Genomic DNA, 57,671 nt, shown 5'->3' with positions numbered 1-57,671 from the left:
GGAGCGTCGCGAATCCTCCGGTGCCGAGCGATCCCGTCGCATAGCGGGCGATCGTGCCGGGGGACAGGCGTGCGCGCGCAGGGTCGGCGGTGACCGCGGCGGCGCCGGCGTCGGGTGCGTCGGTGCTCATCGGGCCAGTGTAAGCGTCCGCCGCGTCGCCCCATGCCCCCTGGGGACAGCGGTCAGCCCAGCGGGATCAGGGTCGCGATGCGCTTGACCATCTCGATCGACACATCCGCGAGGCCGACCAGGATGCACAGCGTCCATCCGGCCTCCAGCCAGAACCGGAGCCGGGGGCGGCGGACCATCGCATCCTCGAGGGGGATGCGCACGGCGATCACCATCAGCCCCCACGCGGCGATGTGGAAGCGCGTGCGGACGATGCGCAGCCCCAGCACGATCCAGTGCGCGAACGCGGGGACGATGGCGAGCGAGAAGCGGCGCAGCACGTCGCCGCGCCGCCAGATCGCGTAGGCGATCGCCGGGATGAGCAGCAGCAGGACGACCCCGAGCCGGCCGCCCCATGGCTCGGACCCGCCGATGATGCTCCCCGCGAACGGGAGGAGCGGGGCCAGCGCCTGCTGCAGCGGCGAGGGCAGTCGTGCCAGCGCCTCCCCGCTCGGCGTGCCGTCCGCGGCGAGGAAGACCCCCGTGATCGCGTACCGCCGGACGAGCCAGAACGCCAGGGCGGCGAGCGGCAGGACGATCAGCACGAGTCCTTCGCGCACGAGCGACGAGAACCGCGGTGCAGGCGTGCCTGCCGCGGACGCCGCGGCATCCCGCCGCTCGAAGAAGTACCTCATCAGCATCATGAGGCCGACCACGCCGACGCCGACGATCCCGTTCGGCTTGATGGAGACCCCGACGGCGATGAGTCCGCCCGCGAGCCACGCGGCCTGCACTCGTCGCTTCCGCGACCCCATGACCACGGCGGCGGCCGCGATCGTGGTGGCGGCGACGGGAACGTCGTTGTACGCGACGTACGAGGAGTCCCACACGACCGGCATGGCGAGGCCCGCAGCGGCGGTGACGCCGGTCCCGCGAACACCGAGGCTCCCCGCGAGGCCCGCCAGGGCGAAGCCGAGGGCGAGGAACGAGATGAAGTGGAGCAGGTGCGCGGCGACGTACGATCCCTGCGTCGCGGCCGCGGTGTAGATGATCTCCATCAGCGGGTAGCCGTCGACGTGTTTGAACGGGCTGTCGTTCCAGCCCCCGAATTCGGCCCAGGCCACCGGAGCCGCCCAGTGGTACTCGATCTCGTCGATCCGGAACGGGGCTGCGGCGGTGCAGACGAGCGCGAGGACGAGGGCGAGCGAGGTCGCGATGAGCGCTACCGGGTGCGACCGCACGTGGCGCACGACGCCCGCCCAGCCCTGCGCGACGGGCGCGGCGTTCTCGCGGAAGCCGATGAGCGCGAGCACGGCGCCTCCGGCGGCGAGCCCGTACGGCAGCCACGGGCCGAGCACGTGGAGGTGGCCGGCGATGAGCGTCGCGACGCCGACGAAGGTCAGCCCGGTGAGCGGGATGAGTGCGACCCGGGTGGCGGTCGGCAGGCCGAGACCGCGTGCGGTCCACCGCGCCAGCGGCGCTCCCGCGCCGACGACGGCGATGCTCAGCATCAGGGCCGTCCACAGCTGCGTGATCACGCCGTCACCGATTCACGCGCGCGGGCGAATCCGACAGATGCGTGGCACACCCGGCGTCGTGGCATGCGGCCAGCCTAGAGGCACGCTCACTCCGCTTCGTGCACGAGCTCCTCCGCCGGGAGCACGGTCGCGCCGGCCAGCCACGCCGGGACCTCATCCAGCGTCGCCGGCGGGTGGCCGGGGACGAAGGTCGCGACGCCAGCGGTCGCCGGAGACGGCGGCCACGGCTCGGTGAGCGTCGCGATCAGGTCGGGGCCGCGGATGCCGGCGGTGTCGAGTGCGGTGAGTTCATCGACATCCACCCCGACCGGTCGATCGCCGTTGCCGAGGTCTGTGCCGTACAGGACGCGTCCCCCGGCGTGGGCGAAGGCCTCGAGGTTCAGCCGCGCGCGCTCGCGATCGGCCCCGTCGTGGATCGACAGCGTCGAGATCCACCGCTGGCGCAGCGCGATCGCCCGCGCGATGGCGGATCCGTCCGCCCACTCGCTGAACGGCGCATGGGCGAGGGCGTCGACGCGGGCCTCGAGGGCCAGCGCGAGCATGCCCTCCCCCTCGACGTGCGCGATCACGGGCAGTCCGCGCTCGTGCGCGCACGCGACGATCGCCTCGAGCGTCGCCGCGTCGAAGACGGGTCCCGCGGCGGCGTTCAGGGCGACCTTGACGACGGACGCCGAGAATCCGGCCTGTTCGTCGACCGCCGTCGCCGCACCGGACGGGACTCCGGGGTGCAGCGACGGATCGCCGACCTCGCGAACGATGCTCGGTGGTGCCCAGCTCCGGCCCGAGGGGTAGCCGCCGGGTGCGGTGAGGAACGCTCCGGCGTATGCCGCGTGCGGCATGCCGTCACGGTCGCGTCGTGCGAGGCTCGCCGGGTCGCCCCCGAGGTCGAGCACCGCGGCGATGCCGCCGGCGGCGAGCCGGTGCTCGTCGATCAGGTGCAGGTGGACGTGATGGTCGGTGAGGGGCGGCAGGCAGACGCCGTGCTCGCCGGTCAGCGCGCGCCGGCACAGGAGCGCGCGGGGTCCGAGGATCCCGTGCACCGACCGATCGCCGTCCACGCCTCCACAGTAGTGAGAGGAGCTCCCGCGCGGGGGTCAGATGAGCGAGAGCTCGCGCAGCTTCGCCTCGACGTCGGCGTTCGAGGGCTCGACGTGGTGCGAGGAGTCGGGGTAGACGACCACCGGGATGTTGGTGCGACCCGAGATCTCGCGCGCGACGTCGGCGGCGTCGGGGTCGGCGACGAGGTCGATGTACGTGTACGCGACGCCGAGGCCGTCGAGCTGGGTCTTGGTGCGGACGCAGTCGCGGCACCAGTCGGCGCCGAACATCGTGATCGTGGAGGGCGAAGTCATGCGGTCCATTCTCGCGGATGCTTCCTGGGTGACGGCCGCATGCTTCCGATCCGTCGCATGCGACGATAGAGACGGTGCAGCTCTCGATCATCGTCCCGACCTTCAATGAGTCTCCGAACATCGCGGAGCTCGTGAGGCGCATCGGCGCGGCGGTGCGGGGCATCGACGCCGAGATCCTGTTCGTCGACGACAGCACCGACGACACTCCCGCGGCGGTGCTCGAGGCGGCCGAGACGGCCCCGCTCCCGGTGCGCCTCGTGCACCGCGAGGCCTCGACCGGCGGCCTCGGGGGCGCCGTGCTGGAAGGCTTCGTCCTCGCCGAAGCGGATGCGTGCGTCGTGATGGACGGCGACCTGCAGCATCCGCCCGAGACGATCCGCGACCTGTGGGAGCGCTTCGGACGGGGGGACGTCGACCTCGTCGTGGCGTCGCGGTATGTCGGAGGAGGGACCTCCGGCGGGCTCGCCGACCGAACCCGGGTCCTGGTCTCGCAGGCGGCGACCGCCGTGACCCGTGCGATGTTCCCGATCCGCCTGCGCGAGGTCTCGGACCCCATGACCGGCTACTTCCTGATCGATCGGCGCGCCGTCGACCAGGCGATCCTGCAGCCGCGGGGCTTCAAGATCCTGCTCGAGATCCTCGCGCGCCGCACCATGCGGGTCGCCGAGGTGCCGTTCGACTTCGCGCCCCGTCACGCCGGCGATTCGAAGGCGAGCGTCCGGCAGGGCATCCACTTCCTGACGCAGCTGACGGCGCTGCGGTTCGGGAAGATGTCGGTGTTCGCGCTCATCGGCGGCCTCGGGGCGATCGCGAACATGGCGATCGTGTGGGCTCTGACGCAGCTGGGCGTGGGGTACGTCCTGGCCGCCGTCGTCGGCGCCGAGGTGACGATCATCGGCAACTTCCTGCTGCTGGAGCGCTTCGTCTTCCACGACATGCGGGCGGCCGCCTCGGCCGGCTGGATCAGGTTCGCGAAGTCGTTCACGTTCAACAACGTCGAGGCCCTGGTCCGCATCCCGGTCATGGCGCTGCTGGTCGAGACCTGGCACATCTCGGCGGTGCTGGCCACCGGGATCACCCTGCTGGTCGCATTCATCGTGCGGTTCGTGTTCCATTCGCTCGTCGTCTACGCGCCGCGCAAGCCGGGCGCCGCCGTGACGCCGGTGCGCCGCATCGTCGATGAGATCGACGCCCAGGCCACGTCGCCCGGCGAGCTGTAGGCGACGCCGCGCACACCTCGCCGCCGCAGGGTGTTCTAGGCCGGCTGAGTGCTCGGGGTGGGGTTCGTGTTCCCGCCGCTGTTCGGCGTCGCCTGATCGGAGGCGCCGCCGGCATCCGGGAAGTGCGCGCCGGTGAGCTCGGTCACGAGGTCCCAGACCCGCGCGGCCTCCGCGCGGCCGGTGAGAGCGCGGTACGGCTCGCGCAGCGCGGGAGCACCGGCGATCTCGAACATCCCGGACGGCACCACCATGTCGCCGCTGTGCGCGTGGGGGCTCGTCGCGGCGTACAGCGCCGGGAGTGCGGCCTCGGCCGGACTCTGCAGGCCGATGCCGCGCTCGTACAGCGCCTGCGCGAGCCGGCCGACGAGGCCGCGCCGCAGGGGAGAGTCCGCGGGCGCGATGTTCGTCATCGCCGTGCCGGGGTGGCACAGCAGCGACGTCACCCCCCACCCGCCGGCCGCGCTGCGGCGCGCCAGCTCCACGGCGAACAGACCCAGCGCGGCCTTCGACGCCCCGTAGGCGCGCATCGGCCGATAACCCCGTTCGAGATTCACGTCGCGCCACGGGATCGCCGCGCGGCGGGTCGCGAGACTGCACTGCGCCACGACGCGCGCGCCCCGGGCTCGCAGCAGCGGCAGCAGGTCCGCGACCAGGAGCGCGTGGCCGAGGGCATTCGTCTGCAGATGCAGCTCGATGCCGTCCGCCGTCACGTGGCGTACGCGGTCCTTCAGCCGGATGACGCCGGCGTTGAGCACCAGGATGTCGACCGGGACGCCCTCGGCGCGCAGCTGGCGGGAGAGGGCGCGCGACGAGGCCAGCGACGACAGGTCGAGCGAGCGCAGCGACAGGGACGCCGCGGGATCGTCCTCGCGGATCCCCGCGATCACCCGTTCCCCCTTCGCCTTCGAGCGCACCGGCATGATCACCTCGGCCCCTGCGCGAGCGAGTCCGCGTGCGATCTCCGCGCCGACGCCGTCGCTCGCGCCGGTCACGACGGCGCGGCGGCCGGTGAGATCGGGGAGGTCGACGCTCCAGCGCGGTGCGCGGCTCGCGTCGGCGGCATCCGGCATGAGGGCGGCTCCTCTGAAGCAGGGGGACGGGTCGATCATGCACCGGTCCGAGCCGGGTCGCCACCCCTCCCGCCCCGACACGGACGGTCCGGGCTGGGTACGCTGGCGGGGTGACTTCTCTCGTCCTCACCGTCGTCGGCGACGATCGCGCCGGTCTGGTCGCCTCGGTCGCCGACATCGTCGGAGCCCACGGCGGCAACTGGGAGCGCAGCCAGCTGGCCGAGCTCGCCGGCGCCTTCGCCGGCGTCATCGAGGTCTCGGTCGACGACGACCGGGCCGAGGAGCTGCGGGCGGCGCTCGCCGCGCTCGAGGGCCTCCTCGCCGTCACCGTCCACACCGGGGCGAACGCCGGAGCGGATGCCGCCGGCGCCCGTCACCTGACGTTCCACGTGCTCGGCAACGACCATCCCGGAATCGTCCGCGACATCTCCGCCGTGCTGCGCGATCACGACCTCAGCATCGAGGCGATGACCACCGAAACGCGCGAGGCCGCCATGTTCGGCGGTCGCCTGTTCGAGGCCGACGTGATGGTGCGGGTGCCGGCATCCGTCGACCCCGCCGATGTGACGGCCGAGCTCGAGCGCCTCGCGAACGAGATCCAGGTGGACGTCTCGGTCGCGGACTGACGACCCCGCGCCGCCCGGCGGGGGCCGGGCGTCTTACGGCGTGCCTCAGCCGCGGTGGGCGCGGTAGTACTCCAGCAGCGCGCGCGTGGAGGCATCCTGCGCCGCGAGGGCCTCGTCGTCCCCCTCGATCGCCGGGGCGATCTGCAGAGCGAGCTGCTTGCCGAGCTCGACGCCCCACTGGTCGAACGAGTTGATGCCCCAGATCACGCCCTGCGTGAACGTGATGTGCTCGTACAGGGCGATCAGCTGGCCGAGCACGGCAGGGGTGAGCGCGGGGGCGAAGATCGACGTCGTCGGGCGGTTGCCGGCGAACGTGCGGGCGGCCACGAGCGGGCCCGTCGTGCCCTCGGCCTCGACCTCGGCGGCCGTCTTGCCGAACGCCAGCGCCTTGGTCTGCGCGAGGAAGTTCGCCAGGAACAGGCCGTGCACGTCGCGGCCGTCGTCCTCGAGCGGATACGCCGGGTTGACGAACGCGATGAAGTCGGCCGGGATCAGGCGCGTGCCCTGGTGGATCAGCTGGTAGAACGCGTGCTGGCCGTTCGTCCCCGGCTCGCCCCAGAACACCTCGCCGGTGTCGGTGGTGACCGGAGAGCCGTCCCAGCGGACCGACTTGCCGTTGGACTCCATCGTCAGCTGCTGCAGGTACGCGGCGAAGCGGTGCAGCTGCTGCGCGTAGGGCAGCACAGCATGCGACTGCGAGCCGAGGAAGTTCGTGTACCAGATGTTGAGCAGGCCCATCAGCACCGGGACGTTGGCCTCGAGCGGGGTCGTGCGCACGTGCTCATCGACGGTGTGGAAGCCGGCGAGGAGTTCCGCGAACACGTCGGGGCCGAGCGCGATGGCCAGCGAGGTGCCGATGGCCGAGTCGACGGAGTAGCGGCCGCCCACCCAGTCCCAGAACCCGAACGCGTTGTCGGTGTCGATGCCGAACGCGGCGACCTTGTCCAGCGCCGTCGACACCGCGATGAAGTGGTGGGCGACGGCATCCGTCCGGGACTGCTCGTCGTCGCCGATGACCCCCGCGTCGGCCAGCTTCGTCCACAGCCAGTCGCGTGCGAGGCGTGCGTTGGTGAGCGTCTCGAGGGTCGTGAAGGTCTTCGAGGCGACGATGAACAGGGTCGTCTCGGGGTCGAGGTCGGCCGTCTTCTGCGCCAGGTCGGTGGGGTCGATGTTCGAGACGAACCGCGCCTCGATCCCGGCATCCGCATAGGGCTTGAGGGCCTCGTAGATCATCACGGGCCCGAGGTCTGAGCCGCCGATGCCGATGTTGACGACGTGCGTGACCTTCTTGCCGGTCACGCCGGCGAAGTCGCCCGAGCGCACGCGCTCGGCGAAGGCCGCTACCTTCGCCAGCACGTCCTGCACGTCGGCATCGACGTCCTGCCCGTCGACCACGAGCGCGGGCGTCGCACCCGCGGGGCGGCGGAGGGCGGTGTGCAGCACCGCGCGGTCCTCGGTGGTGTTGATGTGCACGCCCGAGATCATCGCGGCGTAGCGCTCGGCGACGCTGGTCTCATGGGCGAGCTTCACCAGCGCGGCGAGGATTTCGTCGGTGACGAGGTTCTTCGAGAGATCGACGTGCAGGTCGCCGAGCGCGAGCGTGAAGCGCTCCACGCGCTCGGGGTCCGCCGCGAACCACGCGCGGAGGTCGGGGGTGAAGCTGTCGCGAAGCGAGGAGAGCTGGGCCCAGGCGGACGTGGCGGTGGCATCGATGGGAACGGTCACGGCCCCAACCTACTGGCTGGGGCCGTGACCGTGTTGGGGGGATGGTGCTGCGGGTCAGGACGGGGGGAGCGGCACCGTGCCCACGTCGCCCCAGCCGAACCAGGCCGACCAGGTCGCCGTCGCCACGCTTCCGCTGTAGTCGGTGCTGTACCGGTACTCGAAGTACGGACCGCCGGGCGCGCACGGATTGATGTGCATGCCGTCGTTCGCCGACTCGTACGCGGTGATGTTGCACGAGGACGACACGTAGCCGTTGTTGATGTTCGTGGGCCGATCGCCGGTCGCGGGGAAGGTGAGGTCGAGGCCGCTGCCCGCGGGCGAGGTCTTGAGCAGGTACAGCGTCTGGCTGTTCCAGGCGCACCAGACCGAGTTGCCCACGACGTTGCGGACCTGGACCGTGACGTCGTGCTGGCAGTCCTGCAGGACCTCGAATGTCAGGCGCACATCGCGGTGGGAATCGTAGCTGTTGCACGTATGCCCGGACTCGGCGTACTTGACGTTGTCGACGACCCAGTTGATCGAGTCGTTCGTGAGTGCGGTGACGCACGGAGGCGTCGGTGCGCCCTGCGGCGAAGCCACCGCCGTCGGCACGGTCGCGCCCATCGCGATCACCGGGATCGCCCACGCGGCGCCCTTCGCGATGGTCCGGCGCGAGACGCCGTTCGCGCGGGATGAGTCGGGCTGGTTCTCTTCATCGTCGATCATCGGGAGCCTCCCCAGTGGCTGAGCAGTGTCGTCATCGTGCATCGCTGCGTCGACGCACGAACGTATCCGGACGACAATGTCCCGTAGTCGCGTGAGCATTGTCAACGATGTGAGCGAGAGTTCACCTGACCGTAACCTGGCGGCGCGGCCGCGGGTCCTGATCGCGGCGCCCCGTGGTCGGATCAGCGCTGGCTGCGGGACCGTCGGGACGGGGCCGGCTGGTCGGTCGACGCCTGCTGCAGGAGGGCCGCGAAGTCGTCGGATGCCGCCGGCGCCGTGCCGAGGGCGGGGGTGCTGGGCTCGGATGCCTCGCCGCTCCACGCCATCGCGGTCTCGCGGCGCGCGGGCTCGGCGGGCGGCTGCGCGGCGGGGGGCTGGACAGCGGGGGCATACCGCTCGGCGGTCGGACGCGGCGACGGGGCCGCCGTCGATCGCGGAGCGCTGGCGCGATGCGCGGTGGTGATGTGCTCGAGGGCCTCGGCCATGAGGAGGATCTCGGCGTCGCCGTGGTGGTGAGGGCCGGACGGCACGCCCAGGCCCTGGACGGCGACTGCAACGCAGGGTGCGCCGCACAGACGCGACACCAGACGCTCCAGGCGCTCCGCGTCCTCGTGGTCGAGCTTCGCCGCGACGACCAGGACAGCGTCGTAGAGTCCGCCGCCGGCGGAGAACGACGAGGCGATCCGCAGCGCCGTCGCTCCGATGTCGGAGGTCGGGTCCGGATCCACGTCGATTCCGATGCGCTCGGGCGGAGCCCCCTGGTGGCGGCGGTAGATCGCGTAGTCGAAGACCTCGGCCGTCGACCACGATCCGTCCCGCTCGATCGTCCACGGGGACGCCGGATCCGCGCCGTTGAGCGCCTTCACCGTCTCGCCCAGGAGAGCGCGCGTCGCGCGGTGGTGCGGCACCCGGCCGGCACGCTCCGACGTCCGGTCGCGGTCGGGGGCGATGCCGGTGTCGATCAGGAGGCCGTGCACGCGGCCGAAGAACCCATCGGCGCGTGCCACCAGGAGCAGCGCGACCCCGGCCGCGAGGAGCGCAGCGGCGCCGCCGGCTCCGGCTCCGGCTCCGGTCGCCACGATCGCCAGGAGGGCGCCGACGGCGATCAGGACCCAGCCGGTGATCTCCGCGACGGCGCGCGGCAGTCGCACGCCGTCGGATTCGGTACGGGAGGTCGATCTCGGGGTGGATCGGTCAGTCATCACCGCGCTCCGTGGGGGGTCAGAGTGTCGTTCGGGTCCCACGATCCTAAGCGGGCCCGCTGGGAGCCCGCGAAACGAGTCCCGTCTGCTGGACGGACCGGCGGCCGATCAGGGCGTCGCGCCACCGGCGAGCACGGTCACGGCGGAGCACGCCGCATCCCATCGACGCAGGGTGATCGCCCGCGCGCGCACCTCGCCGCCGACGGCCGCGACGGCGGTCGGAAGGTCGTCGCGGCGCACCCGGCGCGCCAGCGTCACGTGCGGCGTCCACGCACCAGGTTGCGTGTGCGGGGCGTCGTCGCCGGCGCAGATCGTCGCGTGCAGCGCCGAGTGGAAGGCGATGAGCTCCGGTGAGGGGATCACCGACCGCGCGAGGATGCGGCGGTCGCCGGTGCCGAACACGATCGGCGCCCCGAGATCGGCCCGCAGCGGAAGGCGGTCCGCGAGCGCCTCGACCGTGAACTCGGGGATGCGCGGACGCACCATGAGTGTCACGTGCGGGCGGTTGCTCGCGGCGGTGTGCGCGGCGAGGCTGGACAGCCCCGCTGCGGCGAGGGCGTCCCACTCGGCCCGCACCGTCTGCTCGGCGTCAGCGTCGAGGAGCAGCTCGATGCTGACGATCGCTCGCGGACCCATTCCTCCAGCATGGCGCAGCGGGTGCGGGCGGGCACCCGCTGCGCCGGCGGGGGTCAGTACTTCGCGGACTGGCCGCCGTCGATCGGGACGACCGCGGCGTTGACGTAGGAGGCGTCGTCCGACATCAGGAACGCCACCACGGCGGCGATCTCGGCCGCCTCGCCGTAGCGCTTGGCGGGGTTGGCCTGGATGAACTGCTCCGCCGCCTTGCGGGGGTTGTCCGCGTCGATCTGCTTCATCGAGTTCTCGACCATCGGGGTCCAGATCGCTCCGGGGGCGATGGCGTTGACGCGTACGCCGTCGGCGCCGTACTCCACGGCCGAGTTGCGCGTGAGCCCGACGACGCCGTGCTTCGCCGCCGCGTAGCCGGACTGGTTGCCGACACCGCGGATGCCGCCGACGCTCGCGGTGTTGACCACCGCGCCGCCGCCCTGGCCGCGCATGACCCCCAGCACCTTCTCGAGGCCCAGGAACACGCCGCGCAGGTTGATGGCGACGACGCGGTCGAACTCGGTCGCGGTGAAGTCCTCGGTGAGATTCTGCTTGCCCTCGATGCCGGCGTTGTTGAAGAAGCCGTCGATGCGGCCGAAGGCGGCCAGCGTCTCGTCCACATAGCGCTGGACGTCGGCCTCCTGCGAGACGTCGGCGAGCACCGTGATCAGCTCCGCGCCGGGAGCGGCTTCGCGGACGGCCTCCGCGGTGGCGGCCAGTCCTGCTTCCGAGATGTCGACGAGCGCGAGCTTCGCACCCTCCGCGGCCAGCCGGACGGCCGTGGCCCGGCCGAGGCCCGAACCGCCGCCGGTGATGAGGACGGTGCGGCCGTCGAATCGTGCATCTGTCATGAGGAGCCTCCTGAGTGGTTCTCGAATCGGCTCGCGGAGTGTCCGCGGGTCGTGCGGTCCACGTCATCCGGACCGCCGAAGCGGGGGAACAAGGGCTGTGCGGAATATATGCCCATGAATGGAAGTTCGACTCCGTGCATCAATTTTAGTTGCACCTACAACTAAAATTGGCTACTCTCGACACAACCCACCGAACGGAACGAGCAGGACCTCATGACCGCGACAGCCGCGCCGACCGACGAGCGCATCATCAACCCCGACACCGCCATGGACGCCGTGAGCCTGCGCGTCGGCGATCTCGAGCTGATGTCGACGTACTACGCCGACGCGCTCGCGCTCGACCCGATCGAGGAGCGCGCGCGGGGCCGAGAGGTGCACCGCGTCCTCGGTCGCGGCGACGTTCCGATGGTGCGGCTCATCCACACGCCCGGACTCCCCGGCGTCGACCCCCGCGAAGCGGGCCTCTTCCACACCGCGTTCCTCTTCGACGACGCCCCGAGCCTCGCCGCGACCGTCTACCGGGCCGCACAGGACCCCCGCACGCGGTTCACCGGCTCCAGCGACCACCTCGTGAGCGAGGCCTTCTACTTCACCGACCCCGAGGGCAACGGCATCGAGCTGTACACCGACCGCCCGCGCGAGCAGTGGCAGCACGACATCGGCGGCGAGCTGAAGATGGCGACGCTGTACCTCGACCCGAACGACTACCTCCGCCGTCACCTCACGCAGGAGGCCGTGGATGCCGGGCCGGCGCTCGCCGGCCGCGTCGGCCACGTGCACCTGCAGGTCGGCGACGTCTCGACCGCCCGCGACTTCTACATCGACACGATCGGCTTCGAGACGACGGTCTCGAGCTACCCCGGGGCGCTGTTCGCGTCGGCGGGCGGCTACCACCACCACGTCGCGATGAACATCTGGAACAGCCGCGGCGCCGGCCCGCGCGCCGCACGTCTGGGACTCGGGGACGTCGCGGTGACCGTTCCCGCGCGCGCCGACCTCGACGCGCTCGCGGCACGCCTGCGCACCACGGGCGTCGACTTCGGCGACGACGGACGCACCATCGTCACGCGCGATCCGTGGGGCACGCAGGTGACGGTGGCGCTGCCGGGCACCACGACCGACGAGCTGCTGTCGCGATGAGGATCCCCGCCGCGGTCGTCTCGTCCGGGGCGACGGATGCCGCCACGCCCGTCGTCGCTCTGCTCCTGCACGGGTTCGCCTCGCACGAACGGGACCTCGTCGGCCTCGCCTCGTCCTTCGACCTGCCGTTCGCCTCCCTGCGGGCGCCGTTGGCGATGCCGAACGGCGGTGCGGCGTGGTTCGCGATCACGTCCCCCGGCAACCCCGCGCCGGAGCCTGTCGCGGCGGCGACCGAGGCGATCTGGGCCTGGGTCGACGAGAACCTCCCCGCCGGCGCCCGGCTCGTGCCCGTCGGGTTCTCGCAGGGCGGGCTCATGGCGACCCAGCTGCTGCGCACGCGTCCCGAGCGCATCGCCGCCACGGTGGTGTTCGCGGGGTTCGTGCAGGCCGCCGAGCAGCCGGCCGACGCGGCGCTGCGCGACGCCCGGCCCGGCGTGTTCTGGGGTCGCGGCGACGCCGACCGCGTCATCCATCCGGACGCGGTCGCACGAACCGGCGCCTGGCTCGCCGGCCATGCGACGGCGGAGGTCCGCGTGTACCCGGGGCTCGCACACGGGATCGACTCCGACGAGCTCGCCGACGCCGCGGCCCACGTGCGCGAGCGGATCGTGGCCGTCGCGGGCGACCCCGCATGAGCGCGGCGGGGTTCGAGTTCGGCGTCTTCAGCTTCGGCGAGCTCACCCACGACCCGGACGGCATCCCGATCCCGCCGGCCCGGCGCCTCGAGGAGCTGCTGACCTGGGCCGAGGTCGCCGACCAGGCGGGCCTGGACGTGTTCGGCGTCGGCGAGCACCACCGCGCCGACTTCGCCGTGTCGTCTCCGCAGCTCGTGCTCGCCGCCGCGGCGCAGCGCACCGAGCGCATCCGCCTCACAAGCACGGTCACGGTCCTGTCGAGCTCCGACCCGGTGCGGGTGTTCGAGGACTTCGCCACGCTCGACCTCCTCAGCGGCGGCCGGGCCGAGATCACCGCGGGCCGGGGCGCGTACGTCGAGTCCTTCCCGCTGTTCGGGCAGTCGCTGGACCGCTACGACGAGTACTTCGAGGACCGGCTGGACCTGCTCCTGCGGCTGCGCGACGAGAATCCCGTCTCGTGGCGGGGCACCACGCGGGCGCCCTTGCAGGATGCCGGCGTGTGGCCGCGGCCGGTCGGCGACCTGCCGGTGTGGCTCGCCGTCGGGGGAACCCCGGAATCCGTCGTGCGCGCCGGGCGGCTGGGGCTGCCGATGTACCTGGCGATCCTCGGTGCTCCGGCCCGCTTCGAGCCCCTCGCGCGCCTGTACCGCCAGGCCGCGGCCGAGGCGGGCGCGACGCCCGGACGCCTCGGCGTCACGTCGCACTTCTACGTCGAGGAGACCTCGCAGGGTGCGCGGGACACCTTCTTCCCGCACTACTCCGGGTACATCTCGCAGAACATGCCTCGCGCCGGACGCCTCGATCGCGACGCGCTCGACGCGTGGGCGTCGCCGCGCGGCGCTCTGTTCGCCGGGAGCCCCGCCGAGATCGTCGACAAGATCCTGTGGGAGCACGAGGTCCTCGGCCACACGCGCTTCCTCGCGCAGGTGGGGCTGGGCGGGCTGGGGCAGCGCGAGACGCTGCGTTCGATCGAGCTGCTCGCGACCGAGGTCGCACCCGCGGTGCGCGCTGCGCTCACCCGGCGGGGGGCTGCGTCCCGGCCTCGGTGATCACGGGCAGCGCGCGCTCGATCGTGTCCATCGTCGCCGTGAGCGAGATACGGAAGTGGGCGGGCTGGTCGAACATCGTCCCCGGCATGAAGTGGACCCCCTGCGCGGAGAGCGCGTCGCAGAACGCCGCGCCGTCCCCGCCGGGCGCCCGCCCCCACAGGTAGAACGTGCCGTCCGGGCGGGTGAGCCGGTATCCGGCCGCCTCCATCTCCGACACCAGCCGATCGCGCTTGCGCTCGAGCTCGGGGATGTCGATCGAGACGGACTCGAGCGCCGGGACGCTGTACTGCATGAGCGCGTTGGGGAACCCCCAGCCGATCGCGAGCTGCAGGGACATGAACGACTCCCGCAGCTCGTCGCGCTCGGCGCGCGGGAGGAGCGGCGACAGGGCGAGGTAGCCCAGTCGCTGGCCGGGAGCGAGCAGCACCTTGCCGTAGCTGTAGTCGATCATCGTCCACGGGTATGACGCGGCCGGGCTGTCGAACCCGATGCCGTCGAAGCGGATGCGCCGGTAGGGCTCGTCCGACAGGATCCAGATGCGGTGGCCGTGGCGGTGCGAGAACTCATCCAGCAGCGCCGCGAGGTGGTCCCACGTCTCCTTCGGAAAGACCCGGCCGGTCGGGTTCGACGGCGAGTTCACGACCACGATGCGGGTCCGCGGCGTGATCGCGCGCGCCACGGCGGCGATGTCGAGGTCGAAGGTCTCGGGGTCCAGCGGCGCCTCGACGGGAACGAGGTTCGCCGCGTGCAGCATCGGGGTGTAGCAGAACCAGCCGGGGGTGGGGATGACCACTTCGTCGCCGGCGTCGGCGACCAGCGCGAACGCGAGCGAGATCGCACCGAACGCGCCCTGCGTCATCGCGATGTCGGCCGGCTCGAAGTCCAGGCCGAGCTCGTCGCGCAGGCCTGCCGCGACCGTCTCCTGAGCGGGCGGCTCGTTGGCCTTGTACGCGAACCATTCGAAGGTCTGCGGCTCGATGTTGGACCGCAGCGCGTCGACGAGCCCCGGCAGCGCCATCTCGTGCGGGTTGCCGAACGTGAAGTCGAGCGCGTCGGGATCGTCCGCGAGACCGCTCATGCGCTCGAAGAACGCGGTCACCGTGTCCACGGACGCGTGTGCGCGCGCCGCTCGTGTCGACAGCCCCATGCCGATCACCTCTCGCTCGGGTGCGGATGCGGCCAGCCTCCCGTGCTCTCGGGCGGGCGGTCAAGAGGGCGCGTGGCACTCTTCTCGGCGGGGCGCCACCAGGCGGCTCGGCAGGCGTAGCATCGGGAGCGGACGGAATACCCCCCTGGAGTATGCGAGCGGAGCCGATGAGTCCTTCAGGCATCACACGTCGTCAGGCGCTCGTTCTCGGCTCGGTGGGCGCCGGAGCCGTGGTGCTGGGCGGCGTCGGCTGGGCGGTCGCGGGGCTGACGTCGCGCGTGCCCGGGGCAGGCGACGAGGGTGCCGCGGCTCCGACGGCGTCCGGATCACCGGATCAGGCGGCGTGGAGTGAGCCGGTCGTGCTCACATCGGCCGACGGCGTGCTCGACCTCGACCTCACCGTGGCGGAGGCCGACGTGGTCGTGGCCGGCGCGACTGTCCGCATGATGACGTACAACGGGACCGTGCCCGGCCCGACGCTGCACATGCGGCCGGGCGACACGCTGCGCATCCGCTGCGAGAACCGGCTCGACGAGCCCACCAACCTCCACACGCACGGACTGTACGTCTCGGCCGACGGCAACAGCGACAACCCGTTCCTGAACATCGGCCCGGGCGAGACGTTCGACTACGAGATCGCGCTGCCCGACGACCATCCGGCCGGGGTCTTCTGGTATCACCCGCACCATCACGGCATGGTGGCCGATCAGCTGTTCGCCGGGCTCTACGGCGCGATCGTCGTCGACGACGAGGACTGGTCGGTGTCGCCCCCGCGCGTGCTCGTCGTCTCGGACGTCACCTTCTCGGGCGGCGAGGTCGCGGGCGTGACGGGTGCCGACCGGATGCTCGGCCGCACCGGCGAGACGCTTCTGGTCAACGGACAGCCGGCGCCTACGCTGCGCGGACCGGCGGGCGAGGAGCAGCGGCTCCTCGTCGTCAACGCGTGCGCGAGCCGCTACCTCGATCTGCGGACGACCGGCCTCGGAGCGACGGTGCGCGGCATGGACTCCGCACGCTGGGACGAGCCCGCGGCGACCGAGGGGATCCTGCTCGCCCCGGGCAACCGCGCCGATCTGGTGCTCACGATGCCCGAGGCGGCGACCGACCTGATCGCCGCCGAGTACGACCGCGGCCGGATGGGCCAGGGGATGATGGGCGGCCGGTCGACCGCGTCGCCGGAGGTGGTCGTGCTGACGATGCAGCCGGACGCGGCGGCATCCGCTCCGGCGATCTCCCCGGTCTCGCCGACGGCCTGGACGGACCTGCGCGATGTCGCGATCGACGGGACGCGCTCGCTCACCATGACGATGGGGATGGGCGGGGGCGCGGGCATGCGGTTCCTCATCGACGGCCGCGAGTTCGCCCCCGGCCGCGTCGACCAGGCCGTGGCGATCGGGACGGTCGAGGAGTGGACCATCGTCAACACGTCGCCGATGGACCATCCGTTCCACCTGCACATCTGGCCCATGCAGGTGCTGCGGCAGGACGGCGAGGAGGTGGCCGGTGTCGACGTGCGCGACGTCGTCGACGTTCGCGCGGGATCGGCGGTCACGGTGCGCATCGCGTTCGACGCGTTCCCCGGGCGCACCGTCTACCACTGCCACATCCTCGACCACGAGGACCTCGGGATGATGGGCGTCATCGAGGCGGCGTAGCCGCGGGGAGCCCGCGCAGCGGTCGCGACCCATGCCGGGCACGGCACGCGCCGCTTCTAGACTGGCGGGACGTCCGGACCTCGCCGCGAGCGCCGGCGGATACGTCACCGAAGAACGAAGTCGCCATGCCCTACGCCGCCGCCGGTCTCGCGTTCCGCGAGGCCCGGGACACCCTGCTCGCCCATTCCCGAGACCCCCAGGCGGCGCGCGCCGCGTTCTCGTGGCCCGATGTCGGCGACCACTTCAACTGGGCCGTCGACTGGTTCGACGCCGTCGCCGAGGGCAACGACACCGTCGCGCTGCGCGTGATCGAGGAGGACGGCAGCGAGGCCCGTCGCACGTTCGACCAGATGCGGCGCCGCTCGAACCAGGTCGCGAACTGGCTCGTCGCGGCGGGGGTCCGTCGCGGCGACCCGGTCATGCTCATGATCGACAACCGTGTGGAACTGTGGGAGGCGATGCTCGCGATCATGAAGATCGGAGCGGTGATCCTGCCGACGTCGGTCGTGCTCTCTCCCGAGGACCTCGCCGAGCGGCTCGAGCGCGCCGACGTGCGCGCGGTCATCGCCGACGGGACGGATGCGGCGAAGTTCGACGCGTTCGACCGCGACATGGTGCGCGTCGTCGTCGGCGCGGACCGCGACGGGTGGAACACGTTCGCGGACGCCGAGGACGCGTCCGAGGCCGCCCCCGGCGTCGTGGTCGACTCGACGGACGCCTCGATCGTCTACTTCACCAGCGGCACGACATCGCGGCCGAAGATGGTCGAGCACACCCATCTGTCCTACCCGGTGGGGCACCTGTCGACCATGTACTGGATCGGCGTGCGACCCGGCGACGTGCACATGACCATCAGCGCGCCCGGCTGGGGCAAGCACGCGTGGAGCCTGTTCTTCGCTCCGTGGATCGCCGAGGCCACCGTCGTCGTCTACAACTACCGGCGCTTCGACGCGGTCGCCCTCGTCGACCAGCTCGACCGAGCCGGCGTCAGCACGTTCTGCGCGCCCCCGACGGTGTGGCGGATGCTGATCCAGGCCGACCTCGAGCGCAAGCCGTCCGGCATGCGCGAGCTGCTGTCGGCGGGCGAGCCGCTGAACCCCGAGGTGATCGCCACGATCGAGCGCTGGTGGGGCATCCAGATCCGCGACGGCTACGGCCAGACCGAGCTCACCGCGGTCATCGGCAACACCCCGGGCGTTCCGCTCAAGCCGGGGTCGATGGGGCGTGCGCTCCCGGGCGTCGACATCGTCCTCATCGACCCGATCACCGGGGGCGAGGCGGACGAGGGCGAGATCTGCCTCCCGACGTCGCCCGAGCGCCCGCTCAACCTCATGACCGGCTACCTGGGCGAGCCCGAGCGGACGGCCAAGGTCGACCACGACGGGTACTACCACACGAGCGATGTCGCGAGCCGGGACGCCGGGGGCTTCCTCACGTTCGTCGGCCGCACCGACGACGTCTTCAAGGCGAGCGACTTCAAGGTGTCGCCCTTCGAGGTCGAGTCGATCCTGCTCGAGCACCCGGCGGTCGCCGAGGCGGGCGTCGTGGGCGCGCCGGACGACGTGCGGCTGAACGTCGTGAAGGCGTACGTGCACCTCGCCGGCGGCGCCGAGGCGGATGCCGCGACCGCGCGCAGCATCCTGGCCCACGCCCGCGAGCACATGCCGCCGTACATGCGCGTTCGGCGCGTGGAGTTCTTCGACCTGCCCAAGACCATCTCGGGCAAGATCCGCCGCGTCGAGCTGCGCGAGCGCGAGGAGCAGCTCGTCGGCGAGCGCATCGCGACCGAGTTCCGCGAGGCGGACTTCCCCGACCTCAAGGCCTGAGCCGCCGCGGTTCAGAAGCCGGCGATCCCCTTGCCGATCAGCACGACGCCGATGACGGCGAGGAGCACCGCCATGATGGTCGCGTTCTGGTGCACGAGCCAGCCGCGCAGGTGGTCGAGCGGGTCGCGCAGGCGGTCGGCGGCGATCAGATAGCCGATCACCGGGACGGCGACCGTGAGCGCGGCGATGATCGTGAAGACCGCGATCACGACCGCGGCTTCGCCGACGGACAGTCCGGCGCCGCCGATCACGAGCCCCGCGCCCGCGGCGAGGATGAGGTTCTTCGGGTTGACCGCCGACAGGAGGAACCCGAGGCCCAGGGCGCCGCCGAACGAGATCGTGTCGATCGCCTGCATCCACTTCGGCAGCGGCGGATCCTCGCCGTCCTTCGGGCGGCCGCGCCACCGGCGGAGCGCGAGGAACAGCAGAAGCGCGCCCAGCACGATCTTGATCACGGCGCGTATCGGCTGCGATGCGTCGGCGTCCTTCTCGGGCAGCAGCGACGACAGCAGCGTGAACAGGGTCGAGGCGACCACGATGCCGCCGACCCAGCCGAGCAGGAAGCCGACGCTCGTGACCCGCGCCTTCGGCGAGAGCAGCATGAGGATCGCCGCCACGATCGGGATGGGGCTGATCGCGATGCCGAGCGCGAGCGGGAGGATGTCGCCGATCGCCTGGTTGATCATGGTGGTCACGCTAGCGGCGCAGGGCCCGGGCGCGCAGGACGTAGGGCCTACGTCGGGGTTCGACGGGGTGGCTATCCTCGCGATCATGGACAGCAACGATGCGGCCATGGCCGTCGTGCGTCAGCAGCGAGAGCTGCGTGACCGTCTCCCGTTCGACGACACCCGCGACATCGCGGCCGCCGAGCGCGGCTTCCTCGGCACCCTGGCCGACCCGGTCATCCGCGATGCGGACGGGAATGTCGTGTGGGATGCCGGAGCCTACGACCTCATCCAGGGGGACGCCCCCGACACGGTGAACGCGAGCCTGTGGCGTCAGTCGTCGCTGGTCCACAGGCACGGCCTGTTCGTGGTGGTCGACGGCATCTACCAGGTGCGCGGCCTCGACCTGTCGAACGTCACGTTCGTCGAAGGCGACACCGGCGTCATCGTCATCGACCCGCTGATCTCGAAAGAGACCGCCGCGGCGGCCCTGGCGCTGTACCGAGAGCACCGCGGCGACCGGCCCGTCACCGCCATCATCTTCACGCACAGTCACCTCGACCACTTCGGCGGGGTCTCGGGCATCGCCGCCCACGACGAACTGGCCACGGGCGGCATCCCCGTCGTCGCGCCGGCGGACTTCGTCGCCGAGGCGGTCGCCGAGAACGTGTACGCGGGCACGGCGATGGGGCGCCGCGCGGGCTACATGTACGGAGCCGCCCTCGAGAAGGGGCCCAAGGGGCAGGTCGGCGCCGGCCTCGGCCAGACGACCTCGACCGGCCACGCCGGCATCGCCGTGCCGACCGTGGACATCACCACGACCGGCGAGACCCACATCTTCGACGGCGTCGAGATCGAGTTCCAGATGGCTCCCGGGACCGAGGCGCCTGCCGAGATGCACTTCTACTTCCCGCAGCGTCGCGCGCTGTGCATGGCCGAGAACGCCACGCACACCCTCCACAACCTCCTGACGCTGCGCGGGGCGCTCGTGCGCGACCCGCACGTGTGGGCGACCTACCTCACCGAGGCGATCGTACGGTTCGCCGCCCGCTCCGACGTCGTGTTCGCGTCGCACCACTGGCCGACGTGGGGCAGTGCCGAGGTCGGCGAGTTCCTGGGCCTGCAGCGGGACCTGTACGCGTACCTGCACGATCAGACGCTCCGGATGCTGAACCAGGGCATGACCGGCGCCGAGATCGCCGAGGACTTCCCGATGCCGCCCGCCCTCGAGAACGCGTGGCACGCGCGGGGGTACTACGGCAGCGTGAGCCACAACGTCAAGGCGATCTACCAGCGCTACATGGGCTGGTTCGACGGCAATCCGGCACGGCTGTGGCCGCATCCGCCCCAGCCCCTGTCGGAGCGCTACGTCGCCGCGATGGGCGGTCTCGATCGGGTCCTCACCCTGGCGCAGGCCGCGTTCGCCGACGGCGACTTCCGATGGGCCGCGACGCTGCTCGACCACGCGGTCTTCACCGAGCCCGATCACGCCGGCGCGCGCGCCCTGTACGCCGACACCCTCGAGCAGCTCGCCTACGGCGCCGAGAACGGCACGTGGCGGAACTTCTACCTGTCCGGCGCGACGGAGCTGCGCGAAGGCAACTTCGGCACGCCCACCAAGACCGCCGCGCCCGACATCGTCGCGCAGCTGAGCATCGAGCAGCTGCTGGACTCCATCGCGATCTCGATCGACGGGCCCGCGGCGTGGGACCTCGACCTGGCCCTCGACCTCGCGTTCACCGACAGCGGGCGCAGCTTCCGCGTGACGCTGCACAACGGCGTCCTCGTGTACGTCGAGAAGCCCGCCGATCCGTCGACCGCTCAGGCGACGGTGTCGCTGACCAAGCCGCGGATGCTGGCGCTCCTCGGCGGCGACACGGCCAGCGCCGGGCTCGATATCGCGGGGGACGCGGGGGTTCTCTCGAGCTTGCTCGGAGTGCTGCAGAAGGGGGACGACGCGTTCGACATCGTCACCCCGTAGCGCCCCCACCTGTCGACAGCCGGGTCTGACGGTGACGCGTCCGAGCGGCCCGGTGGCAGAGGTGCTCTAGTGTGACCACCATGTCCAGCAGCGGTCGTGTCGGCGTGCGAGAGGTCGCGCGGGCCGCCGGGGTGTCCACGCAGACCGTCTCGCGCGTCATCAACGGCGCCGCGAGCGTGCGGCCCGAGACGCGCGACCGGGTCGTGGCGGCGATGGCCGAGCTCGGGTACCGCGTGAACAACGCCGCGCGATCGCTCGGAACCCGCACGACCCGCACGATCGGCGTCGTGGCCAGCGACGCGGACCTCTACGGGCCGGCGACGGCCATCGCGGAGCTCGAGGCGGCCGCCCGGAGGAGCGGGCGATGGATCGCGACGGCGTACGCGGATGCCGCCGATCCCGCCTCGGTGGATGCTGCGGCCGAGCATCTGCTGTCGCAGGGGGTCGACGGCATGATCCTCGTCGCCCCGCACGAGCCGACGATGAGCGCGGTCGAGCGCCGCGTGCTCGACGTGCCGCTCGTCGCGATGCACGGGGGAGAGGGCGCGGCGGCGCAGACGGCGGGAGCCGCGCTCGCCGTGGAGCACCTCGCCGGGCTCGGGCATCGCCGCATCGCGCGCCTGGGCGGCGCCCGTGACTGGATCGAGGAGACCGCGCGAGCGGCGGGCTTCGCGGCGGCGCTCGAGAAGACCGGGCTCATCGTGGTCGCCGAGTGGCGCGGCGACTGGTCGGCGCGGTCGGGATTCGGCGCGGCGGGCGATGTGGCGGCGGCGGTCGCCGCCGAGGAGGGGCCGACGGCGATCGTGGTCGCCAACGACCAGATGGCACTGGGGCTGATCGCGGGACTCAGCGCCGCGGGCCTCGACGTGCCGGGCGACGTGAGCATCATGGGCTTCGACGACAATCCCGACGCGGCGTTCTACCGGCCCGCGCTGACGACGATCCGCCTCGACATCGCGGGCGAGGCCCGTCGATGCGTGGCTGCCGCGCTGGCGACGGTTTCCGACGAGCCGGCGGCCCCGGCCCATCTCGTCGTGCGCTCCTCGACCGCCGCGATCTGACCGGTGATCCCCGTTCCCGCCGAGGGGTGGCGTGCCTCGCGTGTTACCGGTAACATCTACGGGGGCGGCGCCGATGTCGCCATGAGGAGTGACTGATGTCCGATCTCGATGAGGCGATCGCGCGGGTTCGTGCCGATGTCGCGCGGCTGCACGGTGAGCTGGTCCGGTACGGCCTGGTGGTGTGGACGGGCGGGAACGTGTCGGGTCGTGTGCCGGGTGCGGATCTGTTCGTGATCAAGCCGTCGGGTGTCTCGTACGACGATCTGGCGCCGGAGAACATGATCCTGTGCGATCTGGACGGCAACGTGATCCCGGGCACGCCCGGCAGCGACCGCAGCCCCTCGAGCGACACGGCGGCGCACGCGTACGTGTACCGGAACATGCCCGAGGTCGGCGGTGTGGTGCACACGCATTCGACGTACGCGGTGGCGTGGGCGGCGCGGGGCGAGGAGATCCCGTGTGTGATCACGGGGATGGCGGATGAGTTCGGCGGTCCGATCCCGATCGGCCCGTTCGCGATCATCGGGGACGATTCGATCGGCCGGGGGATCGTCGAGACGCTGAGCGGTCATCGTTCGCGGGCGGTGCTGATGCAGAACCACGGCCCGTTCACGATCGGCGTGAATGCGAAGGATGCCGTCAAGGCGGCGGTGATGTGCGAGGACGCGGCGCGTTCGGTGCACATCGCCCGTGAGGCCGGGCCCCTCATCCCGATCCCGCAGGAGCGGATCGACGCGCTCTACAACCGCTACCAGAACGTGTACGGCCAGGCGAGCGACGCCCGCCGCGAGGACGAGGCCGACGAATGAGCGCCGACGCGATCGCCGCCGGGCGCACCGCGCTCGGCATCGAGCTCGGCTCGACCCGCATCAAGGCGTGTCTCGTCGACGCCGGCGACCCGACGACGGTGCTCGCCGTCGGCAGCCACGAGTGGGAGAACCGCTTCGAGGGCCGGATGTGGACATACTCCCTCGAGGACGTCTGGTCGGGTCTTCAGGCCGCCTACGCCGACCTCGTCGCCGATGCCGAGCGGCGCCACGGCATCCGTCCCACCTCCTTCGGGTCGATCGGGGTCTCGGCGATGATGCACGGCTACCTCGCTTTCGACGAGGCCGGCGAGCTCCTCGTGCCCTTCCGCACGTGGCGGAACTCCACGACCGGCCCGGCCGCGGCTGAGCTCAGCGACCTGTTCGGCGTGAACATCCCGCTGCGCTGGTCGATCGCCCATCTGCACCAGGCGATCCTCGACGGCGAGACGCACGTCGGCGACATCCGGTTCTTCACGACCCTCGCCGGGTACGTGCACTGGAAGCTGACGGGTGAGAAGGTGCTCGGCGTCGGCGACGCATCCGGCATGTTCCCCATCGACTCCGAGGCGTGCGACTACGACGCCGAGCTGATCCGTCGCTTCGACGACCTCGTCGCGGTGAGCCCGCTGACCGGCCCCGTGCGCGACCTGCTGCCCGAGGTCCTCGCGGCGGGGCAGGCGGCGGGTGAACTCACCGCCCTGGGCGCGCGCCTGCTCGACCCCACGGGGGCACTGGCCGCCGGCATCCCGCTGTGTCCCCCCGAGGGCGACGCCGGCACCGGCATGGTCGCGACGAACGCCGTGGCACCCCGCACCGGCAACGTCAGCGCCGGCACGAGCATCTTCGCGATGGTCGTGCTCGAGCACCCGCTCGAGAGCGCGCATCACGAACTCGACCTCGTCACGACGCCCGCGGGCGACGCCGTCGCGATGGTGCACTGCAACAACGGCGCCAGCGAGCTCGCCGCGTGGGCCGGCATGTTCGGGCGCTTCGCGGCCGCCGCCGGCGCCGAGCTCAGCGGCGATCAGGTGTTCGACGTCCTCTTCCGCGAAGCGCTCGCCGGAGAGGCGGATGCCGGGGGCCTGCTGGCCTACAACCACCTCGCCGGCGAGCCGATCGCCGGGCTCGAGGAGGGGCGGCCGCTGTTCGTCCGCACGCCCGACAGCCGGTTCACGCTCGCCAACGTGATGCGCGCTCAGCTGTACGGCGTCTTCGGGACGCTCGCCCTCGGCATGCGCGTGCTCGACGGCGAGGGCGTGGCGCTGGACCGGATGTTCGCTCACGGCGGCATGTTCCGCACCGCCGGCGTCGCGCAGCGCTTCCTCGCCGGTGCGCTCGGCGCCCCGGTCGCGGTCGGCGACACCGCGAGCGAAGGCGGCGCCTGGGGCATCGCGGTGCTCGCGGCCTACCTCGAGCATGCCGCCGACACCGACCTCTCGGCGTATCTCGACGACAGCGTCTTCGCGGGCGCGGCCGTCGACGTCGCCGAGCCCGACCCCGCCGACGTCGCGGGCTTCACCTCGTACCTCGACCGCTACCGCGCCGGCCTCGCCGCCGAGCGCGCCGCCGTCGAGGCCCTCTGACACACACCGAAGGACCCATCATGACCCGCACACCCCTCAACACCTCGCTCGACGGCTACGAGATCTGGTTCGTCACCGGCAGTCAGACCCTCTACGGCGAAGAGACGCTCCGCCAGGTCGCCGAGCAGTCGCAGGCGGTCGCCGACGGCCTCGGCGGGCTGCCCGTCACGGTCGTCTGGAAGCCGGTGCTGAAGGACTCCGACAGCATCCGCCGCCTCGCCCTCGAGGTGAACGGCCGCGACGACGTCATCGGCGTCATCGCGTGGATGCACACCTTCAGCCCCGCCAAGATGTGGATCGCCGGCCTCGACGCGCTCCAGAAGCCGCTCATGCACCTGCACACGCAGGCCAACGTCGAGCTGCCGTGGGCCGACATCGACTTCGACTTCATGAACCTGAACCAGGCCGCGCACGGCGACCGGGAGTTCGGCTACATCCAGACCCGCCTCGGCGTCGCCCGCAAGACGGTCGTCGGGCACGTGTCGAACCCGGTGGTCCTCGCACAGGTCGAGGACTGGCAGCGCGCCGCCGCCGGCTGGGCCGCCGCCCGCACGCTCAAGCTCGCACGCTTCGGCGACAACATGCGGTACGTCGCCGTCACCGAGGGCGACAAGACCGAGGCCGAGCTGCGCTTCGGCGTCCAGGTCAACACGTGGGGCGTGAACGAACTCGTCGAGGCCGTCGAGCAGGCGACGGATGCCGAGGTCGACGCGCTCGTCGCCGAGTACCTCGACTCGTACGATGTCGCCCCCGAGCTCCTCCCCGGCGCCGAGCGCCATCAGTCGCTGCGCGACGGCGCGGCGATCGAGCTCGGCCTGCGCTCGTTCCTCGAGGAGGGCGGCTTCGGCGCGTTCACCACGTCGTTCGAGGACCTCGGCGCTCTGAAGCAGCTGCCGGGCCTCGCCGTCCAGCGCCTCATGGCCGAGGGCTACGGCTTCGGCGCCGAGGGCGACTGGAAGACGGCGATCCTCGTGCGCGTCGCGAACGTCATGGGCGCGGGCCGCCCCGGCGGCGCGAGCCTCATGGAGGACTACACCTACGACCTCGTGCCCGGCAACGAGCGGATCCTCGGCGCCCACATGCTCGAGGTCTCGCCGTCGCTGACCACCGCGAAGCCGCGCCTCGAGGTGCACCCGCTCGGCATCGGCGGCAAGGAGGACCCGGTGCGCCTGGTCTTCACCGCCGACCCCGGTCCCGCCCTGGTCGTCGCGATGAGCGACATGCGCGACCGGTTCCGTCTGACCGCGAACGTCGTCGAGAACGTCGAGGCGCCGGACCTGCCGAAGCTCCCCGTGGGTCGCGCGGTGTGGAAGCCCGCCCCCGATTTCGCCACGTCGGCTGCGTGCTGGCTCGCCGCCGGCGCCGCCCACCACACGGTCATGACCACGGCGGTCGGCATCGAGGTGTTCCGTGACTTCGCCGACATCGCGTCCACCGAGCTCGTCGTCATCGAGGAGGGCACGACGGTGCGCGGCTTCCAGCACGAGCTGCGCTGGAACCAGGCCTACTACCGCCTCGCGCAGGGGTTCTGACCCGCGGCTGACGCGGGCTACGCTGCGCCTCCGGCGGGCGGCGCGTCGACGTCGGGTGTGACCTCGGCGTCGACGGGCCGCAGCGCGACCCGCGCGACCACGACGCACACGGAGAGCACCGCCAGGGTGGCGACCAGCCCGATCCAGACCTGCTGCGTCGCCGACAGCACGATGTAGCCGATCAGGGCGGAGCCGCCGGCGATCCCGACCATCGGCAGCTGCGTGATGACGTGCGTGATCACGTTGCAGCCGGCTCCGGTCGCCGACAGGATCGTCGTGTCCGAGATCGGGGAGCTGTGGTCGCCCGCGACCGCACCGGCGAGCACGGCGCCGAAGACCGGCATGAGCAGCTCGGGGGCGTCGACGGCGTTGATGATGCCGCCGGCGATGGGCAGCAGCAGACCGAAGGACCCCCACGAAGTGCCGGTCGAGAAGGCCATCGCCGCGGCCACGATGAAGACGATCGGCACGAGCCAGGCCGGTGCCAGGTTCGAGGACTCGACCAGCTGACCCAGGTACTCGCCGGTGCCGAGCTGGTCGATGAGCCCGCCGAGCATCCACGCGAGCACGAGGATGCCGATCGCCGGCAGCATCGACTTCACGCCGCCGAGCCAGCCGCGGCCGAACGTTCGCCAGCCGAACACGGGGCTCGCCGCCGTGTACCGCGCGTAGTAGTAGATGGCGCACGCGAGCCCGACGACGCCGCCGAAGATGAGCGCGAGGCTCGTGTCGGTCGACGCGAGGATGTCGACGGGACCCCACGACCCGGATGCCGTCACGCCCGTCCAGACGATCCCGACGAGCACCCCGAGCACCAGGGCGACGAAGGGGATGATGACGGCACGCTTCGCGCCTGCTTCGTGCACCGGCAGGTCTTCGCTGAGCTGTCCCGGCACGACCTCGCCCTCGGCGAACGGGCGGCCCTCGACGACGGCGCGGCGCTCCTCTCGGCGCATCGCGCCGAGGTCGGTGCGGAAGAGGATGACGAGCCACACCGCGAGCGCCGCGGCGATCGCGTAGTAGTTCGAGGCGGCGGCCCCGAGGAACGCCTCGACGGTGCTGATTCCGAGGGTGGATGCCGCCACGATCGGCGCCAGGATGCCGATGATGTACGCGCCCCAGCTGGAGAACGGTGCGAGCACGGCGACCGGCGCCGAGGTCGAGTCGACGATGTACGCGAGCTTCGCGCGCGAGACCCGGTGGGCATCCGTGACCGGGCGGCTGATCTGCCCCACCGCGAGCGCGTTGAAGTAGTCGTCGATGAAGATGACGATGCCGAGCACGGCGGGCAGGATCTGACCGCCCCGGCGGGTGCGGATGCGCTGGACGGCCCAGTCCGCGAAGGCCTTGGTGCCGCCCGACATCATGATGAATGCGGCGAAGACGCCGAGCAGCACGATGAACAGCAGGATGTAGATGTACCAGGTGTTCAGCGCCCCGTCGTCCCAGAAGAGCACCGCGAACGACTCCCAGATGAGCCGCAGTGTCTCCACCGGGGCGAACCCGGCGATCAGCAGCGCGGCGGCCACCACGCCCGCCCCGAGGCTCGGGATCACCTTCTTCGTGATGATCGCCAGCACGATCGCCACGACGGGTGGAATGAGCGTCAGCCACGGTGCGGCTTCGAGCACGATCTACCCCCTCGCCTCGCGCCCGAAGCTATCGGGCGCACCCGCGGTCGTCAACGACGACATCGCGGCGGCTCCGGTGCTGGATTCTCGCCCATGACCCAGCCCGAGGTCACGGCCCAGATCTACCTGACCGCGCTCGGCATCCAGTTCGGCAACGGGCCGCTCTCGCAGCCGGGCATTGTGAAACCCCGTACAGGCAGGCTCGATAGCATGTGCGCATGCTGAGCCTGACGTCTGCCGCCAAGTCGACGCTGCGCTGGATCGACAGGACGGGAATCCGCGGGGCGCTCAGCAACGCGCGCCTCCGGATGACGACCTGGGTCGGCAGCCGGCTGTCGTCGTCGGAGTTCTCCTACGGCCGCTACCCGTTCACATTCCTCGAGCGGCATCCTCCCGCCGACCTCGGCGGCGCGAGCGAGCTGCCGCGGCAGATCTGGAGTTTCTGGGTCGGTGACAATCCGCTGACGCCCGCGCGCAAGGCCGGCCTCGAACGGATGCGCGAGGTCAACCCGGGCATCCCGGTGGAGCTGATCACACCGGACCGGCTGCCGGACTTCATCCTGCCCGAGCACCCGCTGCATCCGGCCTACGAACTGCTCTCGTACAACCACCGATCCGACTATCTGCGGGCGTACTTCCTGCACCACTACGGCGGCGGATACTCCGACATCAAGCCACTGGTCGGTTCATGGGAGCCCGCGTTCGAGCGACTCGACGCCTCGGATGCCTGGCTACTGGGACATCCGCTGAGCGACCCCAAGTGGGCGGGCCCTTCCTGGGGGCGGCTCCAGAAGCATCTGCAGCGGTACTATCGGATCCTCGTCTTCGGTGCCGTGCTGATCGGCAAGTCTCATACGCCGCTCACCGCCGAGTGGCTGCGCGAGGTCGAACGCCTGCTCGACTACCACGAGCCCGCACTGCGCGAGGTCCCCGGAGACATGTGGGGCCACAATCCAGGGTATCCGGTGCGATGGATGGGACTTCAGGGGAGCGTTCTGCAGCCGTTGTGTCTGAAGCACCAGGACCGGATGCTCTACGACACCTCGATCGGGTGGGATACCCGCGCGGAGTACCGGTGACGGCGTCCGGGGCGGTCGACTACGCGCTGCTGCGCTACACGACGTGGAACATCGGCGACGAGATCCAGAGTCTGGCCGCACGGCAGTTTCTTCCCCGCGTGGACCGGTATCTCGACCGGGACCGTATCCGCACCCAGAGCGCCGCGCTGACGACACCGACCAAGCTCATCATGAACGGGTGGTGGCTGCACGGGGTCGACTGGCCACCGGATGACCGTGCGATCGACCCACTGCTGGTCTCGATGTTCCTCGATTCCAACCATCCTCACGCGCGTGAGGCGCTTCTCAGCCCCGCCGGACGCGAGTTCTTCGCGCGGCACGGTCCCGTCGGCGCACGCGATCACGCCACGCTGGCGTTCCTCGAAGACAACGGCTTCGCTGCGTACTTCTCGGGATGCCTGACGCTCACACTGCAGCGCGATCCTCGCGCCGTCGTCCAGGACTTCATCCTCGCCGTCGATCTCCCGGGGGACGCGCTCGAGCACCTTCGTCGCCGATCGAGACGGCGTGTCGTCGCGGTGTCGACCTACCACGAGCCGCAGATGTCAACCGATACTCGCTTCCGGCTCGCAGAGCTGTACCTGCTCTTCTACCAGTCGGCTGCGGCGGTGGTCACCACACGCCTCCACGCCCTGCTTCCGTCGCTCGCGCTCGAGACTCCCGCGCTGCTGGTCACGGCGCCCACGACCTACGATCCGCTGCGGTTCGCAGGCCTCGCCGACCTCGCGCGGACGTGCTCGCAGGAGGAGTTCGTGAGAGGCGATGTCGACTTCGACCCGGACGCTCCCGAACCCAACCCGCAGCGGCATCTCGCGTTGCGGCAGTCGCTCATCGACCGGGCGAGTGCTTTCACCGGCTCAGGGCCGGCGGCCACTCCGGTGGTGCGTACGCTCACCGATCCGGAGAATCTGGCCGGGATCGTGGAGCTCCTCGGCGATCAGATCATGAAGGCGAGGGATGGACGAGCATTTCAGGACTCCCTCCGGCGTCGAGCGGAGCGGTCACTGCTGGAGCGCGGGATCGGACGGGCGAAGTGGGTGGCTCGGCGCCTCCGGGCGGCCATGTCGCAGCCGGGGGCTTGATCTCGGGATCGTGGTCCGGTGGCGACGAGTCGCTAGCCGCGATCCGGCGCCTGCTCGCTCGAGCGCGGTCCTCTCGTGACGAACCTCGTTGCGCGGCGCGCGGTCGCCCGCGTGAACGCGACCGGCGCCCAGCGCAGACCCCGCGACATATCGGCAGCTGAGCGGCGCCACCGACCTCGGCGGAGTCCCGCGAGCACCGACGCAGCCGCGCCGTCGGCGATCGCCGCGCGGAAGCGCGCGCGGTTCTCTCTCAGGAGACCCGCGGCGACCGCGTCCCCTCGCCGGGCCGACTGGCGAATCTGGTGTCGCAGCGCGCGAAACTGGCCTGAGACGTCCTGCGGGCCGCCGGACGTGTTCGAGTCGTGACGGCGGTAGGCGATGAGCGGACGATCGACGGCCGCGAAGCGACCTACCTGAAGCAGGCGGAGCATCAACTCGATGTCTTCGGAGTGGGAGAAGGAGGGGTCGAACCCGCCGAGGTCGGCGAACACATCCCGCCTCACCAGCAGCGTCGCCACGTGCGGGAGCGGAGCCGCGCCGCGGAGCATGTCACAGCGGTCCGACGCGGGCAGACCCCACGACGTCCCGGTCGCTTCGCCGTGTCGATCGATGATCCATATGCCTGCTCCGCATGCGATGGCGTCCGGGTCAGCATCGACCGCCTCCAGCTGTGCCGCGATCCTCTCCGGGTGCCACACATCGTCGTCGTCCAGGAACGCGATCCAATCCCCTGTCGTATGACGTGCGCCGTAGTTGCGGGCAGCCGACACTCCTCGTGATGGCTGTCGCAGCACGCGCACTCCGAGATCGGCGCCGATGGCCCCGAGCTCCGCGGGGTGCGGAGAGCCGTCGTCGACGACGACAACCTCGCGCACCGGAGTCGTCTGCGCGTTCACCGAGTCGATCGCCTCACGAAGATAGGGCCCGCCACGGTTCGTGGCGATGACGACACTGACGCGTGTTGGCGACATGGATCATCTCCTCCCCGTGACCCGATGCGTCGGGAGTCCTCGCCTCGCTCAGCCTAGCTCGCGCATGGGCTGGCCGAGGCGAGATCACGCGAGTCGGCGCACGCGGAAGACGGGATACCGGTCCGCGATCGCGGCGAAGTCCTCGAGGGTCGCTGTGCCCGCGAGCCCGAAGTAGTTCCGGGCCTGCCCGGCGGCGGCGTCGTCCCCGCCCCGGCGGGCCGACTGGTGCAGGTACGCGGCGAGGATCGGCGCCCGCTCGGCGACGGGGAGTTCCTCGAGGATCACCTCCACGGGCTTCCGGCGACGGAGCACCGCCCGCCCGCCGTCGGCGCGGACGTTGCGCACCCACTGCGCCTCGCCCGCGAGCGACACGACGTACGTGGCCCCCTCGTACCGGGCGAGCACGACGGGCGTCGAGCGCGTCCGCCCGCTCGAGCGTCCGCGGACCTCGAGCGAGACGACGTCGGAGGGCGTCCACCCCAGTCGTGCGAGCGGCACGCCGATCAGCCGGTTCAACCGTGCATACAGGCGCTTCGGCGGCCGGTAGGCCGTCCGGGCGGAGTAGTCCTGCGGCTGCATGGCACCAGGCTGGATGCACCGCGGCTCCCGGGCCAGAGACGAAGGTCCCGGCCCGGGCCGCCGGTGATCAGGTCGGGTCGGAGTTCATCTCCCAGTTCTTCGGCGACCGCCACAGCGCGCTCGTGGTGAGCGAGCGGATCATCTCCATCTCCTTCGGCAGCCGGTTGTAGAGCTTCATGAAGAGCTCCTCGACGTCCAGCAGCTCGTTGGTCCAGTCGCGGCGGTTGATGGCCATGCACTTGAAGAAGTCCTGCTCCGAGAAGTCCAGACCGTCCCAGGTCAGGTCCTCGTAGCGCGGCATCCAGCCCAGCGGGCTCTCGATGGCGAGCGCACGCCCGCGGGCGCGGGCGACGATCCACTGCAGCACGCGCATGTTCTCGCCGAAGCCGGGCCACAGGAACCTGCCGTGCTCGTCGCGGCGGAACCAGTTGACCTGGAAGATGCGCGGCGGGTTCGGGATCTTGCGGCCGAACGCGAGCCAGTGGTTGATGTAGTCGCCCATGTGGTAGCCGGCGAACGGCAGCATCGCGAACGGGTCGCGGCGCACGACGCCCTGCTGGCCGGCGGCAGCGGCGGTGGTCTCGGACCCCATCGTGGCCGCCATGTAGACGCCGTAGGCCCAGTTGAAGCTCTGGGTGATCAGCGGGATGGTGCCGGCGCGACGGCCGCCGAACACGAACGCCTTGATGGGCACGCCCTTCGGGTCGTCCCACGCCTCGTCGAGGGCGGGGTTGAGGCTGGCCGGCGCCGTGAAGCGGGAGTTCGGGTGCGCGGCCTTGCGGTCGGCATCCGGCGTCCAGTCGTTGCCCTGCCAGTCGATGAGGTGATCGGGCTTCGGGCCGTCCATGCCCTCCCACCACACGTCGCCCTCGTCGGTGAGCGCGACATTGGTGAAGATGGTGTCGGAGCGCACCGACTCCATCGCGCTCGGGTTGGTGGAGTACGACGTGCCCGGCGCGACCCCGAAGTAGCCCGCTTCGGGGTTGATGGCACGCAGGCGCCCCTCGTCGTCCGGTTTGATCCAGGCGATGTCGTCGCCGACCGTCGTGACCTTCCAGCCGTCGTCGGAGAAGTTCTTCGGGGGCACGAGCATCGCGAAGTTGGTCTTGCCGCACGCACTCGGGAACGCCGCTGCGACATAGGTCTTCTCGCCCTCGGGGTCGGTGACGCCGAGGATCAGCATGTGCTCGGCGAGCCAGCCGTCGTCGCGGGCCATCTTCGAGGCGATGCGCAGCGCGAGGCACTTCTTGCCCAGCAGCGCGTTGCCGCCGTACCCCGACCCGTACGACCAGATCTCGAGCGTCTCGGGGAAGTGCACGATGTACTTCTCGTCGTTGCACGGCCAGGCCACGTCCTGCTCGCCCGGCGCGAGCGGCGCCCCGACGGTGTGCATGCAGGGGACGAACTCGCCGTGCGTGCCGAGCTCGTGCAGGGCGTCTCGTCCCATGCGCGTCATGATCTTCATGTTCACCACGGCGTACGGCGAGTCGGTGATCTGCACGCCGAGCTGCGCGATGGGCGACCCGAGGGGCCCCATGCTGAACGGCACGACGTACATCGTGCGCCCCGTCATGCTCCCCGCGAACTTCTCGCGCAGGATCTCGTGCATCTCCTTGGGGTCCATCCAGTTGTTGGTGGGCCCCGCGTCCTCTTCGGTGCGCGAGCAGATGAACGTGCGCTCCTCGACGCGGGCGACATCGCTCGCGTCGCTGCGCGCGAGGAAGCTGTTCGGCCGCTTCTCGGGGTTGAGGCGGATGAAGGTCCCCGCCTCGACCAGCTCCTGGCACAGCCGGTCGTACTCCTCGTCGGAGCCGTCGCACCAATGGATGTCGGCGGGCGTACACAGATCAGTCATCTCGGCGACCCAGGACCTCAGCCCCTCGTGTCGCATCCACTCTGGTGCGGTCATGCCCCCAGCATGCCGCGAAGGCGATCGGCGCACCATGGTTCGTCCCGCTGGGTGGTATCGACCCGGTTCGCGGCGAAGCCCACCCGAAACCGGGAAAGCGGATGCCGGCGCGCGCGGCATCCGCGGGGGACCAAGATGGAGCCACCGGCAGGACGAAACGGGAGGTACCAGGATCGTGGAACGCATCGACGTCGTCGAGATGGGCATCGGGGACATGCAGGCGGCGCTCGAGTCGGGAACGGTGACGAGCGTGGATCTCGTGTGCGCGTATCTGAACCGCATCGCCTACTACGACCGCACCGGGCTGTGCCTCCACGCGATCGCGGTGCTGAACCCCGATTGCCTCGCCGAGGCCGCCGCCTCCGATCGGCGCCGGCGGGAGGGGACGGCCGGACCTCTGGAAGGCATCCCGTTCACGGTCAAGGACAGCTACAAGGTGAAGGCGATGACGGTCGCCTCGGGGAGCCCGGCGCTCGCCGACCTCGTCGCCACCGAGGACGCCGCCAGCGTCGCCCTGCTCCGTGCGGCGGGCGCCGTGCTGCTGGGGAAGACCAACATGCCGCCGATGGCGGCCGGGGGAGTGCAGCCCGGGCTGTACGACTACGCCCGCAGCCCGTACAACCCCGACTACCTCACCGCCGCCTATGGCTCCGGATCTTCGAACGGCTCGGGTACCGCGACCGCCTCGAGCATGTGCGCGTTCGGGATGGCCGAGGAGACGGTGTCGTCGGGGCGGTCGCCCGCCTCGAACAACGCGCTCGTGGCGTACACGCCCTCGCGCGGCGTGATCTCGATCCGCGGCAACTGGCCGCTGCGCCCGACGTGCGACGTCGTCGTGCCGCACACGCGCACCGTCGCCGACCTGATGGCGGTGGTCGAGGTGCTCGCCGTGGACGATCCCGACCGCACGGGTGACTTCTGGCGCCAGCAGACGACCGTCGCGCTGCCGTCGCCGAACGAGGTCTTCCCGCGGCCGCTGGACAGGCCCCGCCCGGGCCGACTGGACGGCCTGCGCATCGGAGTGCCCAAGCTCTACATCGGCGAGGACCCGGTGCCGCAGGATCCGCCGGTGATCCGGCCGACCGTCCGCGCCCTGTGGGACCGCGCGGCCGGGCACCTGCGGCGACTCGGGGCCGAAGTCATCGAGGTCGACTTCCCGGCCGTCTCGAACTACGAGGAGGACCGGCCGGATGCCGAGGGCCTCGCCGCCCGCGGCCTCGTGCCGCCGACATGGCGGCAGATCGAGGGGGGCCCGGTCACCGCGATGGCGCTGGACGAGTTCCTGCGGGTCAACGGCGACCCCGCCCTGAACTCGTGGGCCGACGTCGACGGCGACACCGTGTTCCCGATCGCCGACGCCCCGATCCCGGTGTGGATCACGCGTGCCCGCGGCGGGTTCGACTGGCAGCGGCTCGCCGAACTCGTCAAGCAGGGCCTGCCGGCCTCGTACGACGACGTGCCGGGGCTCAGCCACCTGCTCGAGGGTCTGGAGCAGGCGCGCGTGGAGGACTTCGAGCAGTGGATGGCCGGCAGCGGCCTCGACCTCGTCGTGTTCCCGGCCGCGGGCGACGTCGGCCGCGACGACCTGTTCACGCGGGTCGAGAGCCGCGAGGCGGCGTCGCGCAACGGCGTCGTGTACTCCAACGGCAACCGGGTGATCCGCCACCTCGGCATCCCGACGGTCACGGTGCCGATGGGCTGCATGGCCGACACGCAGATGCCCGTGGGCCTGACCTTCGCGGGCGCCGCCTACAGCGACGACCGGCTCATCGACGTCGCCTACGCGTACGAGCAGGTGACGCGCGAGCGGGTCGCGGCGTTCCTCACGCCGACGCTGCCGGCGAACCAGATCGAGCCGGCGGAGGCATCCGTCGTCGACGACGCCGCCGGCGATGTCGCGCACACCGTCGAGCTCACCCGCGAAGCGCGGGCGTGGCGGGTCACGGTGCGGGTCGAGGGCGCCGCCGGAGCCCCCGTGCAGGTGTGGGCGGACGGCCACATCCTCCGGCCCGTGGCCGGTGAGCCGGGGGTCTTCGCCGGGAACGTGTCGCTGTCGCGGGATCGCCTGTTCGAGGAGGTCATGGTGCTGGTCAAGCGCGGGTCGGCGTCGGCGGCGTTCAGCTTCGCGCCGCTGCCGTAGCCGCGTCGGCGCGCGCGGCGTCCAGCGCCGACATGAGGTCGCCGATGAGATCGCCCGGGTCCTCGAGGCCGATCGAGAGCCGGATGAGGTCCGCCGACGGGCGAGCCTCGGACGGAACCGGGCGGTGGGTGAGCGCGGCCGGATGCTGGATGAGCGAATCGACGCCGCCCAGCGAGACCGCGTGGGTGAACAGCCGCGTCGACGACAGCACGGTGCTCGCGGCCGCGTAGCCGCCGTGGACGCGGAACGCCACCATCGCGCCGGTGCCGCGCAGCTGTCGTCCGATCAGCCCGCGCGGATCATCGTCGAGCCCGGGATGGAACACCTCGGCGACGTGCGGGTGGTCGGCCAGGGCGCGTGCCACGCGCTGCGCCGTCGCCTGCTGGCGCTGCATCCGCATCGGCAGCGTGGCCAGCCCCCGGTGCAGCAGGTACGCGCCGAACGGGTGCAGCAGGCCCCCCGTGATCGCACGGACGCGGCGCAGCGCTTCGGCGGTGGTCTCGTCGCACGCCACGACGCCGGCGATCACGTCGCCGTGGCCGCCGAGGTACTTCGTGGCGCTGTGGAGCGCCATCGCGGCGCCGAGGTCCAGGGGGTTCTGCAGGACCGGCGTGGCGAAGGTGTTGTCGACGACGACGGGGACCCCGTCCGCCTGCGCGACGACGGACGCGATGTCGACGAGGTCGAGCGTCGGGTTCGCCGGCGTCTCGAGCACGATCAGTCCGGTGTCGGGGCGGATGCTGCCGGCCACGCCGTCCTCGTCGCAGAACGTCGTCTCCACGCCGAGCAGGCCCGATCCGAGCAGGTGGTCGGTGCCGCCGTACAGTGGCCGGACGGCGACCACGTGGCGCCTGCCGGTCGCCGAGGCGTGCGCGAGGATCACGGCCGTCATGGCGGCCATGCCGGACGAGAACGCCACCGCGGTGTCGGCGTGCTCGAGTTCGGCGAGAGCCGACTCGAACCGCGCCACGGTCGGATTCCACAGCCGCGCGTAGACATAGCCGCCGGACTCGAGCGGCCGGCCGCCGCCGGCCATCGACTCGTAGGAGTACCCGCCGAGGTCGACGTCGGGGAGCGGGTTCGTGGTGCTCAGATCGATCGGCAGCGCATGCACGCCGAGCCCGGCCAGATCGTCGCGTCCGGCGTGGACGGCGAGGGTGTCGGGATGCAGGGGCGACGGCAGATCCATGGCGAGAGTCTTGGGGATCATGCGATGATGCGGTCACGTCGCGGCAGAATCCGCGGCTGAAGCGGCATCGGGCGAATTCCGTGCGGCAGAGCCAGGCCGGGGAGGGCGAAGATTGCGGATCGAGCAGACGGACGAGACGGCGCGACAGCTCGATGCCGTCGATCTCGCGATCCTGCGGGCGCTGACCCGGAACGCCGAGATGAGCAACAAGGCGCTGGCCCAGCAGCTGCGGCTGGCCGAGTCGACGTGCGCCCACCGGGTCCGCTCGCTGCGCGCGCGGGGCATCATCCGCGACACCCGCGTCCGCGTGGACGGCGCGGCCCTCGGGCTGCCGCTGCAGGGCATCATCCGGGTCCGGCTCGGGTCGCACACGCCGGAAGGGGTGCACGCGCTGTTCGACGCGCTCGCCGCGACGCCCAAGGTGCTGCAGGTCTTCCACGTCGCCGGCGTCGACGACTTCCTCGTGCACGTCGCCGTCGAGGACGCCGAGGCGCTCCGCGACATCGTGCTGCGCCACATCACGGTGCACCCGATCGTCCGCGCCACCGAGACGCAGCTGGTGTTCGAGCTGCGTGACGGCGCGGGGATGCTCGCCGAGCAGGATTGAGCGCCCCCGTGCATCGTCTGTGACGCCGCGGTTCGAGTCGGCGGCTCGTGGGGACGTATAACAGGAGGGATGACAACCCCCGCGCCCGCCTCGATCGCCCTCATCGGAGGAGGCCCGCGCGGCGTCTCCCTGATCGAACGACTCGGCGCCGCCCTGCGCGATCGGGCGGACGTCGATCTCGATCTCCACATCATCGACGACACGCAGGTGGGCGCCGGACGCACGTGGCGCACGGATCAGGTGCGCGAGCTGTGCATGAACACCCTCGCCGACGCCGTCACGCTGTTCACCGATGACTCCGTGACGATGACGGGAGCCGTCGTCGAGGGGCCGACGATGTACGAATGGTGTGTCCTGGCGCTCCACGCGGAGCGGCCGAGCTCCGACACGGCGGCGGTCGTCGCGGACATCGCGGCCTCGCACGTCGCGGCGTTCGCCGACGTGCCGGTGCGACCCGGGCTCGTGGACGAGTACGCGGCCGAGCTCACCGGTCTCGTCCCCCATTCGCATCCGAGCCGCGCGCTCTACGGCGAGTATCTCCGCTGGTGCCACGCTCGCGCGGTGGCGATGCTTCCGGGCGGCGTGCGTGTGCGCGAGCACCTCGGTCGCGTCGTCGCCGTCGAGCGCTCGGGCGGGCGCGAGATCCTGAGCCTCGCCGACGGGCGCGAGATCCCCGCGGATGCCGTCGTGGCCGCGACCGGCTGGATGCCGCGCGGTGCGACCGCGTCCGAGTCGGCGCTCGCCGGGCCGGCCGCTCGTCGCGGGCTGCTGTGGGTGCGACCCGACAGCCCCGCCGATCAGGATCTCGCCGCCGTGCCCGCGGGAGCCCCCGTCATCGTTCGGGGACTCGGCATGGGCTTCTACGACACCATGGCCCTGCTCACGATCGGTCGTGGAGGGCGATTCCTCGAGTCCGAGGACGGATTGCTGCGCTACGAGGCATCCGGCGACGAGCCGGTGCTGCACGCGACGTCGCGCCGAGGACTGCCGTTCCGCGCCAAGTCGCTCTACGGATCGCTGCCGCCGCGGGCCCCGCAGCGCCGGTTGCGGGGAGTGGACGCCACGCGCATGTCACGCCCGATCGACTTCGACGCCGACGTCTGGCCGCTCATCCTGCGCGACGCCTTCGAGGCGTACTACGCGACGCTCGACCGCGTGCGTCCGGGAGCCGTGACGATCGGGCTCGCCGACCTCGTCCGGGTCATCGACCGCGCACCCGGCCACATCGACGCGCTCGCCGCGGCTGTCGCGCCGTTCGTCCCCGACCCCCGCGATCGGTTCGATCTGCGGGCCGCGATCGACCCCGTGCGCCAGACGTTCTCGGGCCCTGCCGCCTTCGACGCGTTCGTCCGCGACGCGATCGTCGAGGACCTCGCCGAGGCGGCCCGCGGCGCCGACAGCCCGCTCAAGGCGGGACTGTGGTCGATCGCCTCGGCACGGCAGCCCGCGAGCGTGCTGGGGTCGTTCGGCGGCTACGACGCGCGGTCGCGAGAGGCCGGCTTCGCGCTGCTGCACGCCGCCGGCGGCATGTTCGGCTCGGGGCCGCCCGCGTTCCGCTCCCGGCAGCTGCTCGCCCTGATCGACGCCGGGCTCGTACGATTCGTGGGACCGGCGGCGAACGTGACCGTGGAGAACGGGCGGTTCCACGCGTCTTCCGCGGACGTCGACGGGTCGGGTGTGGACGCGGACGTCCTCGTCGATGCGTTCATGCACCCTCACGACCTGCGGGAGACGGCGGACCCTCTCGCGCGCTCGCTCATCGACGCCGGCCGCGCGCGCCCGTTCGGCGCACCGAGCCCGGGCGGTGGAGCGGTCCCGACCGAGGCGTTCGACATCGACCCCGGCACGGGACGCCTCATCGGCCGGGACGGCTCCGTCGATCCCGCCGTGCACGTCGCCGGCATCCCGCTCGACGCCGCGCTGCACGACACGATCATCAGCCCGATGCCGAGGGCCGATTCCACGATGCTGCGCGAGACCGACCGCGTCGCCCGCAGTGCGCTCGCGATCGCGCTCGCCGCGGCATCCGTCCCCGCCACCGTCAGGAGCACCGCATGACCGATCCCCGCCCCGTCGCCCTCGTCACCGGAGCCACCGGCGGCATGGGAGAGGAGATCGTGCGCGACCTCGCGCGCACGCACGATGTGATCGCCGTCGGCCGCCGCGCCTCGTCGCTCGAGGCGCTCGGGCGCATCGACGGCGTGACGACGTGGACGCTGGAGCTCACCGACACCGCCGCGTTCGCGCCGCTCGTCGAGACGCTCCACCGGCTCGACGTGCTCGTGCACGGCGCGGCGATCGCCGACCCGGGTCGCGTCGACGAGGCCTCCGCCGAGCAGTGGACGACGCAGCTCACCACGAACGTGGTCGCTCCAGCCGTGCTCACCGGTCTCGTCCTGCCCCTGCTGCGCGCGTCGGCGGGCACAGTGGTGTTCATCGGCTCTGGCGCCGGCACGCGCCCGGTGCCGGGCAACGTCGTCTACAGCGCGAGCAAGCACGCGCTGCGCGCCGTGGCGGACGTGCTGCGCATCGACGAGGAGGCCTCGCGCATCCGGGTCGTCACGGTCGCCCCCGGGCAGACCGACACGGCGATGCAGCGCCAGCTGGTGGACTACGCCGGCGGTGAGTACGAACGGGAGCGCTACATCACGCCCGCCTCGGTCGCCGAGGTCGTGAGGTTCGTCGTCGATGCACCCGCGGACGTGCAGCTGACCGACATCGCGGTGCGTCCGCGCGTCGAGATCCGGCGGCTCTAGCTTGAGCGCAAGGCCCGGGAAAGACGAAACCCCCGCGATGTAGAAGCTACGCGAGGGTTCCTGGGGTGACTGTAACGATCACCCTTGTGGCTCCGACCGGCATCGATCCGGTGACCTTTCGATTTTCAGTCATCGGAGATGACGTCGCGCTGGGTCGTTCTCGGTCGGGAATCCGCAGATTCTCGCGGTTCTGACGTCGTGCTCGAGCCGCTCCGAACCGATTCGATCGGAGCGGCTCGTGGGCAGATTGTGGGCACGGGGTATCGGTGGGATGTCAGGCCGATCATGGATCATCTTGGTGAGTATTTGGAGGCTTGAGTGCGACTGATGATTGCGGTTCGGCGCCACCGGATCTCCTCGTTCGACGCCACCCGATATTCCTTTTCAGCGCCACCGACGATGTCGCCCCCGACGCACCCCGGCGATCCTCGACGTTGGCCCACGCGAACGCAGCTGCGATGACTCCGAGGGGCATAGTCGCCGGGGCGCTCCTGCGCGGAAATTGATGGCAAGGGCAGGCAACGCCTGCCCGCGGCAGCCCTGGACGCCTGTCGGTCGCTGCCGAGGGTCTCGGCGTCCCAAGGTTGCCGCTCAGTCGCGTGGGCACGTATCCAGCAGCAAGCAGGCCGACCCGATCGATGACTAGGGTGGCGCTCACGCCCTCGACGGGGGCGACGTCGTCGGTGGCGCTGAGAGTGAATATCGGTGGCGCTCAGAAGCGCGAACATTCACCTGGATCATCGTGGATCACCGTCTTGGATCACCGCGCGGGCCTGAGCAACGGCGAACGCGTGTCGCGGGCGTCGGCCGGTCGACGTCGCGGAAGTTGAAGGCTCTGGTGGAGGGCTCGCGGTCGAACTGGCTCCCGTCGAATGTGGCTGGCGACGCGGTCGACTCCTTGCCCGGCGGGGAACTGAACGCAGCGCTTTCGACGCGGGAGGTCGGCTACTAGCCCGTCGGTATGGCACCCAGGGGCGTCGAAGATCCGCGGTCTGAGGCGGAGCAGAGTGCTCGACCTGTGCACGCTAGCCATCTCACTCATCGTGGGGTCCAACTGAATTCAGCGACCTCATGTCCGAATCCGACAACAATCTTCAGCGCATTGACGTCGTCTGCTTGCACGGTTATCCCAGTAATCATGTCGACAACGCGATGGCGGGCGAGTTCCCTGCTTGCCGCGAGATCCCAGATCTGGACCCACCCGTCGCTCGTCCCGGTGACAGCGACGGGGCGGTTGCTGACATGGGCGCACGCAACCGCGGCTACCGACCCAAGCCCGCTGTGGAGGGCTTCTGCCACAGGTTTAGCGCCTGCAAGGTCCCAGAGTTGCAGCCTGCCGTCGGCTCCGCCGACTACGCCGACTGCTCTGCCCTCGACGGTGGTGCAGGAGATCGCTCGAACTGCCATCCCGAAGCCAGTGAGCGGATCGCCTATGCGACGTAGGCTGTCGAGGTCCCAGATTTGCAGGGTGCCATTAGCGCTGCCAGTGACGCCGACTGCTCTGCCCTCGACCGTCGTGCAGGCGACCGTGGTAATGCGTGCCGAGTGGCGTTGGGTAGATGTTGCCAGGGGCCGACGCCTGTTGAGATCCCAAGTTCTCAAGGTTCCGTCGGTGCCGCCAGTGACAGCGATGGCCCGCCTGCCGATCACGGTGCACGCGACGGTGGTGGGCCCGTGAAAGTCCCCGGCAACGAGCTTCCCAAGCTGTACCAGTCTCGCGAGGTCCCAAATCTCCAACGACTGGCGCCCGCAAATGACGGCGACCGATCGCCGCCGGAGAGTCGTGCACGCGATTCCGACCACCGGGTCCGAAGCGCGCGGGAGAGACCTGCCATAGCGCTGACCCACGATGACGTCCCAGACCGACAAACTGTGCTCCGAGACCGTGCGGGCGTCCCAGATCCGGACGGTGCCATCGCTACTGCCCGTGATCGCAGTCTCGCGTCCGTCGACTATCGCGCGCGCGACCGTTGTCACCAAGTCGGTGTGCCCGGTGAGGGGACTGTAGCTGGACTCCGGCGGCTGGAGGTCCCAGATTCGCAGTGTCTGGTCGTCTCCAGCGCTGACGGCGACAGGGTGACCGTTGAGGTATGTGGCTGCGATCGCGGCGACCGCGCCACGGTGGCCTGTGAGCGGTTCGCCGATCGCTTGACCCGTCTTCAGATCCCATATCCGAACGGTCTTGTCCCAACTGCCGCTGATCGCGATGGGGCGACCGTTGAGAGTCGTGCATGCAATTGTCGTTACAAAACTGTGGTGACCTCTGAGTGGTTTGCCGATCGATTGTCCGGTCTTCGCATCCCACATCCGGACGGTCCTGTCCGTTCCGCCTGTGACAGCGATGGGGCGATCATCGATGCTTGTACATGCCACAGCCATGACAGCGCGGCCTCGGTTGCCGGGAGACTCGCCAACCAACTGCGTCGTATTTAGGTCCCAGAGCTGAAAGCCGTCGGCTGCAAGTCCGGCAACAGCGACCATGTGCTCGCGGGAGGAGGAACAAGCGATTGCCGTCACTGCGTCGGTGTGTCCGGTGAGGGGCTCTCCGATGGGTTGCCTGGTCGTGAGGTCCCAGATGCGGACGGTTCGATCCCAGCTGCCGGTGACTGCGACGGGGTGGCCGTCGAGGGTTGTGCATGCCACGGTGGTCACTGCGTCGGTGTGTCCGGTGAGGGGCTCTCCGATGGGTTGCCTGGTCGTGAGGTCCCAGATGCGGACGGTTCGATCCCAGCTGCCGGTGACTGCGACGGGGTGGCCGTCGAGGGTTGTGCATGCCACGGTGGTCACTGCGTCGGTGTGTCCGGTGAGGGGCTCTCCGATGGGTTGCCTGGTCGTGAGGTCCCAGATATTGAGGGTGCCATCGCGGTGGCAGGTGACCACGATCGAACGCTCATTGAAGGTCGTGCATGCGACGGCCGTGACCCCCTTTGGGCTGCTTCGGCCCAGGCGGAGGGTAGGCCCCGCCGCCGACGTCCCGCTCCTGGTGCTCGCGAAAGCGTCAATGAGCGATGGGCAAACCTGCGAACCTGTAGACCACAGAGGTCGCCAAGCGTCTGATAGTTCCTCGCCAATCGACAGCTTGCTGACCATGTCTTCAAGACCGTATCTGCGCGCGTTGAGAGCGAGGATGTCGCGGCGTTCATTCGGGTCAGTCCCCCCCAGTGGTGTCGCGGAGTGGACCAAGGAGACTTCGCGCGGCCTTCCGTTCGTGGCTCGCAACGCCGCCCGCAAGCTCTGTGGGCGGGCGGCGACGAGGAGTTCAGTATCGAGCAAGAGCTCTACGGCCCTGCCTGCAGCACTTGCATGTTCGAGCATGTGGCGGGCGAGGTAGGGGGCCGCGGTCGTCCAGCGACGATCTCCATTGTGGGACGTGCGATCGGCGAGAATCGCATCGACGACTCGAGACTTCTGCTCGAGCGTGACCATCGACGTCAGGTGGTCGCTCAGGCTCTGATGGAACAGGCGGTAGATGGTCGTACCATCCTCGTCGGCTGTTGACCGGATGTAGAAGCGCGTCGCGTCAATTGACACCCTCAGATCATGATCGGTCGTGGTTTGCGCAGGGTCCCAGAGCGCGCTGTCGATGATCTGAGCGACACGAGCGGGGATGCCTTCGCCGAGTGCAAGCGCAAGCGTGGTGAGTGTGCGCCGTCGACGACCGTCGGAGTCGTGGGCGAGATCAAGTTCCAGGACTTGTGGCAACGTGGTCGGCACCATCTCGGCAGCGCGGGCGACTGAGCTGGGGTCATGAGGGTTGACCTCGCGACCGAGGTAGTCGACATAGATGCTGGCGACAAGAAATTCTCCCCAACCGCCTCCTGAACGTGGCGGGGCATGCACGATGGCGTGAGAAGTCGCAAGCGCGATCTGCGATATCACCGCTGGGCGGGAGGCCCACACACGGTGTCGTGCGAGCGCATCGTGGACGAACTGCCTGAGGTCGCTTGCCATGGTGCCGCTGTCGGAATTGTCGAGATTGAGTATCTGGCCATCGCTTGCGAGGTCGAGGAGGGGGGCGATCTCGACCCACGGATCGCCAGAGCGAGATCCGGCTAGGAGTCTGCACGCGCGCTTTCCATCCGTTCGGTGCGCTTGCAGAACAGGTAGTACTAGCACGGACACAAGTGAGGCGACGTCGGCTGCTTCGTCAAGTGCGTCCAGGATGATAGTTGGTGGGACGTCCATCCCCAGAATGGCACTCAAGAGTCCGGCGGGGCTGGTTGTCGCCTGGTCCCTTGAAGACAGACCAAGCTGGTCTGAGATCGCGGTCGATACTTCGTGCAGATTAAGGCCTCGGGCGTGGACCGCGGCGACGTCGGTGAGCGGCCCGCGCGTGTGGGGACTGTGGCCCCAGATGCTGCGCGTTGGTATGCGCAGCGAGGGGAGTCCTGCGCATACAAGCATTCCGAGAAGTGCGGACTTACCCGACCCCGGACTCCCGGTGATGAGCCGCAGGTGGTCGTCGCCTGGTGGGGCGTCAAGCCAAGTGGACAAGTCCTGTAGCTGCTTTCTCCGGCCACGAAAGAGGCCTGCATCCGCGGCATTCTTGAAGCGGTCGTTTGCAGCGCGGCCAGAGAAGTGGACAACGTCCACGCTTTCGATCAGGGCGGCTACGCCGACTGCGGCGGACTGCTTGGCTTCTTCGAGCGGTGTGGGTGGTTGGTAGTCGGGGTTGGGGAAGAACGGGAGCTCCGCAGGGCGTACGCGCTGACCAATCGGAGTCCAATGAGGGCGTTGACCAGTCCCCTCGGTATCGAGTCGCGTCATCTCGTCGTCAACCCAGTTGAACACCGTGTCCCATGGCAGGTAGCGTTCGGTATCCCGGATATCGAGGTGTCGCTTGGGGCTGCTGAGGACTGCTGCCAGTGCTTTGGTGAGGCGAAACTCGTAGGCAGTCCTGTCCCATCGGGACGCGGCGAGCACCATGGCGCGGGGTGGTCGGTCGGCCCGACTGCGGGAGATCTGCCATGCGAGTTCCGCTGCTCTGCCGGCGTAGCATGCATCGACAATGAACAATGTAGCGGCGTGGTCGCTCTCGTTGTCTTCGATCGCGCGGACCCAGGCCTCGACACCTGTGTCGCGGTGATGCCTGCCGTCGGAGCCGACAATGTAGAGTTCGTCCGACGCCGCTGCAGGTTTGCCATGAGAGCAGATGTGCACGATGCGCACATCCTCCGGATTGCCCGATTCGAGGAAACGGAACACTTCCCGCCCGAGCTCTTCCGCGGATAGATCGGGTTCATCCTGGACGAAGTAACCAAGGTTCGCCAGCGCGCCGCGCAGTTGATCTGCCGCAGCAGCTGCGGGTAGAGGATCGAGGGAGTCTGGATCCGGGAGCGTACCCGGTGGAGGTAGCTGTCCGAACGTGCTGACGTGAAAGGCCGCAGATTTGAACTCCCCCATGACGGCACACTAGCGATCGTCGCAGGTGCGTGCGCACTCATGCTCGCTGACACCGGTCCGTACTCCGCAGACCGCCCTGGGGCGACGAATGCCGGCGAGGACCCCGTGTGCCACCGTCGGTACCCGGGCGGGCACTGGGCTCCGCCCTGCACTGAAAATGAGCTCGCCGTCGCGAGGGGGCGCGAATCGCGCGCCCGCGCCGATCGCATCGAACCGTCGCACAGCCGCCGCCCGCCGAAGCGAGCGAATTGCGGGCGCAAGTTGCGTGCTCGACTCCGTGGTGGCGCGGATCCTCGTGTGAGTCAGCGCGGTGGTGAGTTGAGGGTGGTGTTGATGATGCCGGTGGTGGTGGGGTTGGCGAGGTATCGGTCGACGTCGTGGAAGTTGAAGACTCTGACGGTGCTGATTGTGGGTTCGAGGTCGGTGTCGATTCCGTCGAAGTAGCGGGACAGCAGCCGGGGGACGGCGACGAGGTCGCCGGGGTCGGCGAGGTTGACCCACCGTTTCACTCCCGGTGGCCGGCCGGGTCGGCCGGTGGCGGTGCTGGGGGTGAGCTTGTCGTAGACGACCTTCGGAAGCGCGAGGGGGGACCCTATGGTCAGGAGCAGGTCGATGGGTTGTGTCGGCGGGTGTGCCCAGAGCGTCTCCCAGGTCACGACGCTGCCGAGCGAGTGGGCGATCACGATCCGCGGATGGTTCGCTTCGATCGTGTCCCACACGATCTGCTGCACGTCGGCGCGCATGTCAGCCTTGGTGGGGTCGAGGTAGGTGACGACTTCGGTGAAGAACCGGGCGGTGAACCATCGCAGCCACTTGGGTTCCATGTCGAGGCGTTGGGCGATCCATGCCATGGCCTCCCGGATCGGCATCGTTGCCGGGCCTTGAGCGACTGGTGCCGCAAGCTCCGGGAGGGCTTCAATCTCGCTCAGCCAGTCCTTCAACGCGGCGTCCGCGGCTGGGGGGAGGGCTTCGGGGTCGTCACTGCCCTGCCCGGCGGGGAGCCGCAGCGCGGCGCTGTAGTAGGCGACGGCGATGTCCACGTCGGGTGGCCCGGCCGGGTACCCGTCGTGCAGGTAGGTCGTCCATGCGGTGCTGAGGGCTTCCGCGGTCTGGGTGGGGGTGTAGTTCCCGATCCCGTGCACGCCAACGATCACACTCATTCTGGCTCCCAACTCAACAACGCAACCTCATGCCCGAAACCGATCAAGATTCCAAGGGGCCCCTCCGGCAGTGATCGCGGGACCACCGCGCGCACCTGGTCCACTGTCTGGAACGTGGCCATGTTCCTTCCTGTGGTGATGTCCCACACGCCTACGCGCCTGTCCAAGCTGCCGGTGACGGCGATGGGGTGGCCGTCGAGGGTGGTGCAGGCGACGGTGTACACGCTGTCGGTGTGCCCTGTGAGGGGTTTGCCGGTGGGTTGTCCGGTGGTGAGGTCCCAGATCCGGATGGTGTGGTCGCGGCCGCCGGTGACGGCGATGGGGCGGCCGTTGAGGGTGGTGCAGGCGACGGTGTACACGCTGTCGGTGTGCCCTGTGAGGGGTTTGCCGGTGGGTTGTCCGGTGGTGAGGTCCCAGATCCGGATGGTGTGGTCGCGGCCGCCGGTGACGGCGATGGGGCGGCCGTTGAGGGTGGTGCAGGCGACGGTGTACACGCTGTCGGTGTGCCCTGTGAGGGGTTTGCCGGTGGGTTGTCCGGTGGTGAGGTCCCAGATCCGGACAGTGTGATCATGACTGGCAGTCACCGCAACAGGGCGGCCGTCGAGGGTGGCGCAGGCAGCAGCGGTGACACTGTCGGTGTGCCCTGTGAGGGGTCTTCCGGTGGGTTGTCCGGTGGTCAGGTCCCAGATCCGGATGGTGCGGTCGTTGCTGCCAGTGACGGCGATAGGGCGACCGTCGAGGGTGGTGCAGGCCACGGTGTAAACGCCGTCGGTGTGCCCGGCTAGGGGTTTGCCGATGGGTCCTCCGGTCGTCAAGTCCCATACTCGGACCGTGTGGTCATGACTGGCAGTCACCGCAGCGGGGAGTCCGTTGAGCGTGGTGCCGGCACCGGCGTACACGTCACCGGTGTGGCCGGTAGCGGGTTCACCGAGGGGGCGTCCCATAGCGAGCTCCCAGATTCGGACTGTGGCGTCCCTGCTGCCGGTGACAGCAATCGGGCGGCCGCCGATGGTGCTGCACGCAACGGCAGCGACGATGTTCGTATGTCCAGTGAGCGGACTGCCGACGGACTCGCCCTTGGCAAGGTTCCAGATCCGAATTGTGCGGTCCTTGCTGCCGGTGACGGCTGTGGGTTGCCCGTTGATGGTTGTGCAGGCGACCGCGGTCACGTCGCTGGTGTGGCCGGTGAGGGGCTTTCCGGTGGGTTGTCCGGTGGTGAGGTCCCAGATCCGGACGATGCCGGCGTTGTCGCCGGTGACGGCTGTGGGTTGCCCGTTGATGGTTGTGCAGGCGACCGCGGTCACGTCACCGGTGTCGCCGGTGAGGGGCTTTCCGGTGGGTTGTCCGGTGGTGAGGTTCCAGATCCGGATTGTGCGGTCTTTGCTGCCGGTGACGGCTGTGGGTTGCCCGTTGATGGTGGTGCAGGCGACCGCGGTGACGGTGTTGGTGTGCCCGGTGAGGGGTTTGCCGACGGACTCTCCGGTGGTGAGGTTCCAGATCCGGATTGTGCGGTCTTTGCTGCCGGTGACCGCTGTGGGTTGCCCGTTGATGGTGGTGCAGGCAACCGCGGTGACGGTGTTGGTGTGGCCGGTGAGGGGTTTTCCGGTGGGTTGTGCGGTGGTGAGGTCCCATATCCGGACGGTGCGATCCCATCCGCCGGTGACGGCGGCGGGGTGCCCACCTAGCGTCGTGCATGCGACCGCGTACACGGTGTTGGTGTGGCCCGTGAGAGGTTCGCCGATCGGTTGCCCGGTGGTGAGGTCCCAGATCCGGACGCGATCGTCGTGGCTCGCGGTGACAGCGGTAGGACGCCCGTCGAGGGTTGTGCATGCGACCGCGGCCACGGTGCTGGTGTGACCGGTAAGGGTATCGATGAGAGCCTGAGAAGTCTGCGATCCTGTCGACCACCGCGGCGCGAACCGGCTTGGCCGGTCCGGATGGGACAGCAACTTGTCGGCAACGTCGTCGAGGCGGAAGCGGCGTGCGTTGAGCGAAAGTACGTCACGTCGCCTTGCCGGGTCGGCGACGTCGAGGGGTGAAGCTGAGTACACCGCCGCGATGTCTCGTGGTTGCCGGGCCGTCTCGTGGAGTGCGGCGCGAACCGCGTGAGGACTGGCTGCGACGAGGAGTTCAGTGTCCTCGAGCAGCTCGACAGCACGTCCGGCGTCCGCGGCGTGATCCAAGGCATGCCGGGCAAGGTAGCGGCCCGCGGTCACCCAGTGGCGGTACTCGTCCTTCGTGGTGCGGTCAGAGATGATTGCCTCGAGCACGCGCGACGAATCTTCGGGGTTGAGGGTTGACGTGAGGTAATCGGTAAGGCCCTGGTGGAACACTCGGTAGAGGTTCGTCCCGTCTGCGTCACCGGTGGAGCGCAGGTAGAACCGCACATCATCGATTGCGGACTGCCAATCCCGCGGCTCGGGGGCAACGTCGCTGGGCGGCGATAGTGCGGAGTCGATGATCGCGGCGATACGAGCGGGAATTCCGTCGCCGTGTCCAAGTGCGATCGCTGTCAGCGTGCGCCGTCGGCTTCCCTTAATGTCGGAGGCAAGGTCAAGTTCGAGGACGGCCGGCAGAGTCGTGGGAACATGCCGGCTCGCCGAAGCGACGGCAGTATCGTCCGTGGGCTCGATCTCGCGGCGGAGGTAGTCGACGTACAAGCTGGCGACCAGAAAGGCCCCCCAGTTTGCCGCGCGTCCTAGGTCGACAGTCGTGGTGGATTCGACAAGTGCGCGAGCAATGTCGTGCGCGATCTTGGCCCGGGTCGCCGGTCTCGCCCTCGCCCAGCGCGGATCCAGGCCCAGCGCATCGTGCACGAAGTCGTGGAGATCGGCAGTCAGAATCGCTGGATCCGCGCGGTCTAGATCGAGGATCTGGTCGCGATCGATCGCTTCGAGAAGCGGGGCGATTTCGGTCCAGGGGTATCCCGAGCGGGTGCCGACAAGGATGCGGCATGCTCGGGTGCCATCTCGTCGGCGGGCGTGGACGAGGGTCAGCAAGAGCACCGACACAAGCGAGCCGACATCGGCCGCCTCGTCCAGCGCATCTAGAATTATCGTCGGCTGCTGCCCCATCGTGCGAATCGCGGTCACCAAGTCGCTCGGGGCCATCGCTTTGCGGTCTTGCGACAGCAGATCCAACTGCCGGGCGATCGTGGACGACACATCCTCCACCTGGAGGTTGCGCGCGTGTACCGCCGCTGCGGCCACCAACGGCCGGGCCTGATGAGGGACATGTTCCCAGACTTGACGCGTCGTCTCCCGCAGAGGTTGTATCCCGGCGCAGACCAACATGCCGAGCAGTGCCGACTTCCCCGCGCCGGGACTTCCGGTCACCACCCGCACGCTGTCCTCCGATGCCGGGGTGTCCAGCCAGGCCGACAGTGACTCCAACTCCCGGTGCCGCCCCCGGAACAGGCCGACGCCCGTGCCATCCTGGACTCGGTCGTTTGTGGCACGCCCAGTGAAGTGGCCGACGTCCACGGCGTCCATCAGCGCAACCAGGCCAGCAGGGGCCGCCGCTTTCACTGACTCAAGGGGAGTGGGCGGCTCGTAGTCAGGGTTCGGGAAGAACGGGAAGTCTTCCGGGAGTAGTCGTTGGCCAATGGGTGTCCATCGGGGACGCTGGCCCGTTGCACCGTCGTCGAGCCGAATCATGACGTCGTCCACGCAATCGCGCACCGTCTCCCACGGCAAGTACCGTTCCGTCCTCAGGATGTCTAGATGCTCTTTCGGGCTGCCGAGAACTTCGGCTAGAGCTCGGCTCAGGTAGAACTCGTAGGCTCGCTTGTCCCACCGGGTCGCCGCGAGTACGATCGCTCGCGGCAGCCGGTCGGTCGTGGACCGTGCCACCTGCCATGAGAGTTCCGACGCCCTGCCCGCGTAGCATGCATCGACAACGAAGAGCGTAACCGCCCGTTTGTCCGCATGGTCTTCGATTTCGCGAACCCACGCTTCCACACCGGCTTCCCGGTGACGTTCGCCGTCGGAGCCAATGATGTAGAGCTCGTGCGAGGCATCCGCGGGCTCCCCATGACTTGATATGTGGACGATCTGGACGTCGTCGGGCTTCCCTTCTTCGATGAAGTCGAAGACCCTGCGCCCCAGCTCCTTCGATCGAAGCTCGGCGTCCCCGCTGACGGTGTAGCCGAGACCTGTGAGGGCGCCACGGACTCGTGCGGCAGCATCCGACGCGCCGGGAAGCTCATCGAACGACCCCGGGGTCGGCAGTTCACCGCTCCGCGCCACCGAGTCGAATCTGCTGACGTGGAATACCGCTGACCTCAGCTCCCCCATGGCGGCAGACTAGCGATTGATGCCGCGGAAGATCCACGGTCAACTGTCGAGGCGCTTGCCAAGCGCGGTGGAGCTCCGCGCCAGGCCCGCCGAAGTAGCAGACGTGCGTCCTCGACTGGGTGCCGAGCTCCGACGATCGCGCCCCATCAGTTCGGCGGCGCTGGCGCGCGGCGAGGCGAGCGGTTCTGGATTCGAGAGCGTTCCCGGTGGAGGTGGTGGCGCGAATGCTGAAGTGGAACGCCGCCCATTCAAGCTAGCCCTCTTCGCACACCCTCGAGCGTATGCCCAGTGCGCTTCTAAGCTCACCGAAGCCGCCCGCTCCTGCCCCATCACGCGTGCTGTGGCGCCACGTACCGTAGCCTTCGGCACGGCGACAGATCTCTCTTGATCACGACTGCCATTGGAATGCGGCCACTTCGTGCCCGAACCCCGCAACCATCAGGGACTCTTCGATGCGCGCACTCGTCACCGCAACTGCGTTCACTGAGGCGACTACCCGACGGTCGGCGATCTCCTTGCCTGTGGCGATCTCCCATACTCGGATCGTGTGGTCGGAGCCGCCTGTGATCGCGATGGGATGGTCGTCCAGGAAGGTGCAGACGACGGCGGTGACACCCCCCTTGTGGCCGGTGAGAGGGGTGTCGTGGGGTCGCCCGGTCGCGAGATCCCAGGCCCGGACGACGCCGTCTAGACTGCCCGCAACGGCGACAGGGCGACCGTCAAGAGTCGCGCAGGCGACGGCGTTCACAGCCCCGAAGCCGCTTCTGAGCGGCGGGCCGTGAGGCTTCCCGGCGCCTAGCTCCCAGACTCGGACGCTTTGGTCCCAGCCGCCGGTGACGGCGATGGGAACGTCGTTCAGCGTGGTGCAGGCGACAGAAGTCACGTGGCCGTCGTGGCCGGTGAGGGGTTTGCCGATGGGTTTCCGGGTGGTGAGGTCCCAGATCCGGACGGTTCCGTCGTCGCTGCCGGTGACAGCGACGGGGTGGTCATGCAGGGTGGTGCAGGCGACGGCGTTGACTGTGCCTTCGTGGCCAGTGAGCGGTTCGCCCATGGGTTGCGCAGTGGTGAGGTCCCAGATCCGGATAGAGCGGTCGGAACTGCCACTCACCGCGATTGGGCGGTCACCTAGCGTGGTGCACGCGATCGATACTACCGAGCTGCGGTGGCCCGAAATGGGTCCTCCGATGGGTTGCCCAGTAGTGAGATCCCAGATTCGGACGGTGCGGTCATTGCTGCCTGTCACGGCAACGGGACGGTCGCTCAGCGTGGTGCATGCGACCGCGTTCACAGGGCGGGCGTGGCCCATCTGGGGAGTGCCGACTGGTCCTCCGGTGGTCAGATCCCACAACCGCGCGGTGAGGTCGGAGCTGCCGCTAATCGCAACGGTGTGGTCGTTGAGGCTGGTGCAGGCGATGGCTGTGACGTCGTCGGTGTGTCCGGTCAGGGGAGTGTCTAGGGGTTGGCCAGTGGTTAGATCCCAAATGTGAAGGGAGCGGTCTGAGCTGCCGGTGACGGCGACGGGGCGATTGTCAATGGTTGCGCAGGCGACTGAGGTCACATAGCTGCGGTGGCCGGTGAGGGGGCCGCCGAGGGGCTGCCGCGTGGCGAGATCCCAGACTCGGGCGGTGTGGTCGGAGCTGCCGGTGACGGCGATAGGGACGTCGTTCAGCGTGGTGCAAGCGATCGCGGTGATGTCATCGGTGTGGCCGGTGAGGGGTTTGCCGATGGGTTTCCGGGTGGTGAGGTCCCAGATCCGGACGGTTCCGTCGTCGCTGCCGGTGACAGCGACGGGGTGGTCATGCAGGGTGGTGCAGGCGACGGCGTTGACTGTGCCTTCGTGGCCAGTGAGCGGTTCGCCCATGGGTTGCGCAGTGGTGAGGTCCCAGATCCGGATAGAGCGGTCGGAACTGCCACTCACCGCGATTGGGCGGTCACCTAGCGTGGTGCACGCGATCGATACTACCGAGCTGCGGTGGCCCGAAATGGGTCCTCCGATGGGTTGCCCAGTAGTGAGATCCCAGATTCGGACGGTGTCGTCATCGCTGCCTGTCACGGCAACGGGACGGTCGCTCAGCGTGGTGCATGCGACCGCGTTCACAGGGCCGGCGTGGCCTTTGAGGGGCGCGCCAAGGGGACCACCGGTGGTGAGATCCCACACGCGCACGGTGCGGTCCCAACTACCCGTGACTGCGACCGGTCGGTCGTCGAGGGTGGTGCAAGCGACCGCGGCAATGTCGTCCACGTGGCCGGCGAGAGGTGCGATGAGTGATGAGGACACGTGGGAGCCGGTCGACCAGCGGGGTGCCCACGATACGGGCCTGTCGTCGCGGCCCGAGAGGCGACTGGCAATGGCGTCCAAGCCATAGCGGCGAGCGTTCAGGACGAGAATGTCACGACGATCCCGATTGTCGGTTCCGTCCAGCGGCGTCGCTGAGTAGATTGCGGCGATCTCGCGGGGCTCGCGGCGGGTGTCGCGTAGAGCGGCACGAACGCTCTCCGGCTTGGCGGCGACGAGAAGCTCGGTGTCGGCGAGGAGCTCGCGGGTGCGGCCGGCGTCCTGCGCATGTGCGAGTACGTGTCGAGTCAAGTAGGGGCCAGCGGTCACCCAATGGTGTTCGCCGGTGCCGGTGGTGCGGCCTGCGAGGATCTGATCCAGCACACGGGACTTGGCGGATTTTGTGACCGCGGAAACGAGAGAATCCGTGAGGCTCTGGTGGAACAGTCGGTACAGGTTGGTTCCATCGATATCCGTCGTCGATCGAAGGTAGAACCGCACACTCTCGATCGCTGCGGTCATCGCGGGAGGAGCGGGTGTAGTGGCAGTGCTGAACAGTGCACGCATGATCTCGGTCGCGATGCGGATTGGAACGCCGTCGCCATGCGCGAGCGCGAACGCGGTGAGCACGCGCCGCCGGGTATCGTCAGGGTCGGTGGCGAGGTCGAGTGCGAGTACTCCGGGCAAGGTGGTCGGTACCGCGCGGCCGGGGGTCAGCACGCTGGTCGTCGAGGACGGGTCGCGGCGAAGGTAGTCCACATAGAGGCTGGCCACGAGAAACTCGCCCGAGGCTGGAGCGCCCGTTTCGTCGGGGCTTCGTCCGGCGTCGGTCAAAGCGAGGGCCGTGTTCCGCGCGATGCGGGCTAGTGCTGAGGCCCTCATGTGGCCCCAACGTTCATCGGCCGCAAGTGTGTCGTGGATGAAGTCCTGCAGGTCGTCGGTCAGGACGTGAACGTCTGTGTCGTCCAGGTTAACTACTTGACGCTTGCCTAGAGCCGCGGTGAGCGGTGCGATCTCCGTCCAGGTGCCTCCCGCACGGGTCCCGATGAGCAATCTGCAGGCGAGCGAGCCGTCTTGGCGACGCGCATGGATCAGCGGGAGTACCAGTAGGGAGACCAGCGATGCGACGTCCGCGGCTTCATCCAATGCATCTAGGATGATCGTTGGCGGCTTCGGGAACCCTTGCAGAGCATCCAGCAGGTCGGCCGGGCCGATGGATCGCGCGTCCCCGTTGCGTAGGCCCAGTTGCTGGGCGATGGTCGAGGTGCACGCCCGCATCGATAGGCCTCGAGCGTGCACCGCGGCGACACAATCAAGCGCATTTCGCGTATGTGGTGCGTGTCCCCAGACGTGGCGTGTGAACTCGCGGAGCGTGGGGAGCCCTGCGCACACGAGCATGCCGAGTAGCGCTGACTTGCCCGACCCCGGGCTTCCGGTCACCATTCGGAGGTGATCGTCGCTAGGTGGCCGGTCGAGCCACGCAGAGAGCTCCTGTAGCTCTTGTGTCCGGCCACGGAACAGACCCTCGCCGGATCCGTCGTGGACGCGGTCATTCGCGGCGCGGCCAAGGAAGTGCCCGACATCCACGCCGTCCACGAATGCACCTACGCCGACGGGTGCACCTGCCTTGGCGGCCTCGAGGGGCGATGGCGGCCGGTAGTCGGGGTTGGGGAAGAACGGGAAGTCTTCTGGATAAACGCGCTGCCCGATGGGCGTCCAGTAGGGACGCTGGCCCGTGGTTCCATTGTCATGCCGGACCATCTCGTCAGCGATCCGTTCGAACACCGTAGCCCAGGGTAGGAAACGCTGAGACGAGGAGATGTCGAGCTGTTGGGGGTTGCTGAGGACTCCTGCGAGTGCTGTGCTGAGATGGAACTCGTAGGCGCGCTTGTTCCATGCGGATGCGGCGAGCACGATCGCCCGCGGCAGGCGGCCGGTGGGAGATCGGGTGAGTTGCCAGGCGAGTTCGGCGGCCCGGCCGGCGTAGCAGGCATCGATCACGAACAGCGTGAGAGCGCGTGTGTCCGCGTTGTCTTCGATCTCGCGTACCCAGGCCTCCACGCCCGCGCTCCGGTGCTGCTTTCCGTCGGATCCGATGATGTACAACTCTTCAGACTTCGCCGCGGGCACTCCGTGACTACAGACGTGCACAATCCGCACGTCTTCGCGGCCGCCTGATTCGACGAAGTCGAAGACGCTTTGCCCCAGGTCCTTCGCTGTCAGGTCAGGCCTGTCCTCGACGGAGTAGCCGAGGCCGGCGAGTGCCTGAAGCAGCTTCTGCGCGGCGTTGGCAGCCGGGAGATCGTCCAGTGAATCGGGACCGGCGAGTCCGCCTGTCGCGGTGCGCGGTCCGAACTGGCTGACGTGATAGACCGCGGACTTGTACTCCCCCATGAGGGCACACTAGCGACGCCTAGAGCGTTCGCGGGGTAGGTGGGCCCGAGCCGCCCGTTCGCTCTAGATCGTCCCAAGGCGCAGTGGGTTAGTTTGGTGTGTCAGCGTGGTGGCGCCCAATTGTTGCTGTTGCTCTTCTCGACTCGCAAGTCGATGCTGCAATCGGCAAGTACCGTCAATGCGTGGGCGGTCTTGAAGCTGAAGCCCAGCCCTATCAGGGGCCGCCCGCTGATCCCTGGCTTGTGGGTCGGGTGGTTTCTTGAGCGTCGGGCTCTGCCAGTCGTGGATCACTCGCCCGGCGGCCTTCCGATGTTGGATGTCATCCCTGTCATCCGCCCTGCCGCTCGGGCCTTCTTGATCCAGTCCGTGGCGGTGCGTTCGGGGACATCGAGCTCGAGCGAGATGAGCTTGACGGGCGGGGTGCCCGAGAGCGCCGCCGTGCCGTAGAGGATCTCGATCACGTCCCAGCGCTCGTCCTTGACGCCGCGCTTGACGACGCTGCCGGCCAGCCAGTCCGGGAGGATGCGGCCATCGCCGGTCGTCAGGTCGGCGATCGAGATCCACTTGGCACCCGGAGCGTCCTCGAGTCGCAGCGCGATGCAGTGTGGGACCGCGGCTTGAAGGATCGCCTGGGTGAACGTGTGGCGGAGGCGGCTCTCGTCGAAGTCGTCGCCGAGAGCACGGTTCACAATCACCGTCGGAACGTAGCGACCCTTCGCTGCGCTGTAGTGCGCCTCGACCGTTGTCTCCACCGCGGCGTCGTCATCCCTCGCCGTCACCACGAAAGCTGAAGCGATTCGCATCGCCCCGCCCAACGGCGTATCGGCGGCCCTCGCGCTCATCTTCTTGCCGTCGAGAGTGCTCACGCTGACCTTCACCCCCTCATCTTGCCGTGTGAGAACTGCGTTCTGCAGATTCCCCTTGCTAACTATACGGATTAGCCGTTTACTAGTGTCAAACGAACGTTGACTTCAGCAAAGGGGTGGTTCAGGTGACAAACACGACGAATCCGGCAATGCCGGCACTTCGCAAGAAGCTGCTGAGGCCCGAGGACGTCACAGAGCTGATTCCGGGACTCTCTGTGAAGCTCCTCTCGCAGTGGCGCTACGAGAAGAAGGGGCCGCGCTACTACAAGGTGGGGCGGATCGTCCTCTACCCGATCGACGACCTCGAGGAGTGGTTCGAGGCCCACGCAGGCGACGGGGGCCGCGACGATGACTGACTCACGGATGCGCATCGTCGCTGTCGCGAACCAGAAGGGCGGCGTTGGCAAGACCACGGTGACCATGCAGCTGGGGGCGACGCTGTCGCGGCGGTTCCGGGTGCTGGTGGTGGATGTCGATCCGCAGCAGTCGACGGTGTGGTGGGCCGAGAACGTGCCCGACGGGCTGCCGTTCGACTTCGCGGGCAGCCAGTCGCCGAAGGCGCTCGCCGGCATGCGCGAGCTCGAGGCGGAGTACGACTTCGTGCTCGTTGATACTCCGGGCAGTCTGGAGGACACCCCGATCCTCGAGACGGTCCTGGACGCGGCGGACTTCGCTGTGCTCCCCCTGACGCCCGAGCCGCTGGCAGTCGATCCGACGATGCGGACGATCACGAGGCTGATCGAGCCGCGCGGACTGCGCCACGGGGTGCTGCTGAACCGCATCGATCCGCGCGTCCCGAAGCAGCTCGAGACGTGGCAGGGCCTGCTCGACACGACCTTCGGCGTGCCCCGCTTCGGCAACCATGTCCGTCAGTACAAGGTGCTGACGGACGCGCCGGTGCTCGGCCAGCTCGTGACCTCGACGCCCGACACCCGCCGCACGCAGGGGTCGATCCTCGACATCACGCGGGTCGGGTACGAGCTGAGCGACCAGCTGTCGCCGGCGCACGCGGGGCGGTGGTGACGATGGCGAAAGTCGATCTCGCGGGCAAGCTCAGCGACGCCCGTGCCCGGATTGTGGCGGCCGAGACGGATGCCCCGCAGCAGGGGCTCCCGAAGTTCGCGCGCTTGACCCGCAAAGAGACGCGGGTGCGCGAGGACCAGTACGCGGCACTGTCCGCGCTCGCGCGGACGCTGATGCGCCGCCGCATCGTGAAGGGCGAGCGAAT

44 protein-coding genes (2 of these 44 cut by a window edge) are annotated in these 57,671 nt (G+C 69.6%); 22 read left to right on the top strand and 22 right to left on the bottom strand.

Annotated elements, in window-relative coordinates:
- The 4 genes from HD594_RS01835 to HD594_RS01820 all read right to left on the bottom strand — a co-directional run.
- A protein-coding gene (locus HD594_RS01835; RefSeq protein ID WP_184749313.1) for an MFS transporter crosses the window boundary here: on the bottom strand, positions 1 to 130 show its beginning. It extends 1,307 nt beyond the left edge of the window; the window shows 130 of its 1,437 coding nt (coding positions 1–130); its start codon is at positions 128 to 130; its stop codon lies beyond the left edge, outside the window.
- A gap of 52 nt (positions 131 to 182) precedes the next feature.
- Complete coding sequence (locus HD594_RS01830) at positions 183 to 1,646, bottom strand: hypothetical protein (protein WP_184749312.1); 1,464 nt, start codon at positions 1,644 to 1,646, stop codon at positions 183 to 185.
- Positions 1,647 to 1,732: 86 nt separating this feature from the next.
- A complete protein-coding gene (locus HD594_RS01825; RefSeq protein WP_184749311.1) occupies positions 1,733 to 2,704 on the bottom strand; it encodes an amidohydrolase family protein in 972 nt (323 codons plus the stop codon).
- A gap of 36 nt (positions 2,705 to 2,740) precedes the next feature.
- A complete protein-coding gene (locus HD594_RS01820; protein WP_184749310.1) occupies positions 2,741 to 2,998 on the bottom strand; it encodes a glutaredoxin family protein in 258 nt (85 codons plus the stop codon).
- 74 nt (positions 2,999 to 3,072) lie between these two features.
- Here HD594_RS01820 and HD594_RS01815 point away from each other — a divergent pair, with 74 nt between their 5' ends.
- Complete coding sequence (locus HD594_RS01815) at positions 3,073 to 4,218, top strand: glycosyltransferase (RefSeq protein WP_184749309.1); 1,146 nt, start codon at positions 3,073 to 3,075, stop codon at positions 4,216 to 4,218.
- 35 nt (positions 4,219 to 4,253) lie between these two features.
- On the opposite strand, the gene HD594_RS01810 is transcribed toward HD594_RS01815, so the two are convergent.
- Positions 4,254 to 5,327 carry an SDR family oxidoreductase gene (locus HD594_RS01810; RefSeq protein ID WP_246413825.1) on the bottom strand — a complete coding sequence of 358 codons (1,074 nt, stop codon included), beginning with the start codon at positions 5,325 to 5,327 and terminating at the stop codon, positions 4,254 to 4,256.
- Positions 5,328 to 5,398: 71 nt separating this feature from the next.
- Here HD594_RS01810 and HD594_RS01805 point away from each other — a divergent pair, with 71 nt between their 5' ends.
- On the top strand, positions 5,399 to 5,914 hold the full coding sequence (locus HD594_RS01805; protein WP_184749308.1) for a glycine cleavage system transcriptional repressor: 516 nt from the start codon (positions 5,399 to 5,401) through the stop codon (positions 5,912 to 5,914).
- Between the two features lie 45 nt (positions 5,915 to 5,959).
- On the opposite strand, the gene pgi is transcribed toward HD594_RS01805, so the two are convergent.
- The 5 genes from pgi to HD594_RS01780 all read right to left on the bottom strand — a co-directional run bounded on the left by pgi (position 5,960) and on the right by HD594_RS01780 (position 11,024).
- A complete protein-coding gene (gene pgi / locus HD594_RS01800; RefSeq protein WP_184749307.1) occupies positions 5,960 to 7,639 on the bottom strand; it encodes a glucose-6-phosphate isomerase in 1,680 nt (559 codons plus the stop codon).
- 54 nt (positions 7,640 to 7,693) lie between these two features.
- Positions 7,694 to 8,344, bottom strand: a complete 651-nt coding sequence (locus HD594_RS01795; RefSeq protein WP_184749306.1) for a hypothetical protein — start codon at positions 8,342 to 8,344, stop codon at positions 7,694 to 7,696.
- A 182-nt stretch (positions 8,345 to 8,526) separates the two neighbouring features.
- A complete protein-coding gene (locus HD594_RS01790; RefSeq protein ID WP_184749305.1) occupies positions 8,527 to 9,546 on the bottom strand; it encodes a hypothetical protein in 1,020 nt (339 codons plus the stop codon).
- Between the two features lie 108 nt (positions 9,547 to 9,654).
- The gene (locus HD594_RS01785) at positions 9,655 to 10,182 is read right to left on the bottom strand and encodes a 2'-5' RNA ligase family protein (protein WP_184749304.1); all 528 of its coding nucleotides are present in this window, start codon (positions 10,180 to 10,182) and stop codon (positions 9,655 to 9,657) included.
- Between the two features lie 53 nt (positions 10,183 to 10,235).
- Positions 10,236 to 11,024 (bottom strand): glucose 1-dehydrogenase, encoded by a 789-nt coding sequence (locus tag HD594_RS01780; RefSeq protein ID WP_184749303.1) that lies wholly within the window; start codon positions 11,022 to 11,024, stop codon positions 10,236 to 10,238.
- Between the two features lie 213 nt (positions 11,025 to 11,237).
- On the opposite strand from HD594_RS01780, the gene HD594_RS01775 reads away from it, so the two are divergent.
- Genes HD594_RS01775 through HD594_RS01765 form a run of 3 tightly spaced genes read left to right on the top strand, consistent with a single transcriptional unit; the run spans position 11,238 to position 13,848 of the window.
- A complete protein-coding gene (locus HD594_RS01775; RefSeq protein ID WP_184749302.1) occupies positions 11,238 to 12,164 on the top strand; it encodes a VOC family protein in 927 nt (308 codons plus the stop codon).
- Positions 12,161 to 12,799: an alpha/beta hydrolase gene (locus tag HD594_RS01770; protein ID WP_184749301.1), complete on the top strand. Its 639-nt coding sequence runs from the start codon at positions 12,161 to 12,163 to the stop codon at positions 12,797 to 12,799. The genes HD594_RS01775 and HD594_RS01770 overlap by 4 nt, the downstream gene beginning before the upstream one ends.
- Complete coding sequence (locus HD594_RS01765) at positions 12,796 to 13,848, top strand: LLM class flavin-dependent oxidoreductase (RefSeq protein WP_184749300.1); 1,053 nt, start codon at positions 12,796 to 12,798, stop codon at positions 13,846 to 13,848. Before HD594_RS01770 ends, HD594_RS01765 begins: the two co-directional genes overlap by 4 nt.
- On the opposite strand, the gene HD594_RS01760 is transcribed toward HD594_RS01765, so the two are convergent.
- The gene (locus HD594_RS01760; RefSeq protein ID WP_184749299.1) at positions 13,814 to 14,995 is read right to left on the bottom strand and encodes an aminotransferase class I/II-fold pyridoxal phosphate-dependent enzyme; all 1,182 of its coding nucleotides are present in this window, start codon (positions 14,993 to 14,995) and stop codon (positions 13,814 to 13,816) included. The genes HD594_RS01765 and HD594_RS01760 overlap by 35 nt on opposite strands.
- Before the next feature lie 167 nt (positions 14,996 to 15,162).
- Here HD594_RS01760 and HD594_RS01755 point away from each other — a divergent pair, with 167 nt between their 5' ends.
- Both HD594_RS01755 and HD594_RS01750 read left to right on the top strand, forming a co-directional pair.
- The gene (locus HD594_RS01755) at positions 15,163 to 16,650 is read left to right on the top strand and encodes a multicopper oxidase family protein (protein WP_184749298.1); all 1,488 of its coding nucleotides are present in this window, start codon (positions 15,163 to 15,165) and stop codon (positions 16,648 to 16,650) included.
- Positions 16,651 to 16,775: 125 nt separating this feature from the next.
- Positions 16,776 to 18,476, top strand: a complete 1,701-nt coding sequence (locus HD594_RS01750; RefSeq protein WP_184749297.1) for an AMP-binding protein — start codon at positions 16,776 to 16,778, stop codon at positions 18,474 to 18,476.
- Positions 18,477 to 18,487: 11 nt separating this feature from the next.
- Here HD594_RS01750 and HD594_RS01745 read toward each other — a convergent pair whose 3' ends face one another.
- Entirely contained in the window at positions 18,488 to 19,162 is a 675-nt protein-coding gene (locus HD594_RS01745; protein WP_221446524.1) for a GAP family protein, read from the bottom strand.
- 85 nt (positions 19,163 to 19,247) lie between these two features.
- Between HD594_RS01745 and HD594_RS01740 the strand changes: the two genes are divergently transcribed.
- The 5 genes from HD594_RS01740 (at position 19,248) to araA (ending at position 26,107) form a co-directional block, all read left to right on the top strand.
- Positions 19,248 to 21,122 carry an alkyl/aryl-sulfatase gene (locus tag HD594_RS01740; RefSeq protein WP_184749296.1) on the top strand — a complete coding sequence of 625 codons (1,875 nt, stop codon included), beginning with the start codon at positions 19,248 to 19,250 and terminating at the stop codon, positions 21,120 to 21,122.
- 80 nt (positions 21,123 to 21,202) lie between these two features.
- Positions 21,203 to 22,183: a LacI family DNA-binding transcriptional regulator gene (locus HD594_RS01735; RefSeq protein WP_184749295.1), complete on the top strand. Its 981-nt coding sequence runs from the start codon at positions 21,203 to 21,205 to the stop codon at positions 22,181 to 22,183.
- A gap of 95 nt (positions 22,184 to 22,278) precedes the next feature.
- Positions 22,279 to 22,992: an L-ribulose-5-phosphate 4-epimerase gene (locus HD594_RS01730; protein WP_184749294.1), complete on the top strand. Its 714-nt coding sequence runs from the start codon at positions 22,279 to 22,281 to the stop codon at positions 22,990 to 22,992.
- On the top strand, positions 22,989 to 24,575 hold the full coding sequence (locus HD594_RS01725) for a xylulokinase (RefSeq protein ID WP_184749293.1): 1,587 nt from the start codon (positions 22,989 to 22,991) through the stop codon (positions 24,573 to 24,575). The genes HD594_RS01730 and HD594_RS01725 overlap by 4 nt, the downstream gene beginning before the upstream one ends.
- A gap of 20 nt (positions 24,576 to 24,595) precedes the next feature.
- Positions 24,596 to 26,107: an L-arabinose isomerase gene (gene araA, locus HD594_RS01720; protein ID WP_184749292.1), complete on the top strand. Its 1,512-nt coding sequence runs from the start codon at positions 24,596 to 24,598 to the stop codon at positions 26,105 to 26,107.
- Between the two features lie 17 nt (positions 26,108 to 26,124).
- Here araA and HD594_RS01715 read toward each other — a convergent pair whose 3' ends face one another.
- A complete protein-coding gene (locus HD594_RS01715; protein WP_184749291.1) occupies positions 26,125 to 27,738 on the bottom strand; it encodes a Na+/H+ antiporter NhaC family protein in 1,614 nt (537 codons plus the stop codon).
- A gap of 93 nt (positions 27,739 to 27,831) precedes the next feature.
- Between HD594_RS01715 and HD594_RS17605 the strand changes: the two genes are divergently transcribed.
- The 3 genes from HD594_RS17605 to HD594_RS01705 are packed head-to-tail and all read left to right on the top strand — an operon-like array spanning position 27,832 to position 29,899.
- Positions 27,832 to 27,963: a hypothetical protein gene (locus tag HD594_RS17605; RefSeq protein WP_271171248.1), complete on the top strand. Its 132-nt coding sequence runs from the start codon at positions 27,832 to 27,834 to the stop codon at positions 27,961 to 27,963.
- A complete protein-coding gene (locus HD594_RS01710; protein ID WP_184749290.1) occupies positions 27,957 to 28,817 on the top strand; it encodes a glycosyltransferase family 32 protein in 861 nt (286 codons plus the stop codon). Before HD594_RS17605 ends, HD594_RS01710 begins: the two co-directional genes overlap by 7 nt.
- Positions 28,814 to 29,899: a polysaccharide pyruvyl transferase family protein gene (locus HD594_RS01705; protein WP_184749289.1), complete on the top strand. Its 1,086-nt coding sequence runs from the start codon at positions 28,814 to 28,816 to the stop codon at positions 29,897 to 29,899. The genes HD594_RS01710 and HD594_RS01705 overlap by 4 nt, the downstream gene beginning before the upstream one ends.
- A gap of 32 nt (positions 29,900 to 29,931) precedes the next feature.
- On the opposite strand, the gene HD594_RS01700 is transcribed toward HD594_RS01705, so the two are convergent.
- From HD594_RS01700 to HD594_RS01690, 3 genes are all read right to left on the bottom strand, one after another.
- Entirely contained in the window at positions 29,932 to 30,870 is a 939-nt protein-coding gene (locus HD594_RS01700; protein WP_184749288.1) for a glycosyltransferase family 2 protein, read from the bottom strand.
- Between the two features lie 84 nt (positions 30,871 to 30,954).
- Entirely contained in the window at positions 30,955 to 31,449 is a 495-nt protein-coding gene (locus HD594_RS01695) for a nitroreductase/quinone reductase family protein (RefSeq protein WP_184749287.1), read from the bottom strand.
- A gap of 67 nt (positions 31,450 to 31,516) precedes the next feature.
- Positions 31,517 to 33,358, bottom strand: a complete 1,842-nt coding sequence (locus tag HD594_RS01690; protein WP_184749286.1) for a phosphoenolpyruvate carboxykinase (GTP) — start codon at positions 33,356 to 33,358, stop codon at positions 31,517 to 31,519.
- 175 nt (positions 33,359 to 33,533) lie between these two features.
- Here HD594_RS01690 and HD594_RS01685 point away from each other — a divergent pair, with 175 nt between their 5' ends.
- Positions 33,534 to 35,498 carry an amidase gene (locus HD594_RS01685; protein WP_184749285.1) on the top strand — a complete coding sequence of 655 codons (1,965 nt, stop codon included), beginning with the start codon at positions 33,534 to 33,536 and terminating at the stop codon, positions 35,496 to 35,498.
- Here HD594_RS01685 and HD594_RS01680 read toward each other — a convergent pair.
- Positions 35,476 to 36,708 carry a trans-sulfuration enzyme family protein gene (locus HD594_RS01680; RefSeq protein WP_246413823.1) on the bottom strand — a complete coding sequence of 411 codons (1,233 nt, stop codon included), beginning with the start codon at positions 36,706 to 36,708 and terminating at the stop codon, positions 35,476 to 35,478. The two genes, HD594_RS01685 and HD594_RS01680, sit on opposite strands and share 23 nt — an antisense overlap.
- A gap of 91 nt (positions 36,709 to 36,799) precedes the next feature.
- Between HD594_RS01680 and HD594_RS01675 the strand changes: the two genes are divergently transcribed.
- The 3 genes from HD594_RS01675 to HD594_RS01665 all read left to right on the top strand — a co-directional run bounded on the left by HD594_RS01675 (position 36,800) and on the right by HD594_RS01665 (position 40,050).
- The gene (locus HD594_RS01675; protein WP_246413811.1) at positions 36,800 to 37,294 is read left to right on the top strand and encodes an Lrp/AsnC family transcriptional regulator; all 495 of its coding nucleotides are present in this window, start codon (positions 36,800 to 36,802) and stop codon (positions 37,292 to 37,294) included.
- Between the two features lie 69 nt (positions 37,295 to 37,363).
- Positions 37,364 to 39,352 carry an FAD/NAD(P)-binding protein gene (locus HD594_RS01670; protein ID WP_184749284.1) on the top strand — a complete coding sequence of 663 codons (1,989 nt, stop codon included), beginning with the start codon at positions 37,364 to 37,366 and terminating at the stop codon, positions 39,350 to 39,352.
- The gene (locus tag HD594_RS01665) at positions 39,349 to 40,050 is read left to right on the top strand and encodes an SDR family oxidoreductase (protein ID WP_184749283.1); all 702 of its coding nucleotides are present in this window, start codon (positions 39,349 to 39,351) and stop codon (positions 40,048 to 40,050) included. Before HD594_RS01670 ends, HD594_RS01665 begins: the two co-directional genes overlap by 4 nt.
- A gap of 1,038 nt (positions 40,051 to 41,088) precedes the next feature.
- Here HD594_RS01665 and HD594_RS01660 read toward each other — a convergent pair.
- From HD594_RS01660 to HD594_RS01640, 5 genes are all read right to left on the bottom strand, one after another.
- The gene (locus tag HD594_RS01660) at positions 41,089 to 45,453 is read right to left on the bottom strand and encodes a WD40 repeat domain-containing protein (RefSeq protein ID WP_184749282.1); all 4,365 of its coding nucleotides are present in this window, start codon (positions 45,451 to 45,453) and stop codon (positions 41,089 to 41,091) included.
- A gap of 302 nt (positions 45,454 to 45,755) precedes the next feature.
- Positions 45,756 to 46,607: a hypothetical protein gene (locus HD594_RS01655; RefSeq protein ID WP_184749281.1), complete on the bottom strand. Its 852-nt coding sequence runs from the start codon at positions 46,605 to 46,607 to the stop codon at positions 45,756 to 45,758.
- Between the two features lie 2 nt (positions 46,608 to 46,609).
- A complete protein-coding gene (locus HD594_RS01650) occupies positions 46,610 to 50,908 on the bottom strand; it encodes a caspase family protein (protein WP_184749280.1) in 4,299 nt (1,432 codons plus the stop codon).
- Positions 50,909 to 51,296: 388 nt separating this feature from the next.
- Positions 51,297 to 55,577: a P-loop domain-containing protein gene (locus HD594_RS01645; protein ID WP_184749279.1), complete on the bottom strand. Its 4,281-nt coding sequence runs from the start codon at positions 55,575 to 55,577 to the stop codon at positions 51,297 to 51,299.
- Between the two features lie 287 nt (positions 55,578 to 55,864).
- Entirely contained in the window at positions 55,865 to 56,356 is a 492-nt protein-coding gene (locus HD594_RS01640; protein WP_338103798.1) for a hypothetical protein, read from the bottom strand.
- 236 nt (positions 56,357 to 56,592) lie between these two features.
- Between HD594_RS01640 and HD594_RS01635 the strand changes: the two genes are divergently transcribed.
- The 3 genes in view from HD594_RS01635 to HD594_RS01625 are tightly spaced (at most 2 nt apart) and all read left to right on the top strand, a layout consistent with a single transcriptional unit that may run on beyond the window.
- Positions 56,593 to 56,799 (top strand): helix-turn-helix transcriptional regulator, encoded by a 207-nt coding sequence (locus tag HD594_RS01635; protein WP_184749278.1) that lies wholly within the window; start codon positions 56,593 to 56,595, stop codon positions 56,797 to 56,799.
- Entirely contained in the window at positions 56,792 to 57,466 is a 675-nt protein-coding gene (locus tag HD594_RS01630; protein WP_271171243.1) for a ParA family protein, read from the top strand. Before HD594_RS01635 ends, HD594_RS01630 begins: the two co-directional genes overlap by 8 nt.
- 2 nt (positions 57,467 to 57,468) lie before the next feature.
- On the top strand, positions 57,469 to 57,671 hold the beginning of the coding sequence (locus tag HD594_RS01625) for a hypothetical protein (protein WP_184749277.1). The gene runs 565 nt beyond the window's last position; only the first 203 of its 768 coding nucleotides appear in the window; it begins with the start codon at positions 57,469 to 57,471; the stop codon falls past the right edge of the window.

This window comes from Microbacterium thalassium (assembly GCF_014208045.1).
Classification (GTDB): domain Bacteria; phylum Actinomycetota; class Actinomycetes; order Actinomycetales; family Microbacteriaceae; genus Microbacterium; species Microbacterium thalassium.
Note: the sequence above shows the minus strand (reverse complement) of the source record. Positions and strands in the feature narration are given on the sequence as shown.

What these genes read in the sequence shown, in the direction of transcription:
- HD594_RS01820 (WP_184749310.1), bottom strand. Translation starts at nt 2,998, where the DNA reads ATGACTTCGCCCTCCACGATCACGATGTTCGGCGCCGACTGGTGCCGC.
- HD594_RS01810 (WP_246413825.1), bottom strand. Translation starts at nt 5,327, where the DNA reads ATGATCGACCCGTCCCCCTGCTTCAGAGGAGCCGCCCTCATGCCGGAT.
- HD594_RS01795 (WP_184749306.1), bottom strand. Translation starts at nt 8,344, where the DNA reads ATGATCGACGATGAAGAGAACCAGCCCGACTCATCCCGCGCGAACGGC.
- HD594_RS01790 (WP_184749305.1), bottom strand. Translation starts at nt 9,546, where the DNA reads ATGACTGACCGATCCACCCCGAGATCGACCTCCCGTACCGAATCCGAC.
- HD594_RS01785 (WP_184749304.1), bottom strand. Translation starts at nt 10,182, where the DNA reads ATGGGTCCGCGAGCGATCGTCAGCATCGAGCTGCTCCTCGACGCTGAC.
- HD594_RS01780 (WP_184749303.1), bottom strand. Translation starts at nt 11,024, where the DNA reads ATGACAGATGCACGATTCGACGGCCGCACCGTCCTCATCACCGGCGGC.
- HD594_RS01775 (WP_184749302.1), top strand. Translation starts at nt 11,238, where the DNA reads ATGACCGCGACAGCCGCGCCGACCGACGAGCGCATCATCAACCCCGAC.
- HD594_RS01770 (WP_184749301.1), top strand. Translation starts at nt 12,161, where the DNA reads ATGAGGATCCCCGCCGCGGTCGTCTCGTCCGGGGCGACGGATGCCGCC.
- HD594_RS01765 (WP_184749300.1), top strand. Translation starts at nt 12,796, where the DNA reads ATGAGCGCGGCGGGGTTCGAGTTCGGCGTCTTCAGCTTCGGCGAGCTC.
- HD594_RS01760 (WP_184749299.1), bottom strand. Translation starts at nt 14,995, where the DNA reads ATGGGGCTGTCGACACGAGCGGCGCGCGCACACGCGTCCGTGGACACG.
- HD594_RS01755 (WP_184749298.1), top strand. Translation starts at nt 15,163, where the DNA reads ATGAGTCCTTCAGGCATCACACGTCGTCAGGCGCTCGTTCTCGGCTCG.
- HD594_RS01750 (WP_184749297.1), top strand. Translation starts at nt 16,776, where the DNA reads ATGCCCTACGCCGCCGCCGGTCTCGCGTTCCGCGAGGCCCGGGACACC.
- HD594_RS01745 (WP_221446524.1), bottom strand. Translation starts at nt 19,162, where the DNA reads ATGATCAACCAGGCGATCGGCGACATCCTCCCGCTCGCGCTCGGCATC.
- HD594_RS01740 (WP_184749296.1), top strand. Translation starts at nt 19,248, where the DNA reads ATGGACAGCAACGATGCGGCCATGGCCGTCGTGCGTCAGCAGCGAGAG.
- HD594_RS01735 (WP_184749295.1), top strand. Translation starts at nt 21,203, where the DNA reads ATGTCCAGCAGCGGTCGTGTCGGCGTGCGAGAGGTCGCGCGGGCCGCC.
- HD594_RS01730 (WP_184749294.1), top strand. Translation starts at nt 22,279, where the DNA reads ATGTCCGATCTCGATGAGGCGATCGCGCGGGTTCGTGCCGATGTCGCG.
- HD594_RS01725 (WP_184749293.1), top strand. Translation starts at nt 22,989, where the DNA reads ATGAGCGCCGACGCGATCGCCGCCGGGCGCACCGCGCTCGGCATCGAG.
- araA (WP_184749292.1), top strand. Translation starts at nt 24,596, where the DNA reads ATGACCCGCACACCCCTCAACACCTCGCTCGACGGCTACGAGATCTGG.
- HD594_RS17605 (WP_271171248.1), top strand. Translation starts at nt 27,832, where the DNA reads ATGACCCAGCCCGAGGTCACGGCCCAGATCTACCTGACCGCGCTCGGC.
- HD594_RS01710 (WP_184749290.1), top strand. Translation starts at nt 27,957, where the DNA reads ATGCTGAGCCTGACGTCTGCCGCCAAGTCGACGCTGCGCTGGATCGAC.
- HD594_RS01700 (WP_184749288.1), bottom strand. Translation starts at nt 30,870, where the DNA reads ATGTCGCCAACACGCGTCAGTGTCGTCATCGCCACGAACCGTGGCGGG.
- HD594_RS01695 (WP_184749287.1), bottom strand. Translation starts at nt 31,449, where the DNA reads ATGCAGCCGCAGGACTACTCCGCCCGGACGGCCTACCGGCCGCCGAAG.
- HD594_RS01690 (WP_184749286.1), bottom strand. Translation starts at nt 33,358, where the DNA reads ATGACCGCACCAGAGTGGATGCGACACGAGGGGCTGAGGTCCTGGGTC.
- HD594_RS01680 (WP_246413823.1), bottom strand. Translation starts at nt 36,708, where the DNA reads ATGATCCCCAAGACTCTCGCCATGGATCTGCCGTCGCCCCTGCATCCC.
- HD594_RS01670 (WP_184749284.1), top strand. Translation starts at nt 37,364, where the DNA reads ATGACAACCCCCGCGCCCGCCTCGATCGCCCTCATCGGAGGAGGCCCG.
- HD594_RS01665 (WP_184749283.1), top strand. Translation starts at nt 39,349, where the DNA reads ATGACCGATCCCCGCCCCGTCGCCCTCGTCACCGGAGCCACCGGCGGC.
- HD594_RS01660 (WP_184749282.1), bottom strand. Translation starts at nt 45,453, where the DNA reads ATGGGGGAGTTCAAATCTGCGGCCTTTCACGTCAGCACGTTCGGACAG.
- HD594_RS01650 (WP_184749280.1), bottom strand. Translation starts at nt 50,908, where the DNA reads ATGGGGGAGCTGAGGTCAGCGGTATTCCACGTCAGCAGATTCGACTCG.
- HD594_RS01645 (WP_184749279.1), bottom strand. Translation starts at nt 55,577, where the DNA reads ATGGGGGAGTACAAGTCCGCGGTCTATCACGTCAGCCAGTTCGGACCG.
- HD594_RS01635 (WP_184749278.1), top strand. Translation starts at nt 56,593, where the DNA reads ATGCCGGCACTTCGCAAGAAGCTGCTGAGGCCCGAGGACGTCACAGAG.
- HD594_RS01630 (WP_271171243.1), top strand. Translation starts at nt 56,792, where the DNA reads ATGACTGACTCACGGATGCGCATCGTCGCTGTCGCGAACCAGAAGGGC.